The 57671-nt window shown below is 49.5% G+C and carries 56 protein-coding genes (1 of these 56 running past the window's edge); 32 read left to right on the top strand and 24 right to left on the bottom strand.

Going from position 1 to position 57671, the window contains the following annotated elements; translation table 11 throughout:
* On the bottom strand, positions 1-250 hold the start of the coding sequence (gene rfaF / locus SC127_RS07550; protein WP_243079987.1) for an ADP-heptose--LPS heptosyltransferase RfaF. 809 nt of this gene lie to the left of the window's left edge; 250 of the gene's 1059 nt are visible here — the first part of the coding sequence; it begins with the start codon at positions 248-250; the stop codon falls past the left edge of the window.
* 17 nt (positions 251-267) lie between these two features.
* Positions 268-1200: an ADP-glyceromanno-heptose 6-epimerase gene (gene rfaD, locus SC127_RS07545; RefSeq protein ID WP_215848157.1), complete on the bottom strand. Its 933-nt coding sequence runs from the start codon at positions 1198-1200 to the stop codon at positions 268-270.
* A gap of 230 nt (positions 1201-1430) precedes the next feature.
* On the opposite strand from rfaD, the gene kbl reads away from it, so the two are divergent.
* The 3 genes from kbl (at position 1431) to SC127_RS07530 (ending at position 4849) form a co-directional block, all read left to right on the top strand.
* Positions 1431-2654 carry a glycine C-acetyltransferase gene (gene kbl, locus SC127_RS07540; protein WP_332625918.1) on the top strand — a complete coding sequence of 408 codons (1224 nt, stop codon included), beginning with the start codon at positions 1431-1433 and terminating at the stop codon, positions 2652-2654.
* The gene (tdh, locus tag SC127_RS07535; protein ID WP_243079985.1) at positions 2638-3666 is read left to right on the top strand and encodes an L-threonine 3-dehydrogenase; all 1029 of its coding nucleotides are present in this window, start codon (positions 2638-2640) and stop codon (positions 3664-3666) included. The genes kbl and tdh overlap by 17 nt, the downstream gene beginning before the upstream one ends.
* An 88-nt stretch (positions 3667-3754) precedes the next feature.
* Positions 3755-4849 (top strand): glycosyltransferase, encoded by a 1095-nt coding sequence (locus tag SC127_RS07530; protein ID WP_215848155.1) that lies wholly within the window; start codon positions 3755-3757, stop codon positions 4847-4849.
* A 2-nt stretch (positions 4850-4851) separates the two neighbouring features.
* Here SC127_RS07530 and SC127_RS07525 read toward each other — a convergent pair whose 3' ends face one another.
* A complete protein-coding gene (locus SC127_RS07525) occupies positions 4852-5874 on the bottom strand; it encodes a glycosyltransferase family 9 protein (protein WP_243079984.1) in 1023 nt (340 codons plus the stop codon).
* A gap of 600 nt (positions 5875-6474) precedes the next feature.
* Between SC127_RS07525 and rfaQ the strand changes: the two genes are divergently transcribed.
* The 5 genes from rfaQ (at position 6475) to coaD (ending at position 11296) form a co-directional block, all read left to right on the top strand.
* Complete coding sequence (gene rfaQ, locus SC127_RS07520) at positions 6475-7551, top strand: putative lipopolysaccharide heptosyltransferase III (protein ID WP_332625902.1); 1077 nt, start codon at positions 6475-6477, stop codon at positions 7549-7551.
* Positions 7544-8677, top strand: coding sequence for a glycosyltransferase family 4 protein (locus SC127_RS07515; protein WP_332625901.1), 1134 nt, complete (start codon positions 7544-7546; stop codon positions 8675-8677). Before rfaQ ends, SC127_RS07515 begins: the two co-directional genes overlap by 8 nt.
* Before the next feature lie 92 nt (positions 8678-8769).
* Positions 8770-10044: a lipid IV(A) 3-deoxy-D-manno-octulosonic acid transferase gene (gene waaA / locus SC127_RS07510; RefSeq protein WP_215848153.1), complete on the top strand. Its 1275-nt coding sequence runs from the start codon at positions 8770-8772 to the stop codon at positions 10042-10044.
* The gene (locus tag SC127_RS07505; protein WP_332625900.1) at positions 10044-10820 is read left to right on the top strand and encodes a glycosyltransferase family 2 protein; all 777 of its coding nucleotides are present in this window, start codon (positions 10044-10046) and stop codon (positions 10818-10820) included. The genes waaA and SC127_RS07505 overlap by 1 nt, the downstream gene beginning before the upstream one ends.
* Complete coding sequence (gene coaD, locus SC127_RS07500; RefSeq protein WP_215848151.1) at positions 10817-11296, top strand: pantetheine-phosphate adenylyltransferase; 480 nt, start codon at positions 10817-10819, stop codon at positions 11294-11296. The genes SC127_RS07505 and coaD overlap by 4 nt, the downstream gene beginning before the upstream one ends.
* A gap of 2 nt (positions 11297-11298) precedes the next feature.
* Here the strand turns inward: coaD and mutM are convergent, their stop codons facing one another.
* The 4 genes from mutM to radC all read right to left on the bottom strand — a co-directional run bounded on the left by mutM (position 11299) and on the right by radC (position 13500).
* On the bottom strand, positions 11299-12108 hold the full coding sequence (mutM, locus tag SC127_RS07495) for a bifunctional DNA-formamidopyrimidine glycosylase/DNA-(apurinic or apyrimidinic site) lyase (RefSeq protein ID WP_215848150.1): 810 nt from the start codon (positions 12106-12108) through the stop codon (positions 11299-11301).
* 69 nt (positions 12109-12177) lie between these two features.
* The gene (gene rpmG, locus SC127_RS07490) at positions 12178-12345 is read right to left on the bottom strand and encodes a 50S ribosomal protein L33 (protein ID WP_003024094.1); all 168 of its coding nucleotides are present in this window, start codon (positions 12343-12345) and stop codon (positions 12178-12180) included.
* Between the two features lie 20 nt (positions 12346-12365).
* A complete protein-coding gene (rpmB, locus tag SC127_RS07485) occupies positions 12366-12602 on the bottom strand; it encodes a 50S ribosomal protein L28 (protein ID WP_215848149.1) in 237 nt (78 codons plus the stop codon).
* A 241-nt stretch (positions 12603-12843) separates the two neighbouring features.
* Positions 12844-13500, bottom strand: coding sequence for a RadC family protein (gene radC, locus SC127_RS07480; RefSeq protein ID WP_243079979.1), 657 nt, complete (start codon positions 13498-13500; stop codon positions 12844-12846).
* Positions 13501-13684: 184 nt separating this feature from the next.
* Here radC and coaBC point away from each other — a divergent pair, with 184 nt between their 5' ends.
* The 3 genes from coaBC to slmA all read left to right on the top strand — a co-directional run bounded on the left by coaBC (position 13685) and on the right by slmA (position 16058).
* Complete coding sequence (coaBC, locus tag SC127_RS07475) at positions 13685-14905, top strand: bifunctional phosphopantothenoylcysteine decarboxylase/phosphopantothenate--cysteine ligase CoaBC (protein ID WP_332625897.1); 1221 nt, start codon at positions 13685-13687, stop codon at positions 14903-14905.
* The gene (gene dut, locus SC127_RS07470) at positions 14883-15341 is read left to right on the top strand and encodes a dUTP diphosphatase (protein WP_215848146.1); all 459 of its coding nucleotides are present in this window, start codon (positions 14883-14885) and stop codon (positions 15339-15341) included. The genes coaBC and dut overlap by 23 nt, the downstream gene beginning before the upstream one ends.
* Positions 15342-15461: 120 nt before the next feature.
* Positions 15462-16058: a nucleoid occlusion factor SlmA gene (slmA, locus tag SC127_RS07465; RefSeq protein WP_243079977.1), complete on the top strand. Its 597-nt coding sequence runs from the start codon at positions 15462-15464 to the stop codon at positions 16056-16058.
* A 32-nt stretch (positions 16059-16090) separates the two neighbouring features.
* Here slmA and pyrE read toward each other — a convergent pair whose 3' ends face one another.
* Positions 16091-16732, bottom strand: coding sequence for an orotate phosphoribosyltransferase (pyrE, locus tag SC127_RS07460; RefSeq protein WP_332625896.1), 642 nt, complete (start codon positions 16730-16732; stop codon positions 16091-16093).
* Between the two features lie 49 nt (positions 16733-16781).
* Positions 16782-17498: a ribonuclease PH gene (gene rph, locus SC127_RS07455; protein WP_215848143.1), complete on the bottom strand. Its 717-nt coding sequence runs from the start codon at positions 17496-17498 to the stop codon at positions 16782-16784.
* A gap of 148 nt (positions 17499-17646) precedes the next feature.
* On the opposite strand from rph, the gene SC127_RS07450 reads away from it, so the two are divergent.
* A complete protein-coding gene (locus SC127_RS07450; RefSeq protein WP_243079976.1) occupies positions 17647-18831 on the top strand; it encodes a NupC/NupG family nucleoside CNT transporter in 1185 nt (394 codons plus the stop codon).
* A 35-nt stretch (positions 18832-18866) separates the two neighbouring features.
* Here SC127_RS07450 and SC127_RS07445 read toward each other — a convergent pair whose 3' ends face one another.
* Positions 18867-19292 carry a DUF3574 domain-containing protein gene (locus tag SC127_RS07445; RefSeq protein WP_243079975.1) on the bottom strand — a complete coding sequence of 142 codons (426 nt, stop codon included), beginning with the start codon at positions 19290-19292 and terminating at the stop codon, positions 18867-18869.
* A 156-nt stretch (positions 19293-19448) separates the two neighbouring features.
* On the opposite strand from SC127_RS07445, the gene SC127_RS07440 reads away from it, so the two are divergent.
* The 6 genes from SC127_RS07440 to SC127_RS07415 all read left to right on the top strand — a co-directional run bounded on the left by SC127_RS07440 (position 19449) and on the right by SC127_RS07415 (position 25466).
* A complete protein-coding gene (locus SC127_RS07440; RefSeq protein ID WP_332625895.1) occupies positions 19449-20312 on the top strand; it encodes a YicC/YloC family endoribonuclease in 864 nt (287 codons plus the stop codon).
* An 820-nt stretch (positions 20313-21132) separates the two neighbouring features.
* On the top strand, positions 21133-22056 hold the full coding sequence (gene lpxP / locus SC127_RS07435; RefSeq protein ID WP_243079973.1) for a kdo(2)-lipid IV(A) palmitoleoyltransferase: 924 nt from the start codon (positions 21133-21135) through the stop codon (positions 22054-22056).
* Between the two features lie 294 nt (positions 22057-22350).
* Positions 22351-23493, top strand: coding sequence for an alanine racemase (locus SC127_RS07430; RefSeq protein ID WP_332625894.1), 1143 nt, complete (start codon positions 22351-22353; stop codon positions 23491-23493).
* Positions 23494-23629: 136 nt separating this feature from the next.
* The gene (locus tag SC127_RS07425; RefSeq protein ID WP_243079971.1) at positions 23630-24025 is read left to right on the top strand and encodes a polyketide cyclase; all 396 of its coding nucleotides are present in this window, start codon (positions 23630-23632) and stop codon (positions 24023-24025) included.
* A 436-nt stretch (positions 24026-24461) separates the two neighbouring features.
* Positions 24462-24728, top strand: coding sequence for a hypothetical protein (locus SC127_RS07420; protein WP_215848137.1), 267 nt, complete (start codon positions 24462-24464; stop codon positions 24726-24728).
* A gap of 93 nt (positions 24729-24821) precedes the next feature.
* The gene (locus SC127_RS07415) at positions 24822-25466 is read left to right on the top strand and encodes an oligosaccharide flippase family protein (RefSeq protein WP_215848136.1); all 645 of its coding nucleotides are present in this window, start codon (positions 24822-24824) and stop codon (positions 25464-25466) included.
* Positions 25467-25526: 60 nt separating this feature from the next.
* Here SC127_RS07415 and SC127_RS07410 read toward each other — a convergent pair whose 3' ends face one another.
* A complete protein-coding gene (locus SC127_RS07410; RefSeq protein ID WP_243079970.1) occupies positions 25527-26213 on the bottom strand; it encodes a helix-turn-helix transcriptional regulator in 687 nt (228 codons plus the stop codon).
* 300 nt (positions 26214-26513) lie between these two features.
* Here SC127_RS07410 and SC127_RS07405 point away from each other — a divergent pair, with 300 nt between their 5' ends.
* On the top strand, positions 26514-27131 hold the full coding sequence (locus SC127_RS07405; protein WP_243079969.1) for a trimeric intracellular cation channel family protein: 618 nt from the start codon (positions 26514-26516) through the stop codon (positions 27129-27131).
* Here SC127_RS07405 and ligB read toward each other — a convergent pair.
* Positions 27069-28811, bottom strand: coding sequence for an NAD-dependent DNA ligase LigB (gene ligB / locus SC127_RS07400; RefSeq protein ID WP_332625917.1), 1743 nt, complete (start codon positions 28809-28811; stop codon positions 27069-27071). The genes SC127_RS07405 and ligB overlap by 63 nt on opposite strands.
* 267 nt (positions 28812-29078) lie before the next feature.
* On the opposite strand from ligB, the gene gmk reads away from it, so the two are divergent.
* From gmk to SC127_RS07365, 7 genes are all read left to right on the top strand, one after another.
* On the top strand, positions 29079-29702 hold the full coding sequence (gmk, locus tag SC127_RS07395) for a guanylate kinase (RefSeq protein ID WP_332625893.1): 624 nt from the start codon (positions 29079-29081) through the stop codon (positions 29700-29702).
* A gap of 54 nt (positions 29703-29756) precedes the next feature.
* Positions 29757-30032 carry a DNA-directed RNA polymerase subunit omega gene (rpoZ, locus tag SC127_RS07390; RefSeq protein ID WP_003851346.1) on the top strand — a complete coding sequence of 92 codons (276 nt, stop codon included), beginning with the start codon at positions 29757-29759 and terminating at the stop codon, positions 30030-30032.
* A gap of 20 nt (positions 30033-30052) precedes the next feature.
* Positions 30053-32158, top strand: coding sequence for a bifunctional GTP diphosphokinase/guanosine-3',5'-bis pyrophosphate 3'-pyrophosphohydrolase (gene spoT, locus SC127_RS07385; protein WP_332625891.1), 2106 nt, complete (start codon positions 30053-30055; stop codon positions 32156-32158).
* Between the two features lie 3 nt (positions 32159-32161).
* Positions 32162-32857, top strand: a complete 696-nt coding sequence (trmH, locus tag SC127_RS07380; RefSeq protein WP_215848132.1) for a tRNA (guanosine(18)-2'-O)-methyltransferase TrmH — start codon at positions 32162-32164, stop codon at positions 32855-32857.
* Positions 32854-34932: an ATP-dependent DNA helicase RecG gene (gene recG / locus SC127_RS07375; RefSeq protein ID WP_215848131.1), complete on the top strand. Its 2079-nt coding sequence runs from the start codon at positions 32854-32856 to the stop codon at positions 34930-34932. Before trmH ends, recG begins: the two co-directional genes overlap by 4 nt.
* A gap of 90 nt (positions 34933-35022) precedes the next feature.
* Complete coding sequence (locus SC127_RS07370) at positions 35023-36396, top strand: nucleobase:cation symporter-2 family protein (RefSeq protein ID WP_243079966.1); 1374 nt, start codon at positions 35023-35025, stop codon at positions 36394-36396.
* Between the two features lie 118 nt (positions 36397-36514).
* Positions 36515-38194, top strand: coding sequence for an AsmA family protein (locus SC127_RS07365; protein ID WP_243079965.1), 1680 nt, complete (start codon positions 36515-36517; stop codon positions 38192-38194).
* Positions 38195-38221: 27 nt separating this feature from the next.
* On the opposite strand, the gene fabY is transcribed toward SC127_RS07365, so the two are convergent.
* The 5 genes from fabY to typA form a co-directional block, all read right to left on the bottom strand.
* Complete coding sequence (fabY, locus tag SC127_RS07360; RefSeq protein WP_215848128.1) at positions 38222-39169, bottom strand: fatty acid biosynthesis protein FabY; 948 nt, start codon at positions 39167-39169, stop codon at positions 38222-38224.
* A gap of 59 nt (positions 39170-39228) precedes the next feature.
* Positions 39229-39666, bottom strand: a complete 438-nt coding sequence (gene dtd, locus SC127_RS07355; RefSeq protein WP_215848127.1) for a D-aminoacyl-tRNA deacylase — start codon at positions 39664-39666, stop codon at positions 39229-39231.
* Positions 39663-40532: a virulence factor BrkB family protein gene (locus SC127_RS07350; protein WP_215848126.1), complete on the bottom strand. Its 870-nt coding sequence runs from the start codon at positions 40530-40532 to the stop codon at positions 39663-39665. Before SC127_RS07350 ends, dtd begins: the two co-directional genes overlap by 4 nt.
* Before the next feature lie 3 nt (positions 40533-40535).
* Entirely contained in the window at positions 40536-41132 is a 597-nt protein-coding gene (gene yihX / locus SC127_RS07345; RefSeq protein WP_243079964.1) for a glucose-1-phosphatase, read from the bottom strand.
* 234 nt (positions 41133-41366) lie between these two features.
* The gene (gene typA, locus SC127_RS07340; RefSeq protein ID WP_215848124.1) at positions 41367-43190 is read right to left on the bottom strand and encodes a ribosome-dependent GTPase TypA; all 1824 of its coding nucleotides are present in this window, start codon (positions 43188-43190) and stop codon (positions 41367-41369) included.
* 446 nt (positions 43191-43636) lie between these two features.
* On the opposite strand from typA, the gene glnA reads away from it, so the two are divergent.
* The 3 genes from glnA (at position 43637) to glnG (ending at position 47652) form a co-directional block, all read left to right on the top strand.
* Complete coding sequence (gene glnA, locus SC127_RS07335; RefSeq protein WP_215848123.1) at positions 43637-45046, top strand: glutamate--ammonia ligase; 1410 nt, start codon at positions 43637-43639, stop codon at positions 45044-45046.
* 139 nt (positions 45047-45185) lie between these two features.
* Positions 45186-46235 carry a nitrogen regulation protein NR(II) gene (gene glnL, locus SC127_RS07330; RefSeq protein ID WP_215848122.1) on the top strand — a complete coding sequence of 350 codons (1050 nt, stop codon included), beginning with the start codon at positions 45186-45188 and terminating at the stop codon, positions 46233-46235.
* Between the two features lie 7 nt (positions 46236-46242).
* Entirely contained in the window at positions 46243-47652 is a 1410-nt protein-coding gene (gene glnG, locus SC127_RS07325; RefSeq protein ID WP_215848121.1) for a nitrogen regulation protein NR(I), read from the top strand.
* A gap of 48 nt (positions 47653-47700) precedes the next feature.
* Here the strand turns inward: glnG and hemN are convergent, their stop codons facing one another.
* Together hemN and yihI are read right to left on the bottom strand one after the other, a co-directional pair.
* On the bottom strand, positions 47701-49074 hold the full coding sequence (hemN, locus tag SC127_RS07320; protein WP_332625890.1) for an oxygen-independent coproporphyrinogen III oxidase: 1374 nt from the start codon (positions 49072-49074) through the stop codon (positions 47701-47703).
* Between the two features lie 236 nt (positions 49075-49310).
* Positions 49311-49832 carry a Der GTPase-activating protein YihI gene (yihI, locus tag SC127_RS07315; protein WP_215848120.1) on the bottom strand — a complete coding sequence of 174 codons (522 nt, stop codon included), beginning with the start codon at positions 49830-49832 and terminating at the stop codon, positions 49311-49313.
* Between the two features lie 552 nt (positions 49833-50384).
* On the opposite strand from yihI, the gene yihA reads away from it, so the two are divergent.
* Positions 50385-51032, top strand: a complete 648-nt coding sequence (gene yihA, locus SC127_RS07310) for a ribosome biogenesis GTP-binding protein YihA/YsxC (protein ID WP_215848119.1) — start codon at positions 50385-50387, stop codon at positions 51030-51032.
* Between the two features lie 89 nt (positions 51033-51121).
* Here the strand turns inward: yihA and SC127_RS22570 are convergent, their stop codons facing one another.
* The 5 genes from SC127_RS22570 to SC127_RS07290 form a co-directional block, all read right to left on the bottom strand.
* Positions 51122-51169, bottom strand: a complete 48-nt coding sequence (locus tag SC127_RS22570) for a spot 42 RNA, inhibition of DNA synthesis (RefSeq protein ID WP_071892919.1) — start codon at positions 51167-51169, stop codon at positions 51122-51124.
* 284 nt (positions 51170-51453) lie between these two features.
* Complete coding sequence (gene polA / locus SC127_RS07305; protein WP_332625889.1) at positions 51454-54243, bottom strand: DNA polymerase I; 2790 nt, start codon at positions 54241-54243, stop codon at positions 51454-51456.
* Between the two features lie 376 nt (positions 54244-54619).
* Entirely contained in the window at positions 54620-55249 is a 630-nt protein-coding gene (gene dsbA, locus SC127_RS07300) for a thiol:disulfide interchange protein DsbA (protein ID WP_243079960.1), read from the bottom strand.
* A 26-nt stretch (positions 55250-55275) separates the two neighbouring features.
* Positions 55276-56262 (bottom strand): serine/threonine protein kinase, encoded by a 987-nt coding sequence (locus SC127_RS07295; RefSeq protein ID WP_243079959.1) that lies wholly within the window; start codon positions 56260-56262, stop codon positions 55276-55278.
* 43 nt (positions 56263-56305) lie between these two features.
* Positions 56306-56581 carry a YihD family protein gene (locus SC127_RS07290; protein ID WP_215848116.1) on the bottom strand — a complete coding sequence of 92 codons (276 nt, stop codon included), beginning with the start codon at positions 56579-56581 and terminating at the stop codon, positions 56306-56308.
* A gap of 52 nt (positions 56582-56633) precedes the next feature.
* Here SC127_RS07290 and mobA point away from each other — a divergent pair, with 52 nt between their 5' ends.
* Both mobA and mobB read left to right on the top strand, forming a co-directional pair.
* Entirely contained in the window at positions 56634-57200 is a 567-nt protein-coding gene (gene mobA / locus SC127_RS07285) for a molybdenum cofactor guanylyltransferase MobA (RefSeq protein WP_215848115.1), read from the top strand.
* Position 57201: 1 nt separating this feature from the next.
* The coding region (gene mobB / locus SC127_RS07280; RefSeq protein WP_332625887.1) for a molybdopterin-guanine dinucleotide biosynthesis protein MobB at positions 57202-57671 on the top strand (470 nt) is incomplete at its 3' end.

Raw genomic sequence — 57671 nt, 5'->3', positions numbered from 1 at the left:
CGCGATCATAATGGCTACCGCGCAGCGACTTGCCCAATCGACGTCGCTCGCCGATTTCCAGCGCGCCATGTCCAAGCGGCATCGCCAGCGCCTGATTCACTTCCGGCATGCGTGACAACAGCGGACGGCACCATGCGGGTGCCATCACGTCAATCACGGCATCAGGATGCTCGGCCTTGAGCGTACGATAGAGACTTTGCGACATCATCATATCGCCGACCCAAGATGGGCCGATAACCAGAATTTTCATTGCCGGTGCAGGTTCCTTTACGCGTTACGGTTCAGCCAAACCATGTATTCAGCCACACCTTGCGCCACGGTTTTAAACGGTTTGTCATAGCCTGTCGCGCGCAGATTAGTGAGATCGGCTTGTGTGTAGGCCTGATAACGTCCTTTGAGTTTTTCTGGGAACGGAATGTACTCAATCTGACCTTTTTCATGGAATTTCAGCACAGCATCAGCCACTTCCTGGAAAGATTCAGCACGACCGGTACCACAGTTATAGATTCCCGAAACGCCATTCTCCCAACACCACAGGTTCACAGCGGCAACATCATCAACGTGAATGAAATCGCGTTTGAAGCCATCGCTGCCTTCAAACAGTTTTGGATTTTCATCGTTGCTGATCTGCGTATTAAGATGGAAAGCTACGCTGGCCATGCTGCCTTTGTGCCCTTCACGCGGGCCATACACGTTGAAGTAACGGAATCCACACACAGGCGAATTAGCTTCTGGCAGAATTTGACGCACGTAGTGATCGAACAGCATTTTTGAGTAGCCATAAACGTTCAGTGGCTGCTCATATTGACGCTCTTCAATAAAGTTTTCGTTGCGTCCGCCGTAAGTCGCAGCAGATGAGGCATAAAGAAACGGGATTTCACGCTCAAGGCAGAAGTGCAGCAGCTCTTTCGAATACTGATAGTTGTTATCCATCATGTATTTGCCATCCCATTCGGTGGTGGCAGAGCAGGCGCCTTCATGGAATATCGCTTCGATTGGACCGAGATCATCACCAGCCATCAGGCTAATCAGAAACTCTTCTTTGTCCATGTAATCGCTGATATCCAAATCGACCAGATTCGCAAATTTGGTGCCGTCTTTCAGATTATCCACCACCAAAATGTCGGTGTGACCGCGATCGTTCAGCGCCTTGACGATATTGCTGCCAATCATTCCTGCGCCGCCAGTTACGATAATCATGTTAATACCTTCGAAGTTATGGGGTGAAACAGGAGGTTCCACACGCTAATGACTATTATCATAACATTTCATCAAGGTGCAGACAGCCAGATGACTCTGTAACCATTTGTACTTCCTGCGCCGAGGCGTGAACTATGCTGCAAAATTGACATTCTGTTGGGCGATTTATCGCGATTGGACTCTCTGCTCAGTAAGATGTGCCAAATTTCCGCCATCTGAGGAGAGCAATGATGCCAGCGCAATTTTATCAACAATTACGTCAGCAACTGGATACGGCGCGTCAGGAAGGGTTGTTTAAACAAGAACGCATTATCACGTCTGCCCAACAAGCCGATATTGAAGTTGGGGACGGCAATCACGTCATAAATTTCTGTGCCAATAATTATTTAGGCTTAGCCAACCATCCTGCCCTGATTCAGGCCGCCAAAGACGGCATGGATTCTCACGGCTTCGGCATGGCTTCGGTGCGCTTCATCTGCGGTACGCAAGATACCCACAAGCAGCTGGAAAAAAGTCTGGCTGAATTTCTCGGCATGGAAGATGCCATTCTCTATTCATCTTGTTTTGATGCCAACGGCGGCCTGTTCGAAACCTTACTGGATGCAGACGATGCCATTATTTCTGATGCGCTAAACCATGCTTCGATTATTGATGGCGTGCGGCTGTGTAAAGCACAACGTTATCGCTACGCTAACAATGACATGCAAGAACTGCGTGCCTGTTTACAGCAAGCACGCGATAAAGGGGCGCGTCATATTCTGATTGCCACCGATGGCGTGTTCTCGATGGATGGCGTCATCGCTAATTTACAGGCCATTTGCGATCTGGCTGACGAATTTTCTGCGCTGGTGATGGTTGATGATTCTCATGCAGTGGGATTTGTTGGCAACGCCGGGCGCGGCACGCACGAATATTGCGATGTCATGGGCCGCGTCGACATTATTACAGGCACCTTAGGCAAAGCGCTGGGTGGTGCGTCGGGCGGTTATACCGCTGCTAAAGCGGAAGTGATTGAATGGTTGCGCCAGCGCTCACGCCCTTATCTCTTTTCTAATTCCCTGGCACCCGCCATTGTCGCCGCCTCGCTTCGCGTGCTGGAGTTACTCAGCGAAGGTGATGGCCTGCGTCAGCGCTTATGGGATAATGCCCGCTATTTCCGTCAACAGATGACAGCCGCCGGATTTACTCTGGCTGGCGCCGATCATGCCATCATTCCAGTCATGCTGGGTGATGCGAATGTGGCGCAGGAATTTGCCCGTTTGCTCCAGCAGGAAGGCATTTACGTTACCGGCTTCTTTTATCCGGTGGTGCCAAAAGGTCAGGCGCGCATTCGCACCCAGATCTCTGCGGCGCATACGCAAGAGCAACTCGAACGCGCGGTGGCCGCTTTTACCCGCATCGGTCAACAACTTGGCGTCATTGCCAGAGGAACCGCCGATGAAAGCACTCGCTAAACTGAAAAAAGAGCCCGGTATTTGGATGGTGACGGATGCGCCGATTCCTGAGCCGGGTCATAACGATCTGCTGATCAAAATTCGTAAAACGGCTATTTGCGGCACCGATGTACATATCTACAACTGGGACGACTGGTCACAGAAAACCATTCCGGTCCCGATGATTACCGGCCACGAATATGTGGGTGAAGTCGTTGCTATTGGTCAGGAAGTGAAAGGCTTCACTATTGGCGATCGTGTTTCAGGCGAAGGGCATATTACCTGCGGCCATTGCCGCAATTGTCGCGCCGGACGTACACATTTATGCCGCAATACCGTCGGTGTTGGCGTAAACCGCCAGGGCTGTTTTGCCGAGTATCTGGTGATTCCTGCGTATAACGCCTTCAAAATTCCTGAAAACATCTCTGACGAATTAGCGGCGATATTTGATCCTTTTGGTAACGCAGTGCATACCGCGCTCTCCTTTGATCTGGTTGGTGAAGATGTTTTGATCAGCGGTGCCGGGCCAATTGGTATTATGGCCGCAGCCGTTTGCCGCCATGTGGGTGCGCGCAATGTGGTGATCACCGATATTAATGATTATCGGCTTGAGCTGGCCCGCAACATGGGCGTAACGCGAGCAGTTAACGTGGCACAGGAAGATCTCCATGATGTGATGCACTCGCTGGGCATGACAGAAGGTTTTGACGTCGGATTAGAGATGTCAGGTGCGCCGCCCGCTTTCCGCAGTTTGTTAGAAGTGATGAACCACGGCGGACGCATTGCGCTGTTAGGCATTCCGCCCGGTGAAATGGCTATCGACTGGAATCAGGTGATTTTCAAAGGATTATTCATCAAGGGTATTTATGGCCGCGAGATGTTTGAAACCTGGTACAAAATGGCCGCGCTGATTCAGTCAGGACTCGATCTCACCCCGATCATTACGCATCGCTATCACATTGATGATTTCCAACAGGGCTTTGATGAAATGCGTTCAGGACGCTCAGGAAAAGTCATACTGAGCTGGGATTAACGCGAGGCTAAAGGTCGTTTCGGGATAGCGCCAGCGCCAGCGAAAAGGTATAACTGGCGCTTAATTTTACCGAAGTTTTGGACGTGATATGCGCATTTTGATGATCATTGATGGCTTGCCTGGCGGCGGCGCTGAAAAAGTCGTACTGACCCTAAGCGAGTGTATGCAGCAGATGGGCCATGACGTCAGCCTCTATTCTTTAGCCGAGGTTTGCGCATATAAACTCCCCGAAGGCGTAGCCTATAAAGTGGTGACGCAACACAGCAAGGCGCCATGGCGTAAGCTCACTGAGCTGTCTCGTCGAGCCAAAAAGCTGGACCAGGTGCTAAGTAAGGACGAAGCCGCCAACGGTAAGTTTGACCTGATTATCTCCAATCTACATAAAACCGATCGCATCGTTGCGCGCTGTAAAGCTATCGATCCCGCTCGACTGTGGTATTGCATTCATGGCGTTCTCTCATCAACTTATCTTGGGCACCGCAAGGGCCTGAATTACACGTTGAAAAGAAACAAGATGGCGAAAATTTATCAGGGCAAAAATATCACTGCTGTTTCCCAGGCGGTACTTGATGATCTGATTGACGTGATGGGCGTAACACCCGCCAAAACAGCGGTCATTAACAATCCTTTCGACAGCGCTACGCTTCGCCAGCGGGCCAGTGAACCGTGTGATTTGGCCGGTACCGATTACATCATCAACGTGGCACGCATCCACCCGCAAAAACGACAAGATCGCCTTCTCCACGCATTTGCTAAGTCAGGCCTGCCATGCAAACTGGTTTTACTGGGAACCGGCACCGAAGAGCGTATTCAGGCAGCCAAAAGCCTGGCTGAAGCGTTAAACATTGCCGATCGCGTGTTGTTCTTAGGCTTCAAGGAAAACCCTTTTCCTTATATTAAACATGCCCGCATGATGGTTCTGAGCTCGGACAGTGAAGGATTTGGCAATGTGATTGTGGAATCATTGATGTGCGGAACGCCAGTGATCAGTACTCGCTGTCCCGGTGGTCCCGAAGAGATTTTGGTTAAAGCGGGCATGGCTGATTTATTGACGCCAATTGATGCGCAGGCTTTGGCGGACAAGATGGTGGAGATTTACCACCATTTGCCGCATATCAATGAATCTTCTTTGGAACATTACGACGTCAAAAAAATCACTCAGCAGTATACCGAGTTGGCCTGATCTTATGAGGCTGCCTGCAATTTCTGCCAGGCAGCCCAGGCTTCATCAACGCTGATATCGGCACAATCGCCAGACGCTGACTGCAAAATGGCATACTGACCAGACCATGGATGCCAGGCTGCCGCGTTGGTGTCACCAAAAAAGACTACCTGTCTTTTATGTAACGCGGCGGTGATATGCATTTGACCGCCATCGCTACACAGCACCTGTTCACAGCGATCAAGACCGGCAATCAATTCACGAATAGATGAGGTTGGATAGGCAATTGCGCGCGGTGAATTAACCTGTTGCAACAAAGATTGCATACGAGCCGAATCACCGACATCGTTGGGATCTAATGCACCCTGCGGCGACCAAAACAGCAGCACATGGGCTTTAGGATCTTGCAAAATTTTCTCAATGATCTGCGCATAAGATTCCACCGGCCAGCGGCGTTTAGCGCTACGACTACTGATGTGAATGCCATACACGCGCGCATCTTGAGGAATTTTATCCGCCAGCCGTTTCTCCGCCTCACCCTTTTCCTGCGGGCTCAGATAAACATTCACTTCCGGGATGGCAACAGCCGATGGCGCTAATTTGGTGAGATAGGTAAAGGTATGTTCTACCTGATGTGCACCATTGAAATCCTCCTTAGCCAGCGGGATAGTTAACTCGGCGGGATTGGTACCGGCACCGATTATTTTTTTAGCTCCCGCCATCGTAGCCAGGCGCAAACTGTATTTACAGGGCACCGGATTGGCTAAAATCGTCATATCAAATGTTGTTTTACGCAGCGCAAAAAAGATTTTTAGCCTCTGTAGATACACCTTCAGTGCACTTTCGCCTTTTTCACGGTGTTTTGATTTTTTATAGACATATAACTCATCAATGTACGGATTATTCAGCGCCACATCCTGAGCCACTTTGTTGACTAAAACAGTTAACTTTACATCGGGCCAGGTACGTTTTATTCCCTCAATTAGCGGTGTCGTACATACCATATCACCGATATTGTCACGTCTGATTAGCAATATATTCTTCATAAAAGTGGGCCCAATTGGCAATGAATGGCTTTCTAAAAAGGTCAGGAGGTATGCAACATAAATGCAAAAATCTCTACGTTTGACCCTTATTTTAAATAAAGTTCTGATGGATGAAAGGACTGAGTATCAGAGACTAAAATAATGCGCCACAGTAGTCGAATCGAGAAAGGGCTAATACCTTATGTGTATTGGCTCATTCATTAAGTTCCTTTTCCCTGACATCACGGAAAAAGTTGAGGGTAAGTCTGGCTTGTAACTCCTGCCTGGGCGCACGCGGCCAGTGAATTCTTTGCCATTATCGCGACACAAAGGGAATTTATTCGGTTTCTCACTATCAAATCATCCGTAAAGCGTTCAGCACTTGCCACAACGTAAGTCGAAAACCCGATACCCAAGCCCGAAGAGCAATCATTGTAGATATCTTTTCAACCGGAACACATTTTTGTATGTTGATAAATGTATGTGGCCTGGCGCAGGCGTTTCAGTTGCTGCTTTAGTTTGCCGCTTCTGTTTGGCGTAACAAATAACCCGAATGGCTGGCTTTAACCCCTAAAGGCTTTGCCATACAATCGGTTCATTCCAATTTGAGAACACTGGTTTATGGCAAGCCCGATTTTGGCAAACATTTCTCCGCAAAATATTTTGCTTATCAAGTTACGCCATCATGGCGATATGCTGCTGACGACGCCTGTTATCAATGCGCTTCATCAACGCTATCCGCAGGCGAATATTGATGTATTGCTGTATCAAGAAACGCGTCCGATGCTGGAAGCGCACCCGGCAATTCGTCGCCTGCACATCATTGACCGCAAATGGAAGAATGAAGGTGCCTGGCGTAAATTAGCGCATGAACGTGCGCTGATCGCTGATGTTCGCGCCTGCCATTATGATTTAGTGATCAACCTGGCCGATCAGTGGCGTGCAGGAATCATTACGCGTTTATCGCGAGCACCGCTGCGTATCGGTTTCGCATTTAAGAAGCGCGACAATGCTCTTTGGCGATTTTGCCATAATCAGTTGGTTTCTACCGCCGATCACAGCACGCTGCATACCGTTGAACAAAACATGAGCGCGCTTGCGCCGCTCGGCATTAGCCGTGAAGGTGCTCGCGTCTCAATGCATTACAGCGAAACCGACAAACAATACGTCCTATCAACGCTGCTCGAAAACGGTATCAATTCGCCCTTCATTGTGGTGCAGCCCACTTCCCGTTGGGGTTTTAAATGCTGGGAAGATGAGAAAGTCGCAGCCACCATCGATCAGCTGGCAAAACAGAATCGAAAAGTGATATTGACTGCCGCGCCAGATCAAAAAGAACGAGTAATGATTGAACACATTCAATCTTTATGTCGTTCGCCAGATGTGGTTTCGCTCGCAGGAAAATTCTCATTGCCGCAGCTAGCCGCGCTGATCGATCACGCGCAGCTGTTTATTGGCGTTGATTCCGCGCCAATGCACATGGCGGCTGCACTTGATACACCCTGTATTGCGCTTTTTGGTCCAACCAAGCTGCAGCACTGGCGGCCTTGGGGGGAACATAATCGCGTCATTTGGGCGGGTGATTATGGCCCATTACCTTCGCCAGACTCGATTGATACCAACACGCAACAGCGCTTTCTTTCCATCATTCCAGTAGAGGATGTGGTTGCCGCAGCAAGGAGCTACCTTAATGAGTAAGTTACGTCTGGCCATTGTGCGCCAGAAATACCGTCCCGATGGCGGTGCCGAACGCTTTATATCGCGCGCGTTGGAAGCGTTGGGCAGCGAGCAGCTGGACCTGAACATTATTACGCGTAGCTGGCAAGGTACGCCTAATCCTGACTGGCATTTGCACATCTGCAACCCGGCCAAACTGGGTCGAGTTTCACGTGAACGTGGTTTTGCTCAAGCAGCTCGAGCCTGCTGGGAACGAGAGAAGTTTGATATCGTACAGAGCCACGAGCGCATTGCTGGCTGTGATATTTTTCGTGCCGGTGACGGCGTGCATCGCGTCTGGCTTGAGCAACGCGCGCGCATCGTGTCGCCCATGCAGCGCTTGAGCGCCAAACTGAGCCCTTACCATCGCTACGTATTGCAGGCAGAAGCGGAGATGTTTAATTCTCCAACGCTCAAAGCCGTTATCTGCAATTCAGACATGGTAAAGCGCGATATCTTGCGCTGCTTCTCACTGAAAGCCGATAAAATTCACGTTATTCATAACGCGATTGATGCTGAGCGCTTTCAGCCTGCCACCGAAGCGACTCGACACGCTACACGTCAGCATCTCAAGCTGCCGGACAGCGCTACAGTCCTGATTTATGTCGGTTCCGGTTTTGAGCGTAAAGGCTTAAAAGCCGCCATAGAGGCGTTGGCAAAGAGCGATCGCTATCTGATTGTGGTAGGACAAGACAAGCAATTGCAGCGTTATCAACAACTGGCGAATCGCTTTAACTGCCTGGACCGCCTGCGCTTTGTCGGCGTACAACAGGATGTGCAACCCTTCTATCACGCTGCCGATGGCCTGCTACTGCCCACGCTCTATGATCCGTTCCCAAATGTTGTGCTGGAAGCAATGGCTTGCGGCTTACCGGTGATCACCAGCACCGGCTGCGGTGGAGCAGAATTTATCACGGCTGGTCAAGAAGGCTTCGTCTGTGATGCTTTGGATATCAACGAATTAAGTGAAGCCATTCAGACTATTCCTGCACTTTCAGTGGATTCAAGCATGGGTGAAGCTGCACGCCGCAGAATTGAACCTTATGGGCCACAAAGGCTGGCTCGCTCCTTAACATCACTCTATCAGCAGGTGTTAAAGACCAACTGACAAAGTCAGATGAGTGCGCGAGTGGTTTCTGATAACATGCCGCAATCTGACTTTATTGTATTTTTTGACGCCAACGTGTCGTAACGGTAACTATGACGACCATTTACACCGCATTGCTCTATCTTATTCAGCCACTGATTTGGCTGCGCCTGTGGCTGCGCGGTCGTAAAGCTCCGGCATACCGTAAACGCTGGGCCGAGCGTTACGGCTATTGTGTAGGCAAAGTTCAACCACATGGCATTGTGCTGCATTCGGTTTCCGTTGGAGAAACGTTAGCGGCCGTTCCGCTGGTGCGTGCTTTGCGCCATCGTTATCCGACGTTGCCCATTACTGTCACCACAATGACGCCAACCGGCTCCGAGCGCGCTCAGTCTGCGTTTGGTAAAGATGTGCATCACGTCTATCTCCCTTACGATCTGCCCGGCTCCATCAATCGTTTCCTTGATACGGTAAATCCAAGATTGGTTATCATCATGGAAACTGAGCTATGGCCAAATATCATTCGTATTCTGCATAAGCGACAAATTCCTTTGGTGATTGCTAACGCGCGTTTATCAGCGCGTTCGGCTAAAGGTTATCGCAAACTGGGCAATTTCATGCGTCAGTTGCTGCAAAGCATTACGCTGATTGCGGCCCAGACCAGTGAAGATGGCGACCGTTTCGTTGAGCTCGGTTTGAAACGCGCCCAGCTAACGATTACCGGCAGCCTAAAATTTGATATCTCAGTAACGCCAGAACTGGCTGCTCGGGCAGTCACGCTGCGTCGGCAATGGGCGCCGCGTCGTCCAGTGTGGATCGCCACCAGCACCCATGAAGGTGAAGAAGCTATCGTGTTAGATGCTCATCGCCGATTGTTGCAAACTTTCCCCGACCTGTTATTGATTCTGGTGCCACGTCACCCTGAGCGTTTCAACGATGCACGTGAGCTGACGCAAAAGCGTGGTTTCAGCTTTATTTTACGCAGCAGCGGTGAAATCCCTTCCGGTTCGACTCAGGTGGTCATCGGCGATTCAATGGGTGAATTAATGCTGCTTTATGGCATTGCTGATCTGGCATTTGTGGGCGGCAGCCTGGTAGAACGTGGCGGCCATAACCCGCTAGAACCCGCAGCACATGCTCTTCCTGTGCTGATGGGCCCGCATATCTGGAACTTCAAAGATATCTGCAGTAAATTGCAGGAAGCACAAGGTTTAATCACCGTCACTGATGTGATCTCTCTGGAAAAAGAGGTCGCTAATTTACTGAAGGATGATGATTATCGCCGCTATTACGGCCGCCATGCCGTAGAGGTGCTGCATCAAAATCAAGGTGCTTTGCAGCGTCTGCTACAGTTACTCGAACCTCATTTACCGCCACGGGCCCATTAATGCCAACACGCCAACGTCTTTCGGTGGTGATGATCGCCAAGAACGAAGCGGAACTGTTGCCGGCTTGCCTTGCCTCCGTTGACTGGGCCGATGAGATTATCGTGCTGGATTCTGGCAGTGCCGATAATAGCGTTGAAATTGCGCGCGAAGCGGGCGCTGAAGTGTTTCACGCTGACAGCTGGCCAGGCTACGGCAAACAGCGTCAACGTGCGCAAAGTTACGCCAGCCACGAAATGATTTTGATGATCGATGCTGATGAGCGCGTGACGCCTGAATTACGCAACGCCATTGAGCAAGTATTAATGGCGCCACCCAGCAACACTGTTTACAGCCTGTGCCGTAGTAACCTGTTTCTGGGCCGTTTTATGCGTCACAGCGGCTGGTATCCCGATCGCGTAATGCGCCTTTATCCCCGCACGCTCACTTATAACGATAATCTGGTGCATGAATCACTCAATACCCAAGGCTCGCCAGTTCAGGTATTGAAAGGCGATCTACAGCACCTAACCTGCCGTGACTTAATCGCTTTCCAGCGCAAACAGCTTGCCTATGCTGAAGCCTGGGCAAAAGAACGCTTTCAGCGCGGCAAGCGTTGCGGGCTGTTCTCCATTTTTAGCCATACGCTGGGCGCATTTATTAAAACGCTGCTGCTACGCGCCGGTTTTCTCGATGGCAAACAAGGCTGGATACTCGCGATGGTCAACGCGCAGTATACATTCAACAAATACGCAGCGCTTTGGGCGCTCGGTCATGCCAAGGCAAAAGGGCGCATATGAGTACTAAAGCCATTTATCCCGGAACCTTTGATCCCATTACATTAGGGCATCTTGACATTGTGACGCGCGCAGCCCAGATGTTTGATCATCTTGTGGTGGCGATAGCGGCCAGCCCGAGTAAAAAGCCGATGTTTGACCTGGATGAGCGTGTAGAACTTGCTCAGCAAGTGATTGCGCACCTGCCTAACGTTGAAGTGGTTGGCTTCAGTGATTTAATGGCGAACTTTGCCCGCGCGCAGCAGGCTAATGTCCTGGTGCGTGGATTACGTGCAGTATCGGATTTTGAATATGAAATGCAGCTGGCGCATATGAATCGTCATTTGCTGCCTACGCTGGAAAGCGTGTTCCTGATGCCCTCTGAAGGCTTCTCCTTTGTCTCCTCTTCGCTAGTGAAAGAGGTAGCGCGCCACGGCGGCGATGTCACCGCCTTCCTTCCAGCGCCAGTACATCAGGCATTACAAGCTAAGCTAGCGTAGCGTTAATGCTGGCAGTTCGGGCACCAGTAAGTACTGCGCTGCCCGTGCTTGCCGCTAATAATCGGCATTCCACACGCACGACACGGCTCACCGGCTCGGCCATAAACCTGCAATTGCTGTGCAAAATAGCCTGGTTTGCCGTCGCTCTGTAAGAAATCACGTAAAGTGGTACCGCCCTGCTCAATCGATCGCAGCAGCACCGCTTTGATCGTGTTAGCCAGTAATTCGGCTTCCTTTTTGCTCAGGCTCATTGCGGGTCGCTCGGGTAAGATCCCAGCAGTAAACAAGGACTCACTGGCGTATATGTTGCCAACGCCAACCACCACTTTGTTATCCATTAACCACTGTTTAATCACCGTGCGCTTACCACGCGACTTCTCAAAAAGATAATCACCATCAAAAATATCACTGAGCGGCTCTGGGCCAAGGTGTGACAGCACACTGCTGCCCGCTAAATCGCTGCTCCACAACCAGGCACCAAAACGCCGTGGATCGGTGTAACGCAGCACTTTGCCGTTACTCATAACCAAGTCAACATGATCATGTTTAGCTGCAGGCAACTCTTCGGGTAACACCCGCAAACTGCCAGACATGCCGAGATGGATAATGATCCAGCCGTGCGGCAATTCTAACAGTAAATATTTAGCACGACGCTGAACGCTGAGAACCGGCTGATCGCTGAGCGCGAGAATTTCTTGAGAAACAGGCCAGCGCAAACGTGTGTTACGCACAATGGCGTGCAGGATAGTTTCTCCTACCAGATGCGGTTCGATACCGCGACGGCTGGTTTCAACCTCAGGTAATTCTGGCATAGCTTCTCCTCAGCGTTTTTCACAAACAAAAAACCCGGCCGGAGCCGGGTTTTTAGCAGAACACTAAAATTACTTAATTTTAGCTTCTTTGTAGAGCACATGCTGACGTACAACCGGATCGAACTTTTTCAGTTCCAACTTCTCTGGTTTAGTACGTTTGTTCTTCGTGGTGGTATAGAAGTGACCTGTACCAGCAGAGGAAACCAGCTTGATCTTCTCACGAATACCTTTAGCCATGATTCAGTTCCTTAGTACTCTTAGTACTTCTCACCACGGGCACGCAGATCGGCCAAAACCGTATCAATGCCCTTTTTATCAATAGTACGCATACCTTTTACAGATACACGCAGAGTAACGAAGCGCTTCTCGCTCTCAACCCAAAAACGGTGTGAGTGCAGGTTCGGAAGGAAACGGCGTTTCGTCGCGTTCATTGCGTGGGAACGGTTGTTACCGCTCACCGGGCGCTTTCCAGTTACCTGGCAGACTCGTGACATGTCAATATCTCCAAAAATCAAATCAGCTCGAGCTTTAAAAATTAGGTTTTGGCCGCCTCGTCAGGCTCATAGCCCGCCAGGCGAGTTCCATGGAACCCGCTAAGCTGGCCTAACCGCCAAACCCGAGATTCTCAAAGGTGGCGTAGTATACGCCGCTCGGCGCAAGTGCTCAAGTCCCGAACAGATAAAGATCCCGAATGATCGTGTAAAAAGCCACCATCTGGACCCTATTTTCTTATACTTAAAGCCATCCACGCTCGGCAAATGAGACATATTCACCATGGCCAATCACTAAGTGATCGAGCAAACGAATGTTCAGTAAACCACAGGCTTCGCTCACTTTATGTGTAATTTCACGGTCGGCCTTGCTCGGCTCAGACATGCCAGAAGGGTGATTATGCGCCAGTATCAATGCCGCTGCATTGACCTTTAACGCTTCCCGCACAATCTCGCGTGGATGTACCTCGACGCTATTTATTGAACCAGAAAACATCTTTTGCGCCAGTAACACACGGTGTTGATTATCCAAAAACAGCGCCATAAAGATCTCACGTTCCTGATGCGCTAACAGGCTTTGCAAGTAATGCCGTGTTATCTGTGGGTTTTCCATCGCATTTTCGCGCGCAAGTTGGCTGGCAAAGAAACGTTTTGCCAGCTCGGCAATCGCGTGCAGTTGCGCGAGCTTCGCATCACCCACCCCTTTAATGCCACTGAAAGCCGCTTTGCTTGCTGTCATGATGTGATAAAGCGAGCCGAACTCTTGCAACATCTGCTGTGCCAGCACCATGACGTTAACGCCTGCTGAGCCGGTGCGCAAAAAAATGGCCAGCAGCTCCACATCGCTCAGTGTTTCCGCACCCAAAAGCTGTAATTTTTCTCGCGGTGCCATACTTTCCATGGTGGTTCTCCCTGATGTCCTCACTATCCTGACGAATCACACCGTCTGCTGCCATCAGCACTGCGTCGTTTTACGAGGCGTCTCGCAAACGGCAGGGAGTGAAAAAGCGATTTAGGGGTTTTATGGTAAAGTTCGTGCATTAAGTCGCGCCAGACGCGGCAAACCGTTTAGTGAGGCCAACAGCATGATGGGATTAGCCGGTAAAAAAATTCTTTTGGGCGTCAGCGGCGGAATCGCCGCGTATAAAGCACCTGAATTGGTTCGTCGCCTACGCGATCGCGGTGCCGAAGTCCGCGTAATGATGACGGAAGGCGCTAAAGCCTTTATTACTCCACTCAGCTTGCAAGCTGTTTCCGGCTATCCGGTATTTGATGACTTGCTTGATCCGGCAGCCGAAGCCGCAATGGGCCACATTGAGTTGGCCAAATGGGCCGATCTGATTATCCTCGCCCCGGCAACAGCGGATTTGATTGCTCGCGTAACAGCAGGCATGGCGAACGATCTGGTGACTACGTCGTGTCTTGCTACCGCCGCACCGATTGCTGTAGTACCGGCAATGAATCAACAAATGTATCGTGCCGCTGTAACGCAACAAAATCTGCAAATATTGCATGCCCGTGGTCTGTTGATTTGGGGCCCGGACAGCGGCAGTCAGGCCTGTGGTGATGTGGGGCCCGGTCGCATGCTGGATCCCCTTCAGATTGTTGACCATGCCGTGCAGTGGGCGTCACCCGTCAACGATCTGCAACATATCAACATTATGATTACGGCCGGCCCAACCCGTGAGGCGCTCGATCCGGTGCGTTACCTGACAAATAAAAGCTCGGGGAAAATGGGTTTTTCCATTGCAACCGCAGCGGTCAAACGCGGCGCAAACGTCACGCTGGTCGCTGGCCCAGTCAATCTGACCACGCCAACTGGGGTAAAGCGTATTGATGTCACCACCGCTTTAGAGATGCAATCAGCAGTGATGGGCAAGATAGACCAACAACATATTTTCATTGCAAGCGCAGCCGTGGCAGACTACCGGGCCGCTGAAATTGCGGCTGAGAAAATCAAAAAACAGGGTGGCGATGATAACGTCACGCTACAGCTCATAAAGAATCCCGATATTGTCGCGGGTGTCGCTGCATTACAGAAAGGTCGGCCTTTTGTCGTTGGATTTGCCGCTGAAACCCAGAATGTGGAAGAATACGCCCGGCAAAAACGGGTGCGCAAGAATCTGGACCTAATTTGCGCGAATGACGTTGCGAAAGCCGGACAAGGATTTGATAGCGACACCAATGCGCTTCACCTTTTTTGGCAGGAAGGAGAAAAACACTTACCGCTCAGCGATAAGTCGCTCCTTGGCCAACAATTATTAGACGAGATTGTCAGCCGTTATGATGAAAAAAATAGACGTTAAGATTCTTGATGCGCGTGTCGGCAAGGATTTCCCACTGCCAACTTACGCGACCTCGGGTTCCGCTGGGTTAGATTTACGCGCCTGCCTGGATGGTGCACTGGAGATTACGCCAGGCACGACCACGCTGGTACCTACTGGTTTGGCAATTCATATTGCCGATCCAAGCCTGGCTGCAGTGATTCTACCGCGCTCGGGTTTGGGCCATAAGCACGGTATCGTTCTGGGTAATCTGGTGGGCCTGATCGATTCCGATTATCAGGGCCAGTTAATGGTTTCTGTATGGAACCGCGGTCAGGAAAGCTTTACGCTGCAGCCCGGCGATCGCATGGCACAGCTGGTTTTTGTGCCAGTGGTGCAAGCCGAATTCAATCTGGTTGAAGACTTTGACGCCAGCTTGCGCGGTGAAGGTGGCTTCGGTCATTCAGGCCGCCAGTAACCCGCACTACCCACTTTCACTTACGCCAATCATTTTAGTTCTCATCGCCATGAGACGCTCTCTTGTGGCAGATGCGTAGGTGTTGCCTGTGTATGGTGAATTTCAGGGGTCTTTAAGATCATGGCAGAAAAAAAAGTCGCGAAAAGGAACCGTCGCGAAGAGATATTGCAGGCGCTGGCGCAAATGCTGGAATCCGGCGATGGCAGTCAGCGAATTACTACCGCTAAACTGGCGGCGAATGTAGGCGTTTCTGAAGCGGCTTTATATCGTCACTTTCCCAGCAAGACACGCATGTTCGATAGCCTGATCGAATTTATCGAAGACAGTCTGATTACCCGCATCAATCTTATCCTCAAGGATGAGAAAGAGACGATGACGCGTCTGCGTCTTATCGTGCAACTGATTTTGGGGTTTGGTGAGCGTAATCCAGGGCTGACGCGTATTTTGACCGGCCATGCGCTGATGTTTGAGCAGGATCGCTTACAAGGGCGTATTAATCAGCTGTTTGAGCGTATAGAAGTACAGTTGCGTCAGGTGATGCGTGAGCGAAAAATGCGTGAAGGTGAAGGTTTTCAAACTGATGACACGCTTTTAGCCAGTCAGCTTCTGGCATTTTGTGAAGGATTACTTTCACGTTATGTTCGTTCTGAGTTTCGTTTCCGGCCAACAGCAGACTTTGACACACGCTGGCCGCTGATCGCCTCACAGTTAATCTAATAAAAAAGGCGGGCATCACACCCGCCTTTCGCTTAAATTCCGTAAGATTTTTGGTAAGCACGTACCTGCGCTAAGTGATCGGCCATTTCTGGCTTCTCTTCCAAATAAGCAATCAAATCTTTCAGCGTAATAATGGCGGTGACTTTGCATTTATAGTCACGTTCCACTTCCTGAATCGCTGAAATATCGCCACGCCCACGCTCTTGGCGATCCAGTGAAATCAATACGCCTGCCAGCGTCGCATTGTGCGCGCTGATAATATCCATTGATTCGCGAATTGCCGTACCCGCGGTGATAACGTCGTCCACCAGCATGATGCGTCCTTCAAGCGGACTGCCTACCAGCAAACCACCTTCGCCATGATCTTTCGCTTCTTTGCGGTTAAAGCAGTAAGGAACGTCGCGGTCGTGATGATCGGCTAACGCAACTGCGGTGGTGGTGGCGATTGGGATGCCTTTATAAGCGGGACCAAACAGCAGATCATAATCCACACCGCCATCGACCAACGCTTGCGCGTAAAAGCGTCCTAACAGCGCTAAATCCCGTCCGCTGTTAAACAGACCGGCGTTAAAGAAATAGGGGCTTTTGCGCCCAGACTTTAAAGTGAACTCACCGAACTTGAGCACCTGCTTGTTCAAGGCGAATTCAATAAACTGACGCTGCCAGGATTTCATTTCTTACTCCTCAAATAAAGAAAAGGCGACTCTATGGTCGCCTGTTACATCAATTTTCCAGTGCGGCCTTCTGCGCCTGAATTAGCTCTTCAATCCCGCCTCGCGCCAGCGCCAGCAGCGCCAGCAACTCTTCGTGACTGAACGGTTCGCCTTCAGCGGTGCCCTGCACCTCGATCATGCGACCGTCTTCCATCATCACGACGTTCATGTCGGTTTCAGCAGCGGAATCTTCAACATATTCCAGGTCGCACAGTGCTTCGCCGTTGACGATGCCGACAGAAATTGCAGCAACCATGCCTTTCATCGGATTAGCTTTCAGCTTGCCCGCTGCTACCAACTTGTTCAATGCATCGGCTAGCGCGACGCAAGCACCTGTAATAGAGGCAGTACGCGTACCGCCATCAGCTTGAATGACGTCGCAATCGAGGGTGATAGTAAATTCACCCAAGGCTTTGAGATCAACAGCAGCACGCAGTGAGCGAGCAATCAGGCGCTGAATTTCCAGCGTACGACCACCTTGTTTGCCTTTGGCGGCTTCACGCGCCATACGGCTGTGCGTTGAACGCGGCAGCATGCCATATTCGGCGGTGACCCAGCCCTGACCTTGGCCTTTGAGGAAACGCGGAACGCCTTCGTCCACCGTGGCAGTGCAAAGCACTTTGGTTTCACCGAATTCCACCAAAACGGAACCTTCAGCGTGTTTGGTGTAATTGCGGGTCAATGTGACGGGACGCACCTGTTGTGCGCTACGGCCTGCTGGACGCATGGTAATCTCCGGCTTGCTAATGATTGGCTGCGCATTATACGGACTTCCATGCCTGCTGTCTCTTGCTGCGGCCTCTCGCTTTGCGAGATGAAATTATGCGTCGACTGTGGCTAAATGCCCCTCTCTTTCTCTTTCAAATATAAAAAACATGGCCGCTATTCTTCATTTCCTGCTCGCGCTGGTGGTGATTTTCGCCCTTGCGCTATTGGTCAGTCATGACCGCAAACAGATTCGCCCACGCTTTATCATTCAACTGATTGTTATAGAAGCCGCTTTGGGTTGGTTCTTTCTGCATTCTGCCAGCGGACTGGCGCTGGTCGGCTCGGTTGGCGGATTTTTTGAAACGCTGCTGGGCTTTGCCGCACAAGGTACTGAGTTCGTGTTTGGCGGCATGAGTAAACAAGGTTTAGCGTTTATCTTCCTGGGCGTGCTTTGTCCGATTGTCTTTATCTCCGCGCTCATTGGTATTTTGCAGCATTGGCGAATTCTGCCGCTGCTGATTCGCCTGGTGGGAACGCTGCTGTCAAAGATCAACGGCATGGGCAAGCTTGAGTCGTTTAACGCCGTAAGCACCCTGATTCTGGGCCAATCGGAAAACTTTATCGCCTATAAAGGTATCCTTGGCGATATTCCACCTAAGCGCCTTTACACCATGGCCGCCACGGCAATGTCCACGGTTTCGCTCTCCATTGTCGGTGCATATATGACAATGATTGATGCCAAGTATGTGGTCGCAGCTCTGCTGCTAAATATGTTTAGCACCTTCATTATTCTGTCCATCATTAATCCGGGTAATAACCAAGACCAGCAGGAAATTGCACTGGATAAACTGCATGAAGATCAGAGCTTTTTTGAAATGCTGGGTGAATACATCCTGGCGGGTTTCAAAGTGGCGATGATTATTCTGGCCATGCTGATTGGATTTATTGCGTTGATTGCGGCTGTGAATGCGCTGTTTGCGGCGGTGTTTGGCTATAGCTTCCAGCAGTTACTGGGTTATGTGTTTTATCCATTTGCCTGGCTGGTTGGCATTCCCTCGGCAGATGCATTGCAGGCGGGTAGCATCATGGCAACGAAGCTGGTCGCCAATGAATTTGTCGCCATGATTGAACTGCAAAAAGTGGCTGCAGGTATGAGTCCACGTGGATTAGGCATTCTGTCAGTGTTCCTGGTGTCGTTTGCCAACTTTGCCTCCATCGGCATCGTTGCCGGGGCAATCAAAGGCCTGAACGAACAACAGGGCAACGTAGTTTCACGTTTTGGCTGGAAACTGGTTTATGGCTCAACGCTGGTAAGCCTGTTGTCAGCTGCCTTTGCGGGACTGTTTATTTAAGACGAAGCGGCGGCCTGCGAGCCGCCTATTCTCGCTTAAAAGCTGACGCAAACCGGCGCATCCACGCGCATCACCGATTCCTGACCAAAACGTTTTTTATAAACGCTGCGCAACGCTTCTATCGGTGCATTACTTTCAGCATTGATACCGTGAATTAACATCAACGCTTTGCTGTTCTCACGTGCCAGTTGACCATTCTCGCCCAGCCATTGACCTTTCGCCTCATAAACGGACAAGCCCTGCTTGAAACGTGGCGTGACCTCTTTATCGACAAAATTCATCCAATCGAGCGAACTCACCGTGCCGCCTTGCGGCTTACTCAGACCGAACCACAGCGTGGTCTGTATCATCACGTCGCCACCAGCACAAATCGGTTGCGGCTTCGTGGGTGGTGCGGGCGGTGTCTTGCAGCCTGCCAGTAACAAAGCCAGCGCAAGAGGAAGGGCAATAACGCGAGCCATGCGTGTTCCTCAATAAATAAGTCAGACTTAATCATAAGTGCCTGTGGTTTAAAGAGGAAATGTTTCCTATTCCTGATTCTGCTGCGCTTATGCCTGTTATGCGCTGCGCTGCCTCGCTATACTTCACCCAATCTTTCTGAAAAATGAGTAACGCTTATGATCCGCAGTATGACCGCTTATGCCCGCCGCGATGCAAAAGGCGAATGGGGCAGCGCCGCCTGGGAGCTGCGTTCCGTAAACCAACGCTATCTTGAAACGTATATCCGCTTGCCGGAACAATTTCGTGGTCTGGAGCCAGTGATCCGCGAACGCATTCGCCAACGCCTGACGCGAGGTAAAATTGAGTGCAACCTGCGTTTTGATGCGAATCCGAGCGCACAAGGTGAACTGATGCTCAATGAAGCGCTGGCAAAACAGCTGGTGCAAGCGGGCAATTGGGTCAAAATGCAGAGCGATGAAGGCGCGATTAATCCCATGGATATTTTGCGTTGGCCTGGCGTGATGTCGGCGAAAGAGCAGGATCTCGATGCGATTAACACTCAGCTGCTGCAAGCGCTGGATGGCACGCTGGATGATTTCATTGCCGCGCGTGAAAGCGAAGGTACTGCACTGAAAGCGATGATCGAACAACGTCTGGAAGGTGTATCGCAGGAAGTGATCAAGGTCCGCGCACAAATGCCTGAAGTCATTAAATGGCAGCGTGAGCGTTTGGTGGCGAAGCTGGAAGATGCTGAAGTGCAGCTGGAAAACAATCGCCTTGAGCAAGAGCTGGTAATGATGGCGCAGCGTGTTGATGTGTCAGAAGAGCTGGATCGCCTCGAAGCGCATGTTAAAGAAACCTATAACATCCTGAAAAAGAAAGAAGCCGTTGGCCGTCGCCTCGACTTTATGATGCAGGAGTTTAATCGCGAATCGAATACGCTGGCATCAAAGTCAATCAATGCTGAGATCACCGCCTCCGCGATTGAGCTGAAGGTGCTGATTGAACAGATGCGCGAGCAGATTCAAAACATCGAGTAACGGCATTCAGAAGCGATGCAGAATGTTGCCAGGCCCGCCCGTGCGGGCTTTTTTGTTAACACGGATGAAATGGCCTTGTGACTAAGGTGCATTCACTTTTCTGTCTGCCTTGGGTTTAGAACAATCATCAGCTTGGTATAAAGCGTATTCAGTTTGTTTTCCACGATGGCATTTTTAGCAGATAAATAATCTCATGTGATCAAGAGATTAAACTCCCACTTATGTGTACTCCTGTTAATCATCGCGCTTGTCGACCCGCGTTGTCTTAAATGCCTCGAAACGGTCAAATTTCAAACGCCTCATGCGATATAATGAATAAATGAGGCGAGATAAACAGGTACTTGACCATTAAATGCGCTTTCTTATCCGCTAAATATTTTATGAAAATTTATGCGTTGTTTGTTTTTTACGGCATTTCAATGGCGGTTTAGGTTTGGTTGGCAAACCTCTTTATGCTCAACGTTTTTGTTTGTTAGTAACGTGAATAAATTACTGTAAACTGCCGTGTAAGTAATGCGTAATGATTAATAAGAAATAATTTCCAGACAGGTCTCATTAGCGCATCAGCCCAAGATTCCTTTATAATTAACGAACTTACTAAATCACTGTTAAATATAGCTTTTATCTCATGCCATCCACTTTACTTGTTAAGCTACGTGCCCTCCATGAATCCAATCAATCCTGTAGATTCTGGAGTTTACCTTTCTTTGAAGGCACTATTTGATAAAGTGCTGGTCGAAATCAGTACAGCTGTACCGCCTGGGGAACTCATGGAAATGCTCTTTGTGCGATACATCCATTTATTCCATAAAGGTTAGCAATGAAAATCACCGGACAATTTAGCGCCTCGCTGCTGCATCCGCGCTACTGGGTCACCTGGTTTGGCTTGGGCGTGCTCTGGCTGTTGGTCCAACTTCCCTATCCCATTCTTATCCGCCTCGGTGCGGGCGCGGGTAAAATCTCACGTCATTTTTTACAACGCCGTGAACGCATTACACGTCGCAATATCGAACTTTGTTTCCCTAACATCAGTGATGAAGAAGCTGAGCGTATGATTGCAGGTAACTTTGCTTCGCTGGGCATGGCATTGGCAGAAACCGGTATTGCCTGGTTTTGGTCCGACCGCGCGGTTAAGCGCCTGTTTAAGGTATCCGGTTTAGCTAATTTGCATTCCGCGCAAAACGAAAAACGCGGAGTCATGCTGATTGGTGTGCATTTTATGTCTCTGGAACTGGGCGGCCGAATCAGCGGCTTATGCCAGCCGATGATGGCAATGTATCGTCCACACAACAATCTAGCGATGGAGTATGTGCAGACCAAAGGTCGCATGCGCTCCAACAAAGCGATGATTGACCGTCGCGATCTACGCGGCATGGTGCATGCATTAAAACAGGGTGAATCGGTATGGTTCGCCCCCGATCAGGATTACGGCCCGAAAGGCAGCACCTTTGCGCCCTTGTTCGCCGTGGAAAAAGCAGCAACCACCAACGGCACATTTGTTTTATCGCGTTTGGCGAAACCGGCTATGGTGCCTATCATGCTGATTCGTAACCCGAATAATGATGGTTATCATTTGATCATCGAACCTGCGTTAGAAAATTACCCGCATAATGATGAAGCGGCGGCGGCGGCCTATATGAATAAGGTCATCGAAAACCAGATCCTGCGTGCACCAGAGCAATACCTTTGGCTGCATCGCCGTTTTAAAACGCGTCCACCAGGCGAAGCGTCACTTTACGTCTAACCTTTACGTTCGATAGAAAAAGCAGGCTTTGAGCCTGCTTTTTTTTGCGTGATTGTTTGTCCAGCAGCCGATTCAAACCAGGTTTTCCCGACGCATCCAGTTGATCTTATCTTGGCAACCTCAGCAATTTCCCCCGCTCACATACTCCACGTAGCTCAGCCAGGTTCCATGAGGAGAGTATTAAGGAAGAATTCAGGTAATGACTTTCAGAAAGCACTATCAAAAGCTGTCTGGCATTCGTATAAAAATTGATGAATGATGTCTGCTTTAAGCAAGCCAATGCAGGAATTTCGTATGGATATGAACAGCGCCGACAACTGGCAACGCCCTCTTTTTGACGATCGCCTTACGCCTTTCATCGAAGTCGATGCACAACGACTTGAACAGAATCTTCAGCGCATGCAGGCAAAAGCAGATAACGCTGGCGTGGCGCTACGCCCTCACATCAAGACCCACAAAAGTGTGTTTATTGCGCGCCGCCAGCAAGAGTTAGGCGCACAAGGTATTACGGTATCGAAGCCGAGTGAAGGTGTGAGTTTTTTACGTGGCGGAGCGCGCGACTTGCTGCTGGCTTATCCTGTAGTCCGTGCTGAAAGCATCGCGGAGTTATTACAACAGGCAGCACAGCATCAAGCGAAAATCACTTTAATTGTTGATGCGCTACTCGGCGTCGCGGCGATAACTGAAGCACAGCGTAAACAGCCTGATTGTGAACTTGCCGTGGCAATCAAAGTGGATGTGGGTTTGCATCGCATCGGGGTTAATCCCCATAACGATGAGGCGATAAAACTGGCGCAAGCACTCAAACAAAACGGGCTACGCTTTGCTGGATTGGTTTCACATGCAGGTCATGCTTATGGTGCCGGAAATCCAGCGGCTATTAGCAAGATAGCAATACAAGAAGCGCAACTGATGTTTGCGCTGCAAGCCCAACTGCACCAGGTAGGCTTCAACATTTGTCCCGTTTCAGTGGGTTCGACACCGACTGCATTGGCCGCCAATGTTGTGCCTGGCACACACGAAATCCGCCCTGGAAATTATGCACTACTCGATCTCACTGCCTGTCGCCTTGGATTAAGTAGCGTGGATGAGTTAGCCCTTAGCGTTATCACGCGTGTGGTAGCCGTGAATGAGCACTTTGCTATTGTAGATGCAGGCTCAAAAATGTTGAGCTCTGATAAAGGGCCGCACGGTACTAACGCCAGCGGCTTCGGCATAGCGGTAGACGGGAGGGGTAATACTTACGAGGTCAGCAAGTTATCTGAGGAACATGGTTTTATCGTTTATCAGGCTATTCGCCCTGTGGTTGGCAGCTTGCTTCGTATCTTTCCCAATCACAGTTGCGCAGTGATGGCGCAATCTGACAGCTTTGTCTTACGCCATGCAGATGGTCGCGGCCAAGTTGAACCTGTGTCAGCACGCGGCAACTTTATCTGATCGATCACTAACGGGCAGCACGCAAGGCTGTCCTTTGTACGAACTTAACCTCATCGACCCCACACTTCTGCCTGTGTAACGTTTTCCCGGTTTCACCCTCATGCTTTAATGAATTTTTGATCCTTCAGGAGGTAACATGCTGTCCTCACAAACCCTTAGCATGACTATTGCGCGTAACTGGCTAGATCTTTATGAAACGATTTGGAAACCGGAGTTTTTTCCCAAGTGGGCATCGGGATTAAGCGGCAATACGCTTGAGCCAGAAGGAACGCATTGGCGAGCACAAGGTCCAGAAGGAAAAATCAAGATTCGCTTTACTTCTCATAATCCATTTGGCGTGATGGATCACTGGATAAATAACGGCGTAGGCAAAGAAATTTATATGCCAATGCGAGTAATTGCTAATGAGCAAGGCGCAGAAGTCTTGATCACCGTTTATCGTCAACCATTGATGTCAGAAGAAAAATTTTCTAAAGATATTGAATGGGTTAGGAAAGATCTTGCTCAACTTAACAAATTACTTACTGAATAAAATCAACGGATTATGTTTTTTCTGAAACTCGAGTTATCTCTGGCTTTTTATAAAAATATTTTGAAATTTTTCTTAGAAAAAGCATAAACACATCATCAGCCTCTTACTCCCGCATTTGAACTTATAACCAGTTTTGCTTAACCATTATTGCCAGGGAAAATCCTGGTAGTAATGGTCTCATAAGCTGCTATCCCCTTTGATTTCATGCATTTTTATCTCTTCATAAAAATGGAACCGCTTCCATAGAAGCTTTCAATCTATACAACGTTCAATAATGAATGTTTTATAGCAATTAAAATCTATCATGAATGGCATGAAACCATTATTTCCTGAGTGGCTTTAATCAGAGTTTTCTTATGGTGTTAATTTAAATAAAACACGGTATAAATCTCCTTACACACAGCAACACCTATAAAAATAACACCAGGAAAAAATAATGGAACGCTCAACCTATCCTTTGTTATCAGAAAAAGAGTTTGTTGAGATAGCTGGAAGGATTCTGGCTGGAGAATATACAACTACAACAGGATTCATTCGTGATCTGGCGGATTTTTTGCTAACAGCAGGAGATTCTGCCATTACACGGAATCGTGAATACTCCAGGGACATTTATTTTTTATCTGAACATCATTTAATTGAATCAATAATAACATGGCAAGCCTGGCAAGGTATTTCAGGACTTAGACCAGAAAAATTGCATTGATCTCTTGTACTACCTACTGTGTTACAGCAATCACAGCTTGCCGTTACACGAAGAATAACTTCGAACTGGTACATGTACCATAACGAGCATATTATGGCTATACATGAAAGAAGTCTCACAAGCGCAAAATGGTCTCTTCTCTCTTCAATTAAAATCATTGGCATTGGTGTATTACAGCTTTCTTTATTAGCACAGATTCTGCAGGCGAATGAACTAAACCTGCTTGCCATTGCCGTAGTTGGATTATTAGCTGTAGATGCTTTAGCAGACCGCGGATTTTCTAATTCACTTATTCGCTATCGCATGCTTTCAATAAACGATCTTTCGACACTTTATTGGGGCAATGTTCTAACTGGCGTGTTGATTTGTGCCTTCTTATTCCTCGGCAGCGACGTACTTAGCCGCATTTTTAACCAGCCGGAACTGGCGGTTATGCTTGAGATGGTGTCGGTTGTCTTTATCATTATCCCGCAAGGCCAGCAATATCGCGCTATATTACAGCGTGAAAAGCAATATAGCTGCATTGCTTTCACTGAAATGTCCTCAGTAATAGCGGGTCTGGCTGTCACACTCTTTACGGTATTATTAACACCTTCAGTATTATGCGCAATTTGGGGTTATCTGGCGATGGCATCTATACGTATGTTGATGTATTGCTATTACGGCCGCTCATGGTTCCAGCCCGAATATCGCTTTAACTTTAAATCATTTTCTCAAATTCGCGCAAGAAACGTATAATAAAAGCAAGTCTGTATGGTGGGCTCTGGGCATCTAAACGATGCATTCGCGTGCTGTTAATCAGCACGCTTTTTCTTTTTGAAAATTCACTTCCTGCCATTTATCTGCATCGCTTATTTTGATTGCATTGACTATCATCCTCAATTCGTCAATGACCATGAACAAGTCTGCCAAATCATTTTTGGTATTAATTTTCAGTTTTTTTAATGCATTTAGTTTGTAGGCACTCACGGTTTTATAATTAAGACTGAGTTCTTTGCCGATGTGCTCGATACTGCAATTCCATGCCATCATCAGCAGAATACGCAACTGCCGGTCTGGCAAAATAATTTCCGCGCGATCCCTCATCCCTTTGCGTTCTTCTCCGCCATTTATTCTATATGTCAGCTGCTGGCGTAATACAGAATGAGAAACTTTCAGATCCATAATTTCCAGGGTAGGTAAAAAGCAGCTCATTGACCGTAATACGGGTATGAGGCGGCGCGTCATTACCAATACAGGTAAAGCGGGAAAAGCATGCTGTAATTGAAAGAGAACATTAAAGGTGCCTGCCAACGGCATATTTTCATGAAATATGCAGACGATCATCCGAGGTTGGCGCAGTTCGCACTGCGTTAAAATGTCGCTAAAAGACCAGACTTCGTGCGCTTGCCACTGCGGAAAAAGTGCCGCTAGCGTATGATGAATACCTACAGCTGCCAGCCGATCAGAAGAGTAAAAGAGAATCTTGGATGCGCGGTTTTTCATTCCCGTCCTGAAGGTCATTATGCTGTGAGCCAAAAGTTAAGCGTTATACAAACGTTCTCTTCATAAGCGACGCCTAAAAAGCCGAGCTTAATTTGTCAGCAATAAATAACTTTCTTTGTTAAAGCGCATATAATTTACCTAAAGTGAAGTTTAAAGATTTTAATCCATCCCATTGATTTTTATATCATTATTCACCATTAACACTTAACCCTTTCATTCACTTTTTTGGATAAGCGAAAAACTCAGTAGCCGTTACGCGCTTAACACCGTAGCCTTGCTGCCGACTTTCTGGAGCCTGCTATGTTACTTACTGTTCTCTATATTATTGGTATTACTGCAGAAGCGATGACCGGCGCGCTTGCTGCAGGACGGCGTAAAATGGATCTGTTTGGCGTAATAATCATTGCTTCTGTCACTGCGATTGGCGGAGGTTCAGTACGCGATATCCTGCTGGGTCATTACCCCCTCGGATGGGTTAAAAACCCCGAATATATTATGATTGTTGCCGCTGCTGCCGTCGTCACTACCGTGGTTGCTCCGTTGATGACCCACTTGCGAAAAGTGTTCCTGGTGTTGGACGCCTTGGGTTTAGTGGTGTTTTCAATCATCGGTGCTCAGGTAGCATTAGATACCGGCCATGCAATGATTATCGCCGCAATTAGTGCAGTGATTACCGGCGTATTTGGTGGCGTGCTACGCGATATGTTTTGTAATCGTATTCCTTTGGTATTCCAGAAAGAGCTCTATGCCGGTATCGCGTTCGCGTCTGGCTGGATGTACATACTGCTGTTAAAAACACCGTTGGCACACGAAGCCGTGGTGATCATTACGCTGCTGTTCGGTTTCTTTGCCCGTTTACTGGCGCTGCGCTTCCGTCTCGGCCTGCCGATTTTCAACTACCCTCACCCGGAACATTGATGTCGTTGCAGGAATACCTTGATGCTGTAAAAAAGTGATAAGCGATCGCAGCTCGGTATCCTGCAACATCCTAACAATCCGTTGTGCTAATACATTGCCAACGCCTGGCAACGCCTGCCATGTTTGTACATTGCGCTGCAATATTGAGTCCCAGCCGCTATCCGTTAATGCATTCAAGGCTTTGCGCGGCAAAGGTATGCCTAAAGCGTGAATCCAGCGCCGCAATGGTTGCTTTCGTGTCAGATTAAAGCGGTGCCAAATCTGCTCTGCTCGCTCAGGTGAAATGCTTGCCGCAGCGGTGATCTGTTCGGGCGTTAATGTCAGCCATGAAAAAAGATGCGTGATGCCAGGTTTTTCCAGTAAGCGCAACCAGGTGCTGCGTTGTACGCCTGCAATATCCAGCACAGATTTTTGGCTAAGCCAATTCAGTCTTGCCACTAGCTGTTTCTGACAGTCAGGTGTGAAGTGATAACAACTCAGCGGTGTGAAATTTGCGGCATCTGGCTGTTGAGGATAATCACGTTCTGTCACACGCCAGATTACCCTTTCTAACCTTGGGATCCCTTGACCCGCCAGGCTGATGATTACCTGGTCACCAGCGATCACATCGTATTCTCGCCAACGGGTTAATGAGCCGACATTCACACGTCTGACGGTTTTATCATCCAGTTGAACCGGCTGTAGATTAAGTACCACAGCAATCTTTCCGGTACGCCCTATTGAGAAATCGACCGAAAGCACTTCACTGCTCACCTCTGGCGGCTGATATTTCCAGGCCACGGCCCAATCGCCTTGACCGGGCAACCAGCTTTTCCCTTTAGGCCGAGAAGCCTGATGTATAACCACGCCATCGGTGACAAAAGGCAGTTGCGCGTGAAACCATCGGTTACGCCAGCCAGCGACATCGTCTTCATCCTTAACGCTTTTGCTCCATTGCGCTGCAAGATCAAAGCCCCATTGCGTAAGCTGTTGCAAACGATCGGCCATATCTGAAGGTCCATCTGGCCAACCCCAAATGAAAATGGCTATCTCGGTCAGTAAGGGGCTCGCTTTTTTACCCATCATGGCACCGGCAACCTGCGCCCGAGCATTTTTACCTCCCGCAATAGCCTGGTGATGATCGGACATCTTCAAAAAGAGCTCGCCCTGTAAAATTACTTCTTCGAGCTCACTTTCAATAGACAGCGGAATGGCAGGAATCATCGCCGCTTTAGCCAACCACTCTTCACCGCGTAATCCATCTCCACGACTGATAAGCGAAACCAATTTGCCATGCCGATAGACTAAAGATACCGCTACACCATCGACTTTAGGCTGGACCCAAAGATCGTCGCGGTTTTGCATCCAGTATCCGACTGCCAGCTTGTCACGTAGTTTTTTGACGCCAGTATGGGCGACAGGATGAAAGGTTGAACCACCAGAAGGTAATTGCGACTGATAGTCAGCCGCAGAAGATTCAAAACAGCGCTGCCATTGCGATAAGCGCTGTAGCAAACTGTCGTAATCATTATCAGTCACTGGACTCACACCTTCTCGGTAATAGGCATCATCCCACTTCTGTAATTGCTGTTGAAGTTGACTCATTTCATTGTGAGCGCGAGCAGGCGTCCAGGCTGGACATTGTGCGGATTGCTTATCAAATTGGGCAGCAGAGAGTGAAAATGCTGTAGTGATGAGCATCAAAGCCAATGTGAAAATCCGTTTCATCTTTTGTCTCCTGACGTTTTTTGTCATTCAACACTTTTACATTCACTTCAACCAGTTGGACGCTTATTCCTTGGGAGAGATTACGCAGAATTTCACTTTGCGTTACATATAGAACGCAGTGTTATGCGCGACGATACGCAAAAGTTTACCCGTCACCGCTGCGCAAACGCTGCGTGTCGACGGCAAGCTGTGTATACTCTGCAGAAAATCGACTCCGCTATTATTCAATTCAAGAAAATCATGGCTCAAGGCACGCTCTATATAGTTTCCGCCCCAAGCGGCGCAGGTAAATCCAGCCTGATTCAGGCACTTTTAAAGACACAGCCGCTGTACGATACGCAGGTGTCTGTTTCGCATACCACCCGCGGCGTACGCCCGGGCGAAACGCATGGCGAACATTATTTTTTCGTTCAAAAACAAGAATTTGAGAAAATGATCGCCGAAGACGCTTTCCTTGAGCATGCAAAGGTTTTTGACAACTATTACGGCACTTCGCGTAAAGCGATTGAGCAAGTTCTCGCTACCGGCGTTGACGTATTTCTTGATATTGACTGGCAAGGCGCGCAGCAAATTCGTGCCAAAATGCCCAGCGCACGCAGCATCTTCGTTTTACCGCCGTCGAAAGACGAACTGGATCGCCGCTTGCGGGGCCGTGGCCAAGACAGCGAAGAGGTGATTACACGTCGCATGGCGCAGGCAGTGGCCGAAATGAGCCATTACGCCGAGTACGATTATTTAATTGTGAATGATGATTTTGATCTGGCGCTTTCCGATCTTAAAACCATTATTCGCGCAGAGCGTTTACGTATGGCACGCCAGAAGGCGCGTCATGATGCTTTAATCAGCAAATTATTGGCAGTCTGAATACAGTTTCAGTATGATGCCCAGTCATTTCTTCATCTGTGGAGTAGCACACCTATGGCACGCGTAACCGTTCAGGACGCAGTAGAAAAAGTTGGTAATCGTTTTGACCTGGTGTTGGTCGCTGCACGTCGTGCACGTCAGATGCAGGTAGGCGGCAAAGATCCGCTGGTTCCAGAAGAGAACGATAAACCTACCGTTATCGCATTGCGCGAAATCGAAGAAGGTTTGGTCACCAATCAGATTTTAGATGTGCGTGATCGTCAGGAGCAGCAAGAGCAGGAAGCCGCTGAATTACAAGCTGTTACCGCTATCGCTGAAGGTCGTCGTTAACAGCAACCTGCAGGTCAACCTTGTATCTGTTTGAAAGCCTCAATCAACTGATTGAAAAATACTTGCCAGAGGAGCATATCAAGCGCCTCCAGCAAGCTTACCTTGTTGCACGTGATGCTCACGAGGGACAGACTCGCTCCAGCGGCGAGCCTTACATCACCCATCCTGTCGCTGTAGCCTGTATTCTGGCAGAAATGAAGCTCGACCATGAAACACTCATGGCCGCGCTACTGCATGATGTCATTGAAGACACGCCTGCGACTTATCAGGATATGGAACAGCTGTTCGGCAAAAGTGTTGCTGAGCTGGTGGAAGGCGTTTCAAAACTGGATAAGCTGAAGTTCCGCGACAAAAAAGAGGCGCAGGCAGAGAACTTCCGCAAGATGATAATGGCGATGGTGCAAGACATCCGCGTCATTCTCATCAAGCTGGCTGACCGCACCCACAACATGCGCACGCTGGGCGCTTTGCGTCCGGATAAACGTCGCCGCATCGCGTTGGAAACGTTAGAGATCTACAGCCCGCTGGCCCACCGCTTAGGTATTCATCACCTTAAAACTGAACTGGAAGAGCTGGGCTTTGAAGCCTTGTATCCTAATCGTTATCGGGTGATTAAAGAGGTGGTAAAAGCGGCGCGCGGTAACCGTAAAGAGATGATCCAGAAGATTCTTTCTGAGATTGATGGCCGACTGCAAGAAGCCGGTATTCCCTGCCGCGTCAGCGGTCGAGAAAAGCATCTCTACTCGATCTACCGCAAAATGACGCTGAAAGAGCAGCGTTTTCACTCGATCATGGATATCTATGCCTTTCGCGTCATCGTGAAAGATTTGGATACCTGTTATCGCGTACTCGGTCAGATGCACAGCTTATATAAGCCGCGTCCTGGTCGCGTCAAAGATTACATCGCCATCCCCAAGGCCAACGGCTATCAATCGCTGCATACCTCCATGATCGGCCCGCACGGCGTTCCGGTGGAGGTTCAGATTCGTACTGAAGATATGGATCAGATGGCAGAAATGGGGGTCGCCGCGCACTGGGCTTACAAACAGGCGGGTGAAAGTGGCACCACCGCGCAAATACGCGCTCAGCGTTGGCTGCAAAGCTTGCTGGAGTTGCAACAAAGCGCGGGCAGTTCCTTTGAATTTATCGAAAGCGTGAAATCCGATCTCTTTCCAGATGAGATCTATGTGTTTACGCCTGAAGGTCGCATTGTCGAATTACCGACTGACTCGACGCCTGTGGATTTTGCCTATGCGGTGCATACCGATATCGGTCATGCCTGTGTTGGCGCACGCGTTGATCGCCAGCCTTATCCGCTGTCGCAACCGCTGGCTAGCGGTCAAACCGTCGAAATTATTACCGCACCAGGCGCTCGCCCGAACGCTGCCTGGCTTAATTTTGTCGTTAGCTCGAAAGCGCGCGCCAAGATTCGCCAGTTGCTGAAGAACCTCAAACGTGAAGACTCCGTTAATCTGGGCCGTCGCTTGCTTAGTCACGCGCTAGGCGGTAGCCGCAAGCTGGCAGAAGTGCCGCCTGCGAGCATCAAGCAAGAGCTTGACCGAATGAAGCTAACGTCGCTTGATGATCTACTGGCAGAAATTGGCCTCGGCAATGCAATGAGCGTAGTGGTGGCAAAAAACCTGACGCAAACGGGTTCTACGCAATCGGGAAGCAGTAAGCGTGGCAAGTTGCCGATCAAAGGCGCCGATGGCGTGTTGATCACCTTTGCAAAATGCTGCCGACCGATTCCAGGCGATCCGATTGTCGCTCACGTAAGTCCAGGTAAAGGCTTGGTCGTGCACCATGAATCGTGTCGAAACATTCGCGGTTATCAGAAAGAACCAGAAAAATTCATGCCGGTGGAGTGGGACAAAGTCACCGAACAAGAATTTGTAGCCGAGATTAAAGTCGACATGTTCAATCATCAGGGTGCGCTGGCAAATTTGACGGCAGCGATTAATACCGCCGGTTCTAATATTCAGAGCTTGAACACGGAAGAGCGCGATGGCCGCGTTTACAGCGCCTTTATCCGCCTGACCGCGCGCGATCGCGTCCATCTGGCCAATATCATGCGTAAAATCCGCGTGATGCCAGACGTGATCAAAGTTCATCGTAATCGTAATTAGTCCATGAACGATCAAAGATTTGCGCGTATTCAAGAGATGCTGGCCTTGCGCCAGCACGATCTTACCGTCTGCATGGAACAGGTGCACAAGCCGCATAACGTCTCTGCGGTGATTCGTACCGCTGATGCCGTCGGCATTCATGAAGTCCACGCCGTTTGGCCAAGTCAACGTATGCGAACTCAAGTTTCCGCTTCGGCAGGCAGTAATAGCTGGGTCAAAGTGGTCACACATCGCAACATTCGCGAAGCGGTAAAGCACCTGAAAGACCAAAAAATGCAGGTCCTTGCGACGCATCTTTCTGACAGCGCCGTAGACTTTCGTGAAATTGATTACACCAAACCCACCTGTATTCTGATGGGTCAGGAAAAAACCGGCATCACCGAAGAAGCGCTCGCGCTGGCCGATCAGGACATTATCATTCCTATGGTTGGCATGGTGCAGTCATTGAACGTTTCGGTTGCCTCCGCACTGATCCTTTATGAAGCACAGCGTCAACGTCAAAACGCTGGCCTTTATCAACGCGACTACAGCTTGCTGGATGAAGCAGAGCAGCAACGTTTGCTGTTTGAAGGCGGTTATCCGGTGCTGGCCCGCGTGGCTAATCAAAAAGGCTTGCCCTATCCGCACATCAATACGCAAGGCGAAGTGGAAGCCGATGCTGATTGGTGGGCCACCATGCAAGCCAAAGGTAAAAAATGAAAGGCCGCCTGCTGGATGCCATCCCGCTCAGTACCCTGACCGGCGTCGGCGCCAGTCAGGCAGCGAAACTTGCCAAAATTGACCTGCACACCATTCAAGACTTACTGCTGCATCTGCCGCTACGCTACGAAGACCGCACCCAACTTTACGCCATTGATGATTTGCTGCCCGGCATTTGGGCCACGGTAGAAGGCGAAGTTTTGCATTCTGAAATCACTTTTGGTCGTCGCCGTATGATGGTGTGCCAAATCAGTGATGGCAGCGGCGTGCTGACATTGAGGTTCTTCAACTTTAACGCTGGGATGAAAAATGGCCTTGCGCCAGGCCGTCGCGTTACTGCATACGGCGAAATCAAACGCGGCCAGCGTGGCGCTGAAATCATCCATCCTGAATACCGTATTCAGGGCGAACACAGCAATGTGGCGCTGGAAGAGACGCTAACGCCGGTTTATCCCACCACGGAAGGCATTCGCCAGGCGACTCTACGTAACCTGACCGATCAAGCGCTGACACTGCTGGAAAGCTGCCCAATTGCTGAGCTACTTCCGCAAGAATTAAGCGGCGGACTGATCAGCCTGCCGGATGCACTGCGCACATTGCACCGTCCACCACCCGATTTAAAATTAAGCGAACTGGAGAGCGGGCGTCATCCGGCTCAACGTCGACTGATTCTTGAAGAGCTTTTAGCACACAATCTCAGCATGTTGGCCGTTCGCGCTGGCGCACAGCGCTATTACGCTTTACCAATGCCGGCACGTCATAACCTCAGCGAGCAATTGCTGGCAGCGCTGCCTTTCTCGCCGACCAACGCGCAAAAAAGGGTAGTGCAAGAGATTGAAAAAGATTTAGCCAACGATTTCCCGATGATGCGTTTAGTACAAGGTGATGTCGGTTCTGGTAAAACGCTGGTTGCGGCATTGTCTGCACTAAACGTTATTGCGCATGGCAAACAGGTTGCACTCATGGCGCCGACTGAACTGCTGGCTGAGCAGCACGCGGCCAATTTCCGGCAGTGGTTTGCGCCGCTGGGTATTGAGGTGGGTTGGTTAGCCGGAAAACAAAAAGGCAAAGCACGCCAGGCACAGCAAGATGCTATCGCTAATGGCGATGTCGCAATGGTGGTTGGCACGCATGCATTGTTTCAGGAACAGGTACAGTTCAACGGCCTGGCCTTGGTGATTATTGATGAGCAACATCGCTTTGGTGTACATCAACGCCTGGCGCTCTGGGAAAAAGGCGAAGAGCAAGGTTTCCATCCGCATCAGTTAATCATGACTGCCACGCCCATTCCCCGCACTCTCGCGATGACCGCGTATGCCGATCTTGATACGTCGACTATCGATGAACTGCCGCCAGGCCGCACGCCAGTCACCACAGTCGCTATCCCCGATAGTCGCCGTGATGAAATCATGACGCGCGTTGAGCATGCTTGCCGAGAAGGCCGTCAGGCATATTGGGTTTGTACGCTAATTGAAGAGTCAGAGTTGCTGGAAGCGCAAGCGGCGGAAGCGAGTTGGGAAGCCTTAAAAAATGCATTGCCTGATTTGAATATTGGGCTGGTTCATGGTCGCATGAAACCGGCAGAGAAGCAGGCAGTTATGCAGGCCTTCAAGGCTAATGAGCTGCAATTACTGGTAGCCACCACCGTTATTGAAGTTGGCGTTGACGTGCCTAATGCCAGTCTGATGATTATCGAAAACCCTGAGCGCCTGGGTTTGGCGCAGCTTCATCAGCTGCGCGGGCGCGTTGGGCGAGGTGCAGTCGCGTCACATTGCGTATTGCTCTATAAAGCACCACTCAGCAAAACCGCGCAGAAGCGGTTGCAGGTGCTGCGCGACAGCAATGATGGCTTTGTCATCGCGCAGTTCGATTTAGAAATACGTGGGCCTGGCGAGTTATTAGGAACACGCCAAACTGGCAATGCTGAATTCAAAGTTGCGGACCTTTTGCGCGACCAGGCGATGGTACCAGAAGTGCAGCGCGTCGCACGCCACATCCACCAGCACTATCCCGAACAGGCCAGCGCCTTGATTGAACGCTGGCTACCGGAAAATGTCCGTTATACCAACGTCTAACCGGCGTTTTTTATCACCATTGGGCAAACGATTGCTTTTGTCTCGCGGATGATTACAATCGCCACACTATTTTTCTGGGAACAGCAAAAGATGTCCAGCAATCCGCAGCAAAGCCAACCTTCCGTCAGTCATAGTGAACTCATTTACCGTCTTGAAGATCGTCCGCCGCTGCCGCAAACCCTGTTTGCCGCCTGTCAGCATCTGCTGGCCATGTTCGTTGCGGTAATTACACCTGCACTGCTGATTTGCCAGGCGCTCGGCCTGCCCGCGCATGATACGCAGCACATCATTAGCATGTCGCTTTTTGCCTCGGGTGTAGCTTCAATCCTGCAGATAAAAACCTGGGGCCCCGTGGGCTCTGGTCTGTTATCGATTCAGGGCACCAGTTTCAACTTTGTGACGCCGCTGATTATGGGTGGAATGGCGCTTAAAAACGGCGGGGCCGATGTGCCAACTATGATGGCAGCGCTGTTCGGCACGTTAATGGTAGCATCTTGTACTGAAATGGTGCTGTCGCGCGTATTGCATCTGGCGCGTCGCATTATTACACCGCTGGTCTCTGGCATTGTCGTGATGATTATCGGTCTTTCGCTGATTCAGGTGGGTTTGACCTCCATTGGCGGCGGCTTTGCGGCGATGAACGATCACAGTTTTGGCGCACCGAAAAACTTGTTGCTGGCAGGCGCTGTGCTGTTAGTGATTATCCTGCTTAATCGTCAGAAAAATGCTTATCTACGCGTTGCTTCGTTGGTGATTGCTATGGCAGTGGGTTATCTGCTTGCCTGGTCGTTGGATATGCTGCCACAAACCTCTGCTTCCAGCGATCAGCCGCTGGTTGCCATCCCGATGCCACTTTATTACGGCCTGGGCTTTGACTGGAACCTGCTGATTCCGCTGATGTTGGTTTTTATGGTGACATCACTGGAGACGATTGGCGATATTACTGCGACATCTGACGTTTCTGAACAACCGGTAAGCGGCCCGCTTTATATGAAGCGTCTTAAAGGCGGCGTGCTGGCAAATGGTTTGAATTCTTTTGTTTCGGCACTCTTCAACACATTCCCGAACTCCTGCTTTGGTCAAAACAACGGTGTGATTCAGTTAACCGGTGTTGCCAGCCGTTACGTAGGATTTGTCGTCGCCCTGATGCTGATCGTCCTTGGCCTGTTTCCAGCAGTGAGCGGTTTTGTGCAGCATATTCCAGAACCTGTACTGGGCGGAGCGACGATCGTCATGTTTGGGACTATCGCGGCGTCTGGTGTGCGCATTGTTTCGCGCGAACCGCTGAATCGTCGTGCCATCATGATTATTGCGCTGTCGCTGGCTGTTGGCTTGGGTGTTTCTCAGCAGCCGCTGATCCTGCAATTTGCGCCTGACTGGTTGAAAACGCTGCTTTCTTCTGGCATCGCGGCAGGCGGCATCACCGCTATCGTCTTAAACCTGATCTTCCCTCAAGAAAAGTAATTCTTTAGGCAGGCTTCGGCCTGCCTGCTATTTATTCGGATTTACATCCAGGCGGTTGAGCTGTAACGGTATTTCAGGCATAACAACCTCTGACCGGATTTAACTCGGGATGGATGCAATGAAATTTTTAGGAAAGTTTTTTCTCACCTTAGTGCTGCTGCTGCTGCTCGGCCTGGTCTTTATTTATGTCATGCTGCAAACGCAATGGGGTGCAGGTTGGTTTAGCCGTTGGGTGAGTGACAAAACTGACTGGCATCTCTCCCTGAGTAAGATAGAGCACAATTTCTCTGCCCCTTCTCATATCACACTCGATAATTTCAGTTTTGGTCATGATGGCCAGCCTGCGGTATTGGTCGCAAAACGTGTTGATTTGGGTTTAGCGTTAGTACAGTTCAGCGATCCGCTGCATTTCAGCAGCATTGAATTACGTGACGGCGAAATTAATCTGGCAAACCTGACGCCAACCAGCGCACTGCCGGTTCAGGCTAATCGCCTGCAGTTGAACAATATGCGTGTTGATAGCCCGAATAACGCATTGCCTCTGTTCGCTCAACAGGTTAACGGCGGCATAGTACCGTGGAAACCAACCGCCAGCGATATGCTTGGCCGCGATGCGCAGTTCCAAATGAGTGCAGGCACAATGTCGTTAAACGGTGTACCCGGCGACAACGTACTGATTCAGGGTAGCGTAACGCAAGGACGTATGCTGTTCAGCAATATTGGCGCTGATTTGGCCCGCGGCTCCATGACAGGTAACGGTGAACGCGATGCGCAAGGCAACTGGAAGATTAATCAGCTCCGCCTGAATGATATTCGCCTGCAAACCGCCAGCAATCTGGGTGATTTTTTGCGCCCGTTCCAAAACGTACCGTCAATTTCGATTACTCGTCTGGATATGACCGATGCGCGTCTACAAGGCCCGGATTGGGCAGTTACCGATCTCGATCTGACGCTGAAAAATCTTAACTGGCAAGGCAACGACTGGCAGAGTCAGGATGGTTCGCTGGCGATGAATGCGGGTAACTTTATCAATGGTCGTTTTGAGTTGAATGATCCCATTGTTAACGTCGATTTTTCGCCGCAAGGCATTACGCTGAACCAGTTTAGTTCTCGCTGGGCCAACGGCGTGATACGAGCTGACGGCAATTGGTCACGCAGTGATAAACGCCTCACGCTGGATAATTTGGCTGTGGCCGGATTGGAATATACCTTGCCGGAAAATTGGCGAGTGCGCTGGCAGACTGCATTACCGGACTGGCTAGACTCTATTTTAGTGACGCGTTTTACCTCTAATCGCAACCTGATCATCGATATTAATCCGGCCTTCCCCTTCCAGATGACTTCATTGGACGGTAATGGAGAAAATGTGCTGCTGGCGCGTCAACATCAATGGGGATTCTGGTCTGGTAAGGTGAACCTGAATGCCGCTGAAGCCACGTTTAACCGCACCGATTTACGTCATCCTTCCATTGCTTTAACGGCTAACGATCAGCAGATTCAAGTGACAGAAATGAGCGCCTTTAATAATAAGGGTTTGCTAGAAGGCACCGCTGGCGTGGGACAGCAAGCAGATCGTCCTTTAACGCTTAATCTCACCGGACGCGCAGTTCCGGTAAACGTTTTACAGAACTGGGGATGGCCTGCGCTTTCACTAACCGGGGACAGCAATTTGCAGTTGCAGCTCAACGCGGCATTAAAGGCTAATGAACCTTTACGCCCCACCGTAAACGGTAATCTTTCGGTGACAACCGATAACCAGCAATTGCAGCAGAGCATGCAGGCTGGTCAGGTAAAATAACAAAGGGCCGAAATTCGGCCCTTTGAATTAGTTGATTCGGGCGCCTGAACCGCCCTCTTCCAGCGGCCCGTCAGGATCGGCGGGCAGCACAATGTAGACGCCTTCAAATACCGCGCCACACTCATCATCACCAAATAATTCTACCTCCAGCTGCACGCGCGCTTTACGCCCACGTGCCAGACGATCGAGATCGCCACTTAATGAGCCGAGATCGGCGATAGCGCCGGGGCGTCCACTAATAGGCCGACTGTAGCGTATATGTGCATCCGCGAGGATAATCGTGCCGCCCAAATGGCGCTCACGGAGCAGCAGCCAGATTAAACCCCAGCCGGTCAGCGTTGCCAGCGAGAATAAACTGCCCGCAAATAAAGTATGGTGTGGGTTCTGATTACCAGTTTCCGGCATGGTCGTGATGAACTTCTGTCCGGTGTATTGCAGAATGCGAACGCCCATCTTCTCGCTAAGCGGGATATTCTCGTACCACGCCTGCTGGAGCTGGCCGCACCAATCGGCGCGATGCAGGATATCATCCAGCGTGACCACCGGTTTGATCATCAAAAAGTGACGTACCGGCGTGGTTTGCGGCGCAGTAATTTCGCCTTGATTGACATACCCCAGCTTGGCAAAAAACGCCACGGCATCTTCACGGGCGCTACAGGTAACACGCTTTACACCTTCCTGGCGGGCAACCGATTCCAGCGTCATCGCTACCAGCGTACCTAAGCCTTTGCCTTGTACCGAGGGATGAACAGCCAGAAAGCGAATAGCGGCTTCGTTATCAGCATTGATATACAGCCTGCCGATGGCAACGGGATTGCCCTGCTCGTCTACTACCATTTGATGATGCGCTAACGCATCCCATGCATCTCGTTCCGAACCCTGCGGCTGACGCAGCGGTTTTCGCAACATTTCCCAGCGGAACTGATAATAAATATCCAGCTCCTCCGCCGTCTGTGGCACGCGAAGATGATACATAAAGTGATTCTCTCGTTCGGAGCTTGCGTGGCTGTTCCCTTGCCGCTCGGCTAACGACCTCACACCTGCAACCAAAACGTTACAGGACCATCATTCACCAGCGCGACTTGCATATCAGCAGCAAAGCGGCCATTTGCTGTAATGACTTCCTGCTTGCGACAGCAGTCGCTGAAATAGTGATAAAGGCGTTCCGCTTCTACAGGCTCCGCACTACCTGAAAACGACGGTCGCATGCCTTTTTGTGTATCAGCCGCTAGCGTGAACTGCGAGACTACCAGCACGCTGCCGCCCGCTTGTTTAACGCTCAGGTTCATTTTGCCCTGCTCGTCGCTGAAAATGCGATAGCCCAATACACGTTCTGCGAGACGCTCCGCATGCTTCTCTTCATCCCCTTTTTCCACGCCCAGAAGAATCAATAGACCTGCGCCAATTTCCCCTATCACGCTGTGATCGACGCTGACGCTGGCGTGTTGCACGCGTTGAATCAATGCAATCATGGTTCCTCTCGTTTTAATTCTCTTTCTTGTTGTTTTAACTGGCGATAGTCATCCAACGTGGCGGTGATTTCAGCACCTAATAAGACAATGCACCACGTCCAGTAAACCCACAAAAACAGGATAGGGATGACAGCTAGCACGCCATAAATTAACTGGTATGAAGGGAACATCGTAACATACAGCGCAAAGCCCTTTTTACCCAACTCAAAAAGCGCACCGGCAATTAAGGCACCAATTAGCGCATCGCGTGGCGGCACACGTTTGGTTGGAACAATGCTGTATAACAACCAAAAAGCGAGCCACGACAACAGCAGGGGAAAGATACGCAGCATCTGATCAATCAAACTGGTCACGCCTGTGGCATTTATCCAGCGTAGCGACAACAAATACGAGCTGATCGCCAGGCTGGCCCCTGCCAACAGCGGCCCCAGCGTTAAAATCATCCAATATACGGCGAATGAGTAAACCAGCGGGCGCTTTTTATCACTGCGCCAGATGTCATTGAGCGCGGCATCAACCGTATGCATCAGTAGCAGTGCGGTAACAATTAACCCCACCGCACCTACCGCCGTCATGCGATTCACGTTAGCCACAAATTGTTCAAGATAACGTTGCAGCGTGTTGCCTGCGGCAGGCATAAAGTTGTTGAAGATAAAGCTTTTCAGCTGCACGCTGACGTCAGAGAACACCGGAAAGGCAGCAAATAAAGCAAAGACCACGGCAATCAGCGGTACCAGAGCCAACAACGAGACGTAAGCCAGATTACCTGCCTGTGTTGTCATGTTGTCGTCGTTAATGCGTTTCCACAGCAGTTTGAGCCACAACCAGAAGGCATGTAGCTTAGGACGGTATCTTCGCAACATCATGGTTTAGTGCTGGCTCGCAAACCAGTTGGGCACAGTTTTATTGTCAGTGACTAATACGCTTTCAATGCCTAACGCACGTGCCGCTTCAATATTTTGCTCGTTGTCATCAAAGAACACCGCGTGATCGGCGCTAACACCTTCAGTATTCAATACATGCTGATAGATGCGAGCTTCTGGCTTGCGCATGCCCAGATCCTGCGACTGGTAAAGTTTGTCTGCTGCTTGTTGAACTTCAGGATATTGCGTTGGCCAGAAGGCATAATGCAGCTTATTGGTATTAGACAAAATCACCACGCGATGGCCTTCGGCTCGCAGTTTATGCATCAACGCCAAGGTATCAGAACGTACGCCGACAAAGACTGCCTGCCAGCCTGCCGTAAACTGCTCATAGCTCAGGGCAATGTCCAGTTTTTCACACAGTGCAGCCGCAAATGTTTCATCGCTGATTTCGCCGCGTTCGTGTTGTTCAAACTCCTCATCCATATGGAAATGGCTTTGCAAAGATGCCAGCGGTACTCGACTCAGATCGCTCCAGACGCCTAATACGCGGTTGAAGTCGATATCGATGATCACATTACCTAAATCAAATATGTACAGCATGGTGCCTCCTTCTATTCCCTGGATTATTCACTCTAGCGGCAAAAGCCGAGGCTGAACAGGCAACAGCGAAGAGAAAGCTACGAAGTGGAAGCTGCCGCAAGAAAGCGACAGGCTGGTGCTACGCGGACGGGGTCATTTAGCCGGAGAAGTTAAAATCACACCAAAATCAGAATATGGCAGGCAAAAAAAGCCCCGCATTGCGGGGCTCATTATTAAACGACTGTAACAGACAGATTAAACGTCTTTGCTACCGCGTGAAGCACGCTTACGGTCGTTCTCAGTCAGGTGACGTTTACGGATACGTACTGACTGCGGCGTCACTTCTACCAGTTCGTCATCATCGATGAACTCGATCGCCTGCTCAAGAGTCATCTTGATTGGCGGAACCAGAGTTGTCGCTTCGTCAGTACCAGAAGCACGCATGTTGGTCAGCTTCTTACCGGTCAGACAGTTAACAGTCAGGTCGTTAGAACGGCTGTGAATACCGATGATCTGGCCTTCATATACTTCTGCACCGTGACCCAGGAACAATTTGCCGCGATCCTGCAGGCTGAACAATGCAAACGCAACTGCTTTGCCTTGGCCGTTAGAGATCAGTACGCCGTTCTGGCGCTGGCCCACTTCGCCCTGACGAATATCGTCATAATGGCTGAAGGTGGAGTACAGCAGGCCGGTACCGGAAGTCATGGTCATGAATTCGTTACGGAAGCCAATCAAGCCACGGCTTGGGATCACGTAGTCGAGACGTACGCGGCCTTTACCATCCGGATCCATGTTTTTCAGATCGCCTTTACGCTCACCCATGGCTTGCATTACTGAGCCTTGGTTATTCTCTTCGATATCCAACGTAACGTTTTCGAATGGCTCTTGTTTGCGGCCATCGATTTCACGGAAGATAACTTTCGGACGGGATACCGCCAGTTCGAAACCTTCACGACGCATGTTTTCAATCAGTACAGAAAGGTGAAGTTCACCACGACCTGATACGCGGAACGCATCAGCATCTTCGGTTTCTTCAACACGCAGCGCAACGTTGTGAACCAGTTCTTTGTTCAGACGCTCAAGGATCTGACGTGAAGTCACGTACTTACCTTCTTTACCGCAGAACGGTGAGGTGTTGACGTTAAAGAACATGGTTACGGTTGGCTCATCAACGCTCAGGGCTGGCAACGCTTCAACATTTTGCGTGTCGCAAATAGTGTCAGAGATGTTCAGCTCGCCCAGACCGGTGATCGCGATGATGTCGCCCGCTTCTGCCATATCAGTATCGATACGTTCCAGACCCAAGTGGCCCAGCACTTTACCGACTTTACCGTTACGGGTTTTGCCTTCGCTATCAATGATAGTCACTTGCTGGTTCGGCTTAACTTTACCGCGCTTGATGCGGCCGATACCGATAACGCCCAGATAGTTGTTGTAGTCCAACTGCGAAATCTGCATCTGCAGTGGCGCGTCAGCTTCAACCTGTGGCGGAGAAACGTGGTCAACAATTGCCTGATACAGCGGGGTCATGTCGTCCGCCATGTCAGTGTGTTCCAGACCCGCGATACCATTCAGCGCAGAAGCGTAAATGATAGGGAAGTCGAGCTGTTCGTCGGTCGCATCAAGGTTAACGAACAGGTCAAATACCTGATCAACAACCCAATCTGGACGTGCGCCAGGACGGTCAATTTTGTTGATAACCACAATCGGCTTCAGACCATGCGCGAACGCTTTTTTGGTCACGAAGCGGGTTTGCGGCATAGGGCCATCCATCGCATCTACAACCAGCAGCACCGAATCCACCATGGACATGACGCGCTCAACTTCACCACCGAAGTCGGCGTGTCCTGGGGTATCAACGATGTTGATACGGTAGTCATTCCACTTAATGGCGGTGTTTTTTGCGAGGATGGTAATCCCACGCTCTTTCTCCAGGTCATTGGAGTCCATCACGCGCTCAGTAGCTTCGGTACGGGCATCGAAGGTACCGGATTGTTGCAGCAGTTTGTCAACCAGGGTGGTCTTTCCATGGTCAACGTGCGCGATGATGGCGATGTTACGCAAATTTTCGATCACAGCTTTGCCTCAGGCATTTATAGAAATAGAAATAGCGCGCTATTGTACACGGATTAAGCGGAAGACTGAACATGATCACACTTTTCACTGAAAGTTTATTGCATTGGGGGAAATTCGCACTGTTCTCGGTGCAGAAAATGCACTAAGTTGGCGTGACGCACCAAATTGGTGCTGATATTTGCGTGAAAAGCACAATCTTGGTGCAAGGCATCCATACTGGTGCAGCGCAAGAGAGATAAGAGAGCGCATTATAGCGCTATTTAGCACGATGACAGAAAGTTGGCACAGAATTCGCTTTATATTAATCAAGCGAAAACGACAGTTAGACAACGGTTGAAGAGCTTGCCGAGATTCAGTTGGTTAGGAATGGTTGTAATAAGAGACGCATTCCAGGCAACGAAGTTCTCTCACCATGTAGACAATGACCATTTCCAGGAGAGTTGAGTATGTCCGCTGAACACGTTCTCTCGATGATGAACGAGAATGAAGTTAAGTTTGTTGACCTGCGTTTTACCGATACTAAAGGTAAAGAACAGCACGTTACTATCCCTGCTCACCAGGTTAACGCTGACTTCTTCGAAGAAGGCAAAATGTTCGATGGCTCCTCCATCGGTGGCTGGAAAGGCATTAACGAATCAGACATGGTGCTGATGCCTGACGCAACCACGGCGGTAATGGATCCGTTCTTCGAAGATTCTACGCTGATCATCCGTTGCGACATTCTCGAGCCAGGCACCATGCAGGGCTACGATCGTGATCCACGTTCAATCGCAAAGCGCGCTGAAGATTTCCTGCGCTCTTCTGGCATCGCGGACACCGTGCTGTTCGGACCAGAACCAGAATTCTTCCTGTTCGATGACATCCGTTTCGGTTCTTCTACTTCCGGCTCACACGTTGCTATCGACGATATCGAAGCAGCCTGGAACACCGGTAAAGAGTACGAAGGCGGCAACAAAGGTCACCGTCCAGGTCTGAAAGGCGGCTACTTCCCCGTTCCACCTGTTGACTCAGCTCAGGACATCCGTTCTGCCATGTGTCTGACCATGGAACAAATGGGTCTGGTAGTAGAAGCGCATCACCACGAAGTGGCTACTGCTGGTCAGAACGAAGTGGCAACCCGCTTCAACACCATGACCAAAAAAGCTGACGAAATTCAGATCTACAAATATGTTGTGCACAACGTTGCACATGCATACGGTAAAACTGCGACCTTCATGCCGAAGCCAATGTTTGGCGACAACGGTTCTGGTATGCACTGCCATATGTCACTGTCTAAAGGTGGCGAGAACCTGTTCTCTGGCGACAAGTACGGCGGCCTGTCTGAAATGGCGCTGTTCTACATCGGCGGTATTATCAAGCACGCTAAAGCAATCAACGCCTTAGCTAACCCGACTACCAACTCTTACAAGCGTTTGGTCCCGGGTTATGAAGCACCGGTTATGCTGGCTTACTCCGCGCGTAACCGTTCTGCATCAATCCGTATCCCAGTTGTTGCTAGCCCGAAAGCACGTCGTATTGAAGCGCGCTTCCCGGATCCAGCGGCAAACCCATACCTGGCGTTTACTGCTCTGCTGATGGCTGGCCTTGACGGCATCATCAACAAGATCCATCCTGGCGACGCGATGGACAAAAACCTGTATGACCTGCCGCCGGAAGAAGAAGCTGAGATTCCAAAAGTGGCTGGCTCACTGGAAGAAGCGCTGAACGCACTGAACGAAGACCGCGAGTTCCTGACCCGTGGCGGCGTGTTCACTGACGAAACCATCGATGCCTACATCACCCTGCGTAAAGCTGAAGACGACCGCGTTCGCATGACTCCGCACCCGGTAGAGTTCGAGCTTTACTACAGCGTTTAATCAATTTTAGGTTTTATGTTGCCGTGGAAATTTTTAGCCCATCTTCGGATGGGCTTTTTTCTCCGCGAATCCATCGTTCATTCGCCTGAAATTCGGCTTAAATACTACAATGCACTCACTTAGTGCAAAGGAACGCTGTATGGCAACTGGCTCTCTGCCCGATGCAGGGCAGATTCTCAATTCATTAATCAACAGTATTTTGTTGGTGGATAACGATTTGGTTATTCATTACGCCAACCCGGCGGCGCAGCAATTACTGGCGCAAAGCTCACGTAAATTGTTCGGCACGCCGTTACCTGAATTAACCGGCTACTTTTCGCTGAATGTTGAGGTGATGCGTGAAAGTCTTGAGGCTGGCCAGGGATTTACCGACAGTGAAGTGACGCTGGTTGTGGATGGCCGCGCGCACATTATGTCACTGACGGCGCAACGCTTGCCTGATGGTTTTATCCTGATGGAAATGGCGCCGATGGATAACCAACGTCGTCTTAGTCAGGAACAGTTACAGCACGCCCAGCAGGTTGCAGCGCGCGATTTGGTTCGTGGTCTGGCACATGAAATTAAAAATCCGCTGGGAGGGTTACGCGGTGCTGCGCAATTGTTATCACGTGCGCTGCCCGATCCGTCGCTGAACGAATACACCAAAGTTATTATTGAGCAGGCGGACCGGTTGCGAAACCTGGTGGATCGCCTGTTAGGGCCGCAGCAGCCTGGCATGCACATCACTCAAAGTATTCATCAAGTCGCTGAGCGCGTGGTGAATTTGGTGTCGATGGAGCTGCCTGACAACGTCTCGCTGGTGCGCGATTATGACCCCAGCTTGCCGGAATTGCCGCATGACCCGGATCAAATTGAGCAGGTTCTGCTGAACGTAGTACGCAACGCCCTTCAGGCGTTGGGTGAAGAAGGCGGCACAATCATTATTCGTACCCGCACGGCGTTTCAGTTAACGCTGCATGGCACGCGATATCGCCTGGTGGCGCGCATCGATATAGAGGATGACGGCCCGGGTATTCCAGCTCAACTGCAAGATACGCTGTTCTATCCGATGGTCAGCGGGCGTGAAGGCGGCACCGGTTTAGGCCTTTCAATCGCACGCAGCTTGATCGATCAGCATTCAGGAAAAATAGAATTTAACAGTTGGCCTGGTCACACCGAATTCTCGGTTTACTTGCCTATTCGCCAGTGAGGTTTCTATGCAACGAGGGATAGTCTGGATCGTCGATGACGATAGCTCCATCCGCTGGGTGCTTGAACGCGCGCTCACTGGAGCCGGTTTAAACTGCGCCACTTTTGACAGCGCAAGCGAGGTGCTAGATGCACTTTCGACCAAAACCCCAGATGTTTTATTGTCAGATATTCGCATGCCGGGTATGGATGGGCTGGCGCTGCTAAAACAGATTAAACAGCGTCATCCGATGTTGCCCGTGATTATCATGACGGCGCATTCTGATTTAGATGCTGCGGTCAGTGCTTACCAGCAAGGTGCGTTTGATTACCTGCCGAAACCTTTCGATATTGATGAAGCGGTCGCGCTGGTTGAGCGTGCTATCAGTCATTATCAGGAACAGCAGCAGCCGCGTAATCAGCCAGTTAGCGGGCCAACAACCGATATTATCGGTGAAGCGCCTGCCATGCAGGATGTATTCCGTATCATTGGCCGCCTGTCGCGCTCGTCAATCAGCGTACTGATCAATGGTGAATCGGGTACCGGTAAAGAGTTAGTGGCGCACGCGCTGCATCGTCATAGCCCACGGGCAAAATCGCCATTTATTGCCCTGAATATGGCTGCCATTCCCAAGGATTTGATTGAATCCGAGCTGTTTGGTCATGAAAAAGGCGCCTTTACTGGAGCGAATCAGATTCGGCAGGGCCGTTTCGAGCAGGCCGACGGCGGCACACTATTTTTAGATGAAATCGGTGATATGCCTTTAGATGTGCAAACCCGCTTGCTACGCGTTTTAGCTGATGGCCAGTTTTATCGTGTTGGCGGCTATGCGCCTGTAAAGGTCGATGTTCGCATCATTGCTGCTACGCATCAGAACCTTGAGCTGCGAGTACAGGAAGGCAAGTTCCGTGAGGATTTATTCCACCGTCTGAATGTCATCCGGGTACATTTGCCACCGCTGCGCGAGCGTCGCGAGGATATTCCTCGTCTGGCGCGTTATTTCCTGCAGGTTGCTGCGCGAGAACTGGGTGTCGAAGCGAAAATTTTGCATCCTGAAACCGAGACAGCACTAACGCGCCTTCACTGGTCCGGTAACGTACGCCAGTTGGAAAATACCTGTCGCTGGCTAACGGTGATGGCGGCTGGCCAGGAAGTACTGATTCAGGATCTGCCTTCAGAGCTGTTTGAATCGAACACACCAGAAAATCCAGTGCAATCACTGCCTGATAGCTGGGCAACGTTGCTAGCACAGTGGGCCGATCGTGCTTTACGTTCCGGTCATCAAAACTTGTTGTCAGAAGCACAGCCGGAGATGGAGCGCACGCTGCTGACTACTGCGCTGCGACATACGCAGGGCCATAAGCAGGAAGCGGCACGTTTGTTGGGCTGGGGACGTAATACCTTGACTCGCAAGCTAAAAGAGCTCGGCATGGAATAAGTGTTGAGATGAACGGCTGGAGCATTGCTTGTGCTTCAGCCGTTTACTTTAGATAACGCGCGAAAATTGCTGCTGACGCGCCTTTTGGCGCAGATAAACATCAAAGCACATACAGATATTCCGAATGAGTAAACGCCCCACTCCCGTAACCTGTAGCCCTGTCGCGCTATGCTCCACCAGCCCATCCGCAATCAATGGTTTCAATAGCGTTAAATCCTCAGCGAAATAGTCGTTAAAGTGTATATTCCATTGCGCTTCTACCGCTTTAAAATCCAAAGAAAAATTGCATATCAGCATTTTTATCACGTCGCGACGTAAACAGTCGTCCTGGCTCAACGTTAGACCTCGCCATAAGCCATTACCCGTGCTGCCCACGCTTTCATACCACACATTGAGCGCTTTTTGATTCTGCGCATAGCTGTCACCGATCATGCTAATTGCCGACACACCCAGCCCAAGCAAGTCGCTATCGCCCTGCGTGGTATAACCCTGGAAATTACGATGAAGCAGGCCTGCACGCTGAGCCACTGCCAGCTCATCCTGCGGCTTTGCGAAATGATCCATACCGATGAACTGATAACCCTGCTGCGTTAGCGTAGCGATGGTCTCATGAAGGATAACAAGCTTCTGCGAGGCAGAAGGCAGCTCCTCCTCTTTGATTTTGCGTTGAGCAGCAAATAGCGTAGGCATATGCGCATAATTAAAGACGCTGAGGCGATCGGGATTGAGCTCAGTAACGCGCTTTAAAGTAAAGGCGAAGCTTTCTGGCGTTTGCAGTGGCAAACCATAAATTAAATCGATGCTGGTTGAGCTAAAGCCTTGCTGGCGGGCTCTTTCCATCAAACCAAAAATGACATTTTCATCCTGCACGCGATTAACGCGCTCCTGAACGGCTTTATTAAAATCCTGTACGCCCATACTCAGGCGATTAAAGCCCAGCGTACGCAGGTGATCGATCATATCTAATTCGATTTCACGTGGGTCAATCTCGATCGACATTTCCACGTCTGCCGCCACGTCAAAATGCTGCTTCAGCAAGGTGACCAAACGGGTAATTTGCGCTTTATTCAGGAAAGTCGGCGTGCCGCCGCCCCAGTGAAGCTGAGTCACTCGACGCTGGCGAAAAAAAGGCGAACGTTGGCGAATTTCTTGCTCTAACACATCCAAATAGCGATCGGCTTTATGCAACTGGCGCGTCACAATTTTATTGCAGCCGCAGAAATAACAGAGGCGATGACAAAACGGAATGTGGATATAGAGAGATAAAGGGCGATCGGGGTAACGCGCTACCGCTCGTTGGAAATCATCTTCTGCATAGTTTTCGTTGAACTCGAGCGCGGTGGGATACGAGGTATAGCGTGGACCGGCGTAATTGTACTTTTCAATTAACGCCTGATCCCACTCGATCTGCTGCGATGACATACTTATTCCTTCCGGTGACGTCGTCTAAGAGAAGGTCGCGATGCAGAAGAGGAGAAAGGTGAGCGGGATGATGAAACCCGACTTATACGATGCTTCAGACGCGACAGGCGTCGTAGTTTAATCAATAACCAAAGTAGATAACATGTAAGTAACAGCGCGAAAATTGATCCAGGCCAAAACATTCGTGTTTACCTGTTAAGCCCGGCATGCGCAAACACACATGCCGGTCAAAAAGCTTAGTTGCCTTTCAGCAGACGATACATATCTTCTTCGGCTTGCTCGTCTTCGTCGTCATCCATGGCGATGCCTAACTGCTCCATCAGCTCATCGATACGATCAAGCGCTGCGTCTAACCAACCTTGATCTTCAGCGGAGAGGGTTTCACCGCCTTCAAGGCGATCAAGCAGATTATCCAAACGGGGATCGTTTTCCAGCTTCGCCAATTCTTCTTCAGGCGTTAGACGCACTTTCTCAACGGCAGGTTTGGTTGGCGCCTTTTTCACTTTAGCCGGTGCGGTTTGACCTTCAGCGCCTAACGCGATCGGCTTCTTACTCCCGATACGCGGATCTTTAGCTGTAGTGCCTGAGCCGCCGTTTTTGCTGCCCTTGGTTTCGGGATTCGCACGGCTGCCTGACGCATGACCGCGATGCTTTTTATCGCGCTTGCGGTCACGTGCTTCAATGTTTATTTCTTCACGCGATTTGCGTTTGGCCTTGGCGGCAGGTTTGCCGTTCGCAGCTCGTGCAGGTTGCTTCATAGTGTTTTATCTCAGCGTTTTTATTCAGTATAGAATTGCGGCGAAATCTAGCAGAAAGCAGACAAAGAAATAAGGCGACAGCTTAAGCTGTCGCCTTATTTCACACCTTCATAAGAAGGAATCATGTTTTAAATCCTTTTTGGCTCGCAACATCCCGGTTATTCCCGCGCCAGCTCATCTCCTGAGCATCTCCTTTTCCTTGTCCGGTCCCAATCCTTGACCATTTCCACTCCATCGCTCTTCATCTTCATGACATTCCTGAGCGCATCATCCTAATGGGTGCTGCCATGCACTGCACAATAATGTAGACCAATTAGTAAAACCCTCAAGCCAGACTTGTCTTGAGTTTCGATGGAAAACCCATACTTTTTATTTAAATAAATGAATTTTAATGATTTATTTTTTTAAAAAATTAAATAAAAGAGGATATAACTGCCACTTTTAATGGCAAATCTCTTACAAAAAAGCCTAAAAGGATGCCATTGAGCACTTTCGCGCCATAACGCGTATAATCAGCGCCATTGCCCGAATACGTATTTTTGGAGTGTCATCTTGCCTGAACTAAATTATCACGTTACCCGCTTTATTCTTAGCGCCCCTGACATCCGTCATTTGCCATCTGACACCGGTATTGAAGTGGCCTTTGCTGGACGCTCTAATGCCGGTAAATCTAGCGCACTCAACACGTTAACCAATCAAAAAAGTTTGGCGCGCACCAGTAAAACGCCAGGCCGTACGCAATTAATTAACCTGTTTGAGGTGAGCGAAGGCAAACGTCTGGTCGATTTACCGGGTTATGGCTATGCCGAAGTACCAGAGCAGATGAAGCTGAAATGGCAACGTGCACTGGGCGAATATCTGCAAAAACGTCAGGCGCTGAAAGGGTTGGTGATTTTGATGGATATTCGTCACCCGCTAAAAGATCTCGATCAACAGATGATCCAATGGGCAGTTGAAAGCAATATTGAAGTACTGCTATTGCTGACCAAAGCTGACAAATTGGCATCAGGCGCGCGTAAAGCACAGCTTAATGCAGTTCGTGAAGCTTCAGCAGCATTCATGGGCGATGTGCAAGTTGAGATGTTTTCGTCATTGAAGAAGATCAATGTCGATAAAGTACGCCACAAGTTAGACAGCTGGTTTAATGAATTAGAACCGGCGCGCGAAGAAGAAGATGCAGAGAGTGATTCTGAAGAATAAGTAGAAGATGATTAGCGGCCAAGGCGCCGCTTCCAGACAAAGCCCAATAAAAAACGCCCCAGTCATATAATGACTGGGGCGGCTAGAATTCAGCCAAATCCGATTACGTGAAGTAAAAGGTCTGAAAGATAGAACATCTTACCTCTGTACCCTACGCCTCGAACTTTACCTGATTTTTTCTGCGCCACAAAGGATTTTTTGTAGCTGGTTTTCATAACTTGACAGTTTTTTTACCTGGCGCGTCACAAAAATGATTCTTAGATGTAGTTTAATTACCGAAAAAATGCTTAGTCGTTAAAGAGTTAGTGAACGCATATTTTTTCAGGCTCAAAGAGGTATGGCTGAACCGATTAAGTAAACAATTTACTTATAGTTCTGAGCGGGCCTGTAAAAGAGCGCCTTCACAGGCCCAAAGTCAAATTTAATGGGCCTGATCCCAGTTATCACCAACGCCGACTTCCACCAGCAACGGCACATCTAATTTCATACTGCCTTCCATTAATGTACGGATCTGCTGGCTTGCTGACTCAATTGCATCTGCGTTGACTTCAAACACCAACTCATCGTGTACCTGCATGATCATCTTCACCGCGTTGTCATCCTGCTGCTCAAGCCAGCCATCTACGGCAATCATCGCCCGCTTAATGATGTCTGCAGCTGTACCTTGCATCGGTGCGTTAATCGCTGCACGTTCGGCAGCTTTACGCCGTATTGCGTTACTGGATGTGATGTCCGGCAGCCACAGTCGACGCCCATCAAGCGTTTCGACATAGCCTTTTTCGGCGGCTAACTGTCGCGTATTTTCCATATAACGCAGCACGCCTGGATAACGTTCAAAGTATAAATCCATATACCTTTTCGCTTCTCCTGCACCGATGTTCAACTGTCGCGACAGCCCGAACGCACTCATGCCATAAATCAGACCGAAGTTAATCGCCTTTGCGCTGCGACGCTGCTCACCGCTTACCTTGCTCAGCGCAACACCAAACACCTCTGATGCCGTGGCGCGGTGAATATCCTCTCCTTGGGCAAAGGCATCTAACAGGCCTTTATCCTGGGAGAGATGCGCCATAATGCGCAGTTCTATCTGTGAGTAGTCAGCCGCAACGATACGGTTTCCCTTAGCGGCAATAAAAGCCTGACGAATACGACGTCCTTCGTCATTACGCACTGGAATGTTTTGCAGATTAGGATCGGTAGATGACAGGCGTCCGGTTGCGGTAACGGCTTGATGATAAGAAGTATGAACGCGGCCGCTCAGAGGATTTATCATCATTGGCAGTTTATCAGTATAAGTCGACTTCAATTTAGATAAACCACGATGCTCCAAAATGACTTTTGGCAGCGGATAATCTAATGCGAGTTCGGCTAACACCTCTTCACTGGTCGATGGCGCACCGCCAGGCGTTTTCTTAGTAGGCTTAATACCCTGCTTTTCAAACAGAATAACCTGAAGCTGCTTGGTGGAAGAAAGGTTAAACGGCTCACCGGCCAACTCGTGCGCTTTTAATTCAAGCTCCGCCAAACGCGCGGTAAGTTCTTTAGAATGCTGTGCCAGAATATTTTGATCGATCAACACGCCATTTCGCTCAATGCGTGAAATTACCGTCAATAAAGGCATTTCAATCTGCTCGAAGACTTTTTTCGGGCCTGCTTCTTTTTCTAGCTCTGGCCACATTTTTAAATGCAACTGCAGCGTAACGTCAGCATCTTCAGCAGCATAATGCGCCGCCTGCTCTAACGCTATCTGGTTAAATGTGAGCTGATTTTTACCTTTTCCAGCAATCTCTGTGAACGTCACCGTTTTATGTTTGAGCCAGCGCGCAGAAAGGCTATCCATGTCATGCTTGCCGACCACACTGTTGAGAATATATGACTCCAGCATGGTATCGAACTTGATGCCTGCAAGCTCAATATCGTAATTCTTCAGCACCCCACGGTCATATTTTAAATTTTGACCGACTTTAAAGGCTGTGCTGTCTTCCAGCAGCGGTTTGAGCTGTGCCAGCACCGTTTTACGATCAAGCTGCTCAGGCGCATCAAGGTAATCATGTGCGACAGGAAGATAAGCGGCTTCACCGGGCGCAACAGCAAAACTGATACCGACGATATTGGCACTTAATGTATCCAGCGAATCGGTTTCTAAATCAAACGCAAAAACATCGCTTTTTCTCAGTTTTTCAATCCAGCTATCAAATGTCTGCTGATCAAGGATAGTGACGTAGCCATCTGCAGAAAGCACGCTGACGGTCTCGGTCGGCTGCTCAGCCGGTTCATCAGGTAAGATCTTCTGAGCAGACTGATTGTTTTTTTTACCTTGTAGCCACTTTCCATCTTGTAAGTCGGCTAACCAACGCTTGAATTCATAACGGCTAAACAGCGTTTGCAGTGCAGCGACATCTGGTTCGCTCACGGTTAGCTGCTCGCACGTCAACTCCAGTTCAACATTGGTTTTGATCGTTGCCAGCTGATAAGACAGGAATGCGACGTCACGATTCTGTTCCAGCTTCGTCGCCATGGTTTTGGCGCCGCGGAATGACAAATCAGCAACTTTATCCAAATTGTCATAAATGGACTGCATACCGCCCAATCCTTGCAGCAATGCTTGTGCCGTTTTTTCACCCACGCCCGGTACACCCGGAATGTTATCCGAGCTGTCGCCCATCATGGCGAGGAAATCAATAATCAGTGAAGGTGGTACGCCATATTTTTGTTCCACCTCATCTGGGCCAAGGATCGTGTTAGTCATGGTGTTGATTAGCGTAATAGCGGGTGTGACAAGCTGCGCCATATCTTTGTCACCCGTACTGATCAAAACAGAGCGACCTTTTTGCTCTGCTTCTAACGCTAACGTACCGATTACGTCATCTGCCTCAACGCCACTTACCGCGAGTAAAGGCAAACCCATAGCCTTTACCATTTCATGTAACGGCTCTATTTGCGCGCGCAGATCATCAGGCATCGGTGGGCGATGAGATTTATAGTGTTCGAACAGTTCATCTCGAAAAGTCTTGCCTTTGGCATCAAAGACCACAGCAACATGACTTGGATTGTATTGAGTTAACAGGCTTTTAAGCATGTTAAGCACACCATACATGGCACCAGTCGGCTCGCCAGCGCTGTTGGTCAGCGGCGGAAACGCGTGATACGCGCGATAAAGATAGGATGAGCCATCAACCAGAATCAGTGGATTTTCTGCTATTTGCGCCATAAGTCTGTCTATTCTTCGTTGCCATGGATTGGTCTATAAGGATGCCACAGCTTGGCGAGAATGTTGAATTATGGCGATAAATCACCGTCATTTTTGATGCAAATGAGGCGAGGATCGCAACGATCATGCTGTGGATAACTTTGTGCGTAAAAATCATAACGTTTAATTATTTACATAACAAAAGAATTATCTTTCTGAGTAATATCTTTTAATACATTGAGTTATAGAAAGTCAGTGACCCGATCGAGGTTTTTAATTACGTGATCCCTTGTGTGGATATTAAAATTATGCCCTGGAGATTGGGTAGTGCATTTATAAATTTAATACAAATAAAAAACGCCAGCAAAACTGGCGTTTTTTTGGCAGATTGCAGGTATTACTTTTTCTCAACCAAGAATTTAACGACGTTGGCATAATCTGCTACGAAGTTATCCATTGAGCTAGTATCCAAACCGCCATTATTTACCATGTATTTGCCATTAACGAAAATCGCCGGCACGCCTTGTAAATTAACATCGGCTGCCGCTTTCTGCTGCTGAGCAACCAATGCCTTAACGGCAAAACTGTTCCATGCAGCATCATATTCGTTAGAAGAGATACCCGCCGCTTTAACGAAAGTCTCTTTCAAACTAGCGGCATCATTGATGGTTTGGCTTTTTTGAATGCCATCAAAAATAGGTGCGGTGACTTTATTTTCAACGCCCAATGCCATTGCAACCGCCCAGGCCTGCGTCACAACTGGACCAAAATCGCCGCCCAGGAAATCAACATGGTATTTAACCACTTTTACGTTTTCGGGCAGGTTCTTTTTCACGGCATCACTGACGTGGTAAGTGCGTTCGAATTGGTAGCAATGTGGGCAGAAAAAAGAGAAAAACTCCATCACCTGAGGTTCACCTGCGACCGGCTTCTGCAGACTGACATACTGTTTACCATCATCAAATTGTGCAGCAGACGCGCTAAACGCCAGCACTAAACCAATCAGTGCAAACCAAATCTTTTTCATCGTGAAAAACTCTCCTGACTTCTTCATTAAAATTGCGGGGTAAGCTGTAGAGGAGGTTCCTGTAACAACTTTTCCTGCTCGGTAAATAGTGAAATCTGTCTGCGCCAGAAATCTTCATCTGTCATCCATGGAAAGGCGCGTGGAAAAGCCGGATCCTGCCAACGGCGCACTACCCAGGCCAAATAATAAACCATGCGCATCGCGCGTAAAGGCTCAATCAGTGACAATTCATTAATATCGAAGTCGCTGAATTCACTGTATGCCTCTAGCAAAATATCCCATTGAATTCGCTGCTCCTGACGATCGCCGTTGATCAGCATCCAGAGATCCTGAACAGCAGGACCGTTTCTGGCATCATCCAAATCGACAAACAGTGGGCCATCGCGCCATAAAATATTACCCGGATGGCAATCGCCGTGTAATCGTAGCGGCTGCCATGCATTATGCCAGCGCTGCTGCAGAGTGATGCCAAGCTTGTCGACTGCCTGTAATAAGCTGGCTTTGAGCTTAGCAGGCACTAAGTTGCTCTGTTCTAATACCTGCCGAGGCTCATGGATATACTCATCCAGGCCCATCGTTGGCCGATGCTCAAACAGCGCCTTACGCCCCGTTTGGTGAATGCGCCCTAAAAAACGGCCAACCCATTCCATCTGATCTTCATTATCAGTTTCATATTGGCGCCCGCCCAAACTGGGAAAAACGGCAAAAAAGAAACCAGAATGCATCTGCAACGTTTTTTCATTCAGAATCAGTGGAGCCGCAACAGGAACTTCATCAGCCAACAAATCCAGAGCGAATTGATGCTCTTCATTAATTTGCTCTGCATTCCAGCGCTGTGGACGGTAAAACTTTGCCACATAACGGCGTTTGTCATCATCGCTAAACTGATAAACGCGGTTCTCATAACTATTTAGCGCTGTCAGCCCTGACTCGACACGAATCCCTGTATCCCATAACGCATCAAGGATCACGTCGGGATTCAGCGTCTGGAATGTGAAAGCGGCTTCGCTCATTTTTTACCTATGTAGTCTCATGCTGTTAGCCAGCAAGGATACATTACTCGCCATCTTTAATGACACCTCGGGCACGCAGTAATGCCGTTTTAAAATCGACTTCATAATCTTTTTTCAGCCCAGGAATCTCATCGCTTTGAGCGGAGTCACGCATTTTCAGATGGTAAATCAATACGTCGTCTGTTAATTCACTTAATGGGCCACTGTATCCAGACTGTTGTGCGAGTTTCTGTAAAAATGGTATCAGATTGAGATCGGGTTCCTTTTGCCAGGCAGGTTGTAGTAATTCAATTAACTCATTCAGTCGATGGCATTTCATCTTAGGATCCTCACAACGTGATTAACAGAAAGCTAAAAGCGAGGGCATGATTATGTCAGCATTAACCGGCGTCATCTTGGCCGGTGGTCAAGGCCGCCGCATGGGCGGTCAGGACAAAGGACTATTGCTGCTCAATGGCATACCGCTTTATCAGCATGTTCTTCAGCGGCTTGAGCCGCAAGTCGACATTGTCATGATTAGCGCCAACCGTAACATTGATCGTTATCAGTTGAGTGGCTGCCAAGTCATACAAGATGCTATTACCGATTATCCAGGCCCATTGGGCGGCATTTTAAGTGCGCTGAACGTGATTCCTGGTGACTGGGCGGTATTCTGCTCTTGCGATACGCCAGCAATTCCTCTCGATTATGTGCATCAACTCTTACAGCAAAAAGGTGATGCACCCGCTGTATGGGTGTGCTCACGAGAACGCGATCATCCTACATTGGCGCTAATACATCGATGTGTCGCAGATGCGCTCGAGATTTATTTACAACAAGGCCAGCGTCGCTTAATGCAGTTTTTGACAGAACAAGGTGGCCATGCAATACAGCTCAACGATGATGAGTCAGCTTTCCGTAACATAAACACGCCCGAGGATCTGTTAAAAGTACTCTGATATGACAGCGAAAATACTTGCTATAGCCGCCTGGAGCGGTACAGGAAAAACGACCCTGCTACAGAAAGTTATTCCTTTGCTTAAAAAGCGTGGCATCCGTGTTGGCTTAATCAAGCATACCCATCACGATGTGGATATTGATACGCCAGGCAAAGATAGCTACGTGCTAAGAAAGGCCGGGGCCGATCAAGTCATCGTCGCCAGCTCACAACGTTGGGCGTTAATGTGTGAAAACGCCGATACAGAAGAGTTCGATTTGAATTATTTAGTAAGCCGCATGGATACTTCTAAGCTGGATTTAGTTTTGGTGGAGGGATTTAAAAACGAAGCTGTGCCTAAAATTGTTTTATGGCGGGAGGGTACTGAGGAAAGCGCTGAGGCCTTAACCGGCGGGCACGTTATTGCCGTGGCCGGCGATGCCTGCCCGGCGCTTCACGTCCCCGTTCTGAACATCAGCCGGCCTGACCGGGT

The sequence above is a fragment of the Pantoea sp. T14 genome (assembly GCF_036663535.1).
GTDB lineage: Bacteria > Pseudomonadota > Gammaproteobacteria > Enterobacterales > Enterobacteriaceae > Pantoea > Pantoea phytostimulans.
Note: the sequence above shows the minus strand (reverse complement) of the source record. Positions and strands in the feature narration are given on the sequence as shown.

Bases quoted from the DNA above. Each gene is read 5' to 3' on its own strand.
- rfaD (WP_215848157.1), bottom strand. From the start codon at position 1,200: ATGATTATCGTAACTGGCGGCGCAGGAATGATTGGCAGCAATATCGTC.
- kbl (WP_332625918.1), top strand. From the start codon at position 1,431: ATGCCAGCGCAATTTTATCAACAATTACGTCAGCAACTGGATACGGCG.
- tdh (WP_243079985.1), top strand. From the start codon at position 2,638: ATGAAAGCACTCGCTAAACTGAAAAAAGAGCCCGGTATTTGGATGGTG.
- SC127_RS07530 (WP_215848155.1), top strand. From the start codon at position 3,755: ATGCGCATTTTGATGATCATTGATGGCTTGCCTGGCGGCGGCGCTGAA.
- SC127_RS07525 (WP_243079984.1), bottom strand. From the start codon at position 5,874: ATGAAGAATATATTGCTAATCAGACGTGACAATATCGGTGATATGGTA.
- rfaQ (WP_332625902.1), top strand. From the start codon at position 6,475: ATGGCAAGCCCGATTTTGGCAAACATTTCTCCGCAAAATATTTTGCTT.
- SC127_RS07515 (WP_332625901.1), top strand. From the start codon at position 7,544: ATGAGTAAGTTACGTCTGGCCATTGTGCGCCAGAAATACCGTCCCGAT.
- waaA (WP_215848153.1), top strand. From the start codon at position 8,770: ATGACGACCATTTACACCGCATTGCTCTATCTTATTCAGCCACTGATT.
- SC127_RS07505 (WP_332625900.1), top strand. From the start codon at position 10,044: ATGCCAACACGCCAACGTCTTTCGGTGGTGATGATCGCCAAGAACGAA.
- coaD (WP_215848151.1), top strand. From the start codon at position 10,817: ATGAGTACTAAAGCCATTTATCCCGGAACCTTTGATCCCATTACATTA.
- mutM (WP_215848150.1), bottom strand. From the start codon at position 12,108: ATGCCAGAATTACCTGAGGTTGAAACCAGCCGTCGCGGTATCGAACCG.
- rpmG (WP_003024094.1), bottom strand. From the start codon at position 12,345: ATGGCTAAAGGTATTCGTGAGAAGATCAAGCTGGTTTCCTCTGCTGGT.
- rpmB (WP_215848149.1), bottom strand. From the start codon at position 12,602: ATGTCACGAGTCTGCCAGGTAACTGGAAAGCGCCCGGTGAGCGGTAAC.
- radC (WP_243079979.1), bottom strand. From the start codon at position 13,500: ATGGAAAGTATGGCACCGCGAGAAAAATTACAGCTTTTGGGTGCGGAA.
- coaBC (WP_332625897.1), top strand. From the start codon at position 13,685: ATGATGGGATTAGCCGGTAAAAAAATTCTTTTGGGCGTCAGCGGCGGA.
- dut (WP_215848146.1), top strand. From the start codon at position 14,883: ATGATGAAAAAAATAGACGTTAAGATTCTTGATGCGCGTGTCGGCAAG.
- slmA (WP_243079977.1), top strand. From the start codon at position 15,462: ATGGCAGAAAAAAAAGTCGCGAAAAGGAACCGTCGCGAAGAGATATTG.
- pyrE (WP_332625896.1), bottom strand. From the start codon at position 16,732: ATGAAATCCTGGCAGCGTCAGTTTATTGAATTCGCCTTGAACAAGCAG.
- rph (WP_215848143.1), bottom strand. From the start codon at position 17,498: ATGCGTCCAGCAGGCCGTAGCGCACAACAGGTGCGTCCCGTCACATTG.
- SC127_RS07450 (WP_243079976.1), top strand. From the start codon at position 17,647: ATGGCCGCTATTCTTCATTTCCTGCTCGCGCTGGTGGTGATTTTCGCC.
- SC127_RS07445 (WP_243079975.1), bottom strand. From the start codon at position 19,292: ATGGCTCGCGTTATTGCCCTTCCTCTTGCGCTGGCTTTGTTACTGGCA.
- SC127_RS07440 (WP_332625895.1), top strand. From the start codon at position 19,449: ATGATCCGCAGTATGACCGCTTATGCCCGCCGCGATGCAAAAGGCGAA.
- lpxP (WP_243079973.1), top strand. From the start codon at position 21,133: ATGAAAATCACCGGACAATTTAGCGCCTCGCTGCTGCATCCGCGCTAC.
- SC127_RS07430 (WP_332625894.1), top strand. From the start codon at position 22,351: ATGGATATGAACAGCGCCGACAACTGGCAACGCCCTCTTTTTGACGAT.
- SC127_RS07425 (WP_243079971.1), top strand. From the start codon at position 23,630: ATGCTGTCCTCACAAACCCTTAGCATGACTATTGCGCGTAACTGGCTA.
- SC127_RS07420 (WP_215848137.1), top strand. From the start codon at position 24,462: ATGGAACGCTCAACCTATCCTTTGTTATCAGAAAAAGAGTTTGTTGAG.
- SC127_RS07415 (WP_215848136.1), top strand. From the start codon at position 24,822: ATGGCTATACATGAAAGAAGTCTCACAAGCGCAAAATGGTCTCTTCTC.
- SC127_RS07410 (WP_243079970.1), bottom strand. From the start codon at position 26,213: ATGAAAAACCGCGCATCCAAGATTCTCTTTTACTCTTCTGATCGGCTG.
- SC127_RS07405 (WP_243079969.1), top strand. From the start codon at position 26,514: ATGTTACTTACTGTTCTCTATATTATTGGTATTACTGCAGAAGCGATG.
- ligB (WP_332625917.1), bottom strand. From the start codon at position 28,811: ATGCTCATCACTACAGCATTTTCACTCTCTGCTGCCCAATTTGATAAG.
- gmk (WP_332625893.1), top strand. From the start codon at position 29,079: ATGGCTCAAGGCACGCTCTATATAGTTTCCGCCCCAAGCGGCGCAGGT.
- rpoZ (WP_003851346.1), top strand. From the start codon at position 29,757: ATGGCACGCGTAACCGTTCAGGACGCAGTAGAAAAAGTTGGTAATCGT.
- trmH (WP_215848132.1), top strand. From the start codon at position 32,162: ATGAACGATCAAAGATTTGCGCGTATTCAAGAGATGCTGGCCTTGCGC.
- recG (WP_215848131.1), top strand. From the start codon at position 32,854: ATGAAAGGCCGCCTGCTGGATGCCATCCCGCTCAGTACCCTGACCGGC.
- SC127_RS07370 (WP_243079966.1), top strand. From the start codon at position 35,023: ATGTCCAGCAATCCGCAGCAAAGCCAACCTTCCGTCAGTCATAGTGAA.
- SC127_RS07365 (WP_243079965.1), top strand. From the start codon at position 36,515: ATGAAATTTTTAGGAAAGTTTTTTCTCACCTTAGTGCTGCTGCTGCTG.
- fabY (WP_215848128.1), bottom strand. From the start codon at position 39,169: ATGTATCATCTTCGCGTGCCACAGACGGCGGAGGAGCTGGATATTTAT.
- dtd (WP_215848127.1), bottom strand. From the start codon at position 39,666: ATGATTGCATTGATTCAACGCGTGCAACACGCCAGCGTCAGCGTCGAT.
- SC127_RS07350 (WP_215848126.1), bottom strand. From the start codon at position 40,532: ATGATGTTGCGAAGATACCGTCCTAAGCTACATGCCTTCTGGTTGTGG.
- yihX (WP_243079964.1), bottom strand. From the start codon at position 41,132: ATGCTGTACATATTTGATTTAGGTAATGTGATCATCGATATCGACTTC.
- glnA (WP_215848123.1), top strand. From the start codon at position 43,637: ATGTCCGCTGAACACGTTCTCTCGATGATGAACGAGAATGAAGTTAAG.
- glnL (WP_215848122.1), top strand. From the start codon at position 45,186: ATGGCAACTGGCTCTCTGCCCGATGCAGGGCAGATTCTCAATTCATTA.
- glnG (WP_215848121.1), top strand. From the start codon at position 46,243: ATGCAACGAGGGATAGTCTGGATCGTCGATGACGATAGCTCCATCCGC.
- hemN (WP_332625890.1), bottom strand. From the start codon at position 49,074: ATGTCATCGCAGCAGATCGAGTGGGATCAGGCGTTAATTGAAAAGTAC.
- yihI (WP_215848120.1), bottom strand. From the start codon at position 49,832: ATGAAGCAACCTGCACGAGCTGCGAACGGCAAACCTGCCGCCAAGGCC.
- polA (WP_332625889.1), bottom strand. From the start codon at position 54,243: ATGGCGCAAATAGCAGAAAATCCACTGATTCTGGTTGATGGCTCATCC.
- dsbA (WP_243079960.1), bottom strand. From the start codon at position 55,249: ATGAAAAAGATTTGGTTTGCACTGATTGGTTTAGTGCTGGCGTTTAGC.
- SC127_RS07295 (WP_243079959.1), bottom strand. From the start codon at position 56,262: ATGAGCGAAGCCGCTTTCACATTCCAGACGCTGAATCCCGACGTGATC.
- SC127_RS07290 (WP_215848116.1), bottom strand. From the start codon at position 56,581: ATGAAATGCCATCGACTGAATGAGTTAATTGAATTACTACAACCTGCC.
- mobA (WP_215848115.1), top strand. From the start codon at position 56,634: ATGTCAGCATTAACCGGCGTCATCTTGGCCGGTGGTCAAGGCCGCCGC.